This window comes from Cupriavidus sp. UME77, assembly GCF_014170355.1.
GTDB lineage: Bacteria > Pseudomonadota > Gammaproteobacteria > Burkholderiales > Burkholderiaceae > Cupriavidus > Cupriavidus basilensis.
The window spans coordinates 1-56,820 of the sequence record NZ_LZZU01000001.1 but is presented as its reverse complement, the minus strand read 5'-3'; the positions used below and the strand labels follow the sequence as shown (position 1 = coordinate 56,820).

Below are 56,820 nucleotides of genomic sequence, written 5' to 3'. Positions count from 1 at the left end.
GCAGCGCGCGCTCGACAGCGCCGAAGCGCTCGCCCGGCGGATCGCCGGACGTGGCCTGGTCGACCTGCGTGGGCTGGAGCCGCCGCAAGGCCAGGCCCGCTATGAATCCCCTGGCTTGCATGGCGCGTTTCCCGGGCTGGCCGAGCGCTTCGCCCTGCTGGCGGCGGTGTCCGCCAGCGTGCCCGCCGATTCGCGGCTGGTGAACTGGCTGGTTTATCTCGATCACCAGCGCCATGAGCAGCTCTACCTGAATAGCGCAGGCGCCGAGCAATGGCAAGCGCTGCGCTTCGTCTATCCCGGCATCAGCGTGACCGCCTTCGACGGCAGCGACAGCCAGACCCGCAGCTTCGGTGGCTTCGGCAGCGGCCAGCAGGGCGGGGCAGAGGTCATCGCGCGGCTCGGCTTCGCCGGCGCCGCATCGCGGGTGGCGGACGAAGCCTTGCAGCTGCTGCTGGCGCCCAACGCGCCGAGCGGCCCTACCGACTTGCTGCTGATGCCGGACCAGATGATGCTGCAGATCCACGAATCCATCGGCCATCCGCTGGAACTGGATCGCATCCTCGGCGACGAACGCAATTACGCGGGCACCAGCTTTATCGGGCTGGAGGACTTCGGCCGCTACCAGTACGGCTCGGACCTGCTCAATATCAGCTTCGACCCGGGCATTCCCGAGGAACTGGCCAGCTACGGCCACGATGACGAAGGCCAGGCCGCGCAGAAGGCCTTCCTGATCCGGGATGGCCTGCTGCTGCGCCCGCTGGGTGGCGCGCTGTCGCAATGGCGCAGCGGGCTGCCGGGCGTGGCAAACAGCCGGGCCTGCAACTGGAACCGCCCGCCCATCGATCGCATGGCCAACCTCAACCTGGAGCCGGGCGACCGGACCATGGCGCAACTTATCGGCGGCATCGAACGCGGCATCCTGATGTCGTCCAACCGTTCGTGGTCCATCGACGATGCGCGCAACAAGTTCCAGTTCGGCTGCGAATGGGGGCGCCTGATCGAGGACGGCGAGCTCAAGGGCGTGGTCAAGAACCCGAACTATCGCGGCGTTTCCGCGAATTTCTGGCGCAGCCTGGCTGCCGTTGGCGATGCCAGTACCTTCGAGGTGCACGGCACGCCGTACTGCGGCAAGGGCGAACCCAACCAGGTGGTGCGCGTCGGCCATGCTTCGCCGGCCTGTGTGTTCAAGCAAGTGGAAGTCTTTGGAGGTGCCGCGTGATGGCGGATGCGCAGTCGTTGTTTGCGGCGCTGGCCGAGGATGTGCGCAAGGCGCTGGGAGAGGGCGAAGCCTTCACGCTGTGGTACAGCGCGGAGGCGTCCGAGTTCATCCGTTTCAACCGCGCGAGGGTGCGCCAGGCCGGACAGGTGCGGCAGGCCACGGCGCGGCTCCGGCTGATCTGCGACGAGCGCCACGCCAGTATCGGCGTGGCGCTGTCGGGCGATCCCGCGACCGATCGGCAGCGCCTCGCCGACGGCTTGCTGCAGTTGCGCGAGGCCATCGGCCAGTTGCAGCCGGACCCCTACCTGATGCTGGAGCGCGAGCCCTGGCAGCGCACGCTGGCCGATGCAGCCGCGCCGCCGGACACCGCAGAAGTGCTCGCGCAGATAGAAGAGGCCGCCCATGGGCTCGACCTGGTCGGCATCTATGCCGCCGGCCCGCTCTATCGTGGCTTTGCCAGCAGCTTCGGTGCTTTCGGCTGGCATGCCGCGCAAGGCTTCCATTTCGACTGGAGCCTGTTCCACGAGAACGGCCAGGCCGTGAAGGCCGACTACGCGGGCTCGCGCTGGGACGCCGCCGAGTTCGCCGGCCGCTTTGCGCAAGCGCGCCGGCAGCTGGAGCACCTGGGCAAGCCGCAGCGCGTGCTGCCGCCCGGCGACTACCGGGCCTTCCTGGCGCCCGCCGCCCTCGACGAAGTGCTCGGCATGTGTTCCTGGGGCGGTTTCTCGGCCCGCGCGCTGGCGCAGAAGGAAAGCCCGCTGCAGCGGCTGTACGATGGCGGCGCGCGGCTTAGCCATTTGCTTGACCTGGACGAACGCGCGAGCGGCACGCTGGCTCCGGCCTTCGGCCCGGAAGGCATTCCGCGCAGCGACGTGACGCTCGTGCAAGCGGGGCTGCCTGCTGGCCGGCTGGTCTACCCACGCAGCGCGCGCGAGTACGGTCTCGCCGCCAATTCCGCCAGTGCCGGTGAGGCGCCACAGTCCCTTGCCATGGCGGCTGGCAAGCTCGCGCAGGACGACGTGCTCGCGGCGCTCGGCACGGGCCTCTATATAGGCAACCTCTGGTATCTCAACTGGTCCGATGCGCCGGCGGCCCGCATGACCGGCATGACGCGCTTCGTCACGTTCTGGGTGGAAGATGGCCGCATCCAGGCGCCGCTTGGCACGATGCGCTTTGACGACAGCATCTACAGCTTCCTGGGCGAGCACCTTGAGGCGCTGACCAGCGAGCGGCAGTTGCGCGTGTCGAGCAATACCTATGGCGAGCGGCAGACCGATTCGGCGCTGTTGCCAGGTGCGCTGACGGGAAAACTCACGTTGACGCTCTAGGCGGGTGAGGCGCTGGCGCACTGGCTCCTCAGCTTTGCCTGAACGGCATCCTCGAACGCAAAAAGGGCTGAGTCACCATGGCCTCGTAAGTCGCCGGTTCAGGAATTCCTCGAAGTCTTGGACCTGCCCGCAAATGATGTGGATGTAGACGGTGTCGGGAGCGACCCTGTAAATGATTCGCTGCTGATTTGTCAGATGTTGCCTGAAGCCATCCGCGAAGCCTGCCAGCTCGTCGGGGTGAGTACCGGATGCGGGAAATTCGGCAATGTACGCCACCTTCTCCTGAATCTGCTTCTTGACGGCCAGCCAGGTTCCCTCGGGTTTGTATCTGACCAGATAGCGCCTAAGGTCGATCAAGTCTTGCGTGGCGGATTCGAGAAAGACTACCTTCATGCGCCGTCTTTTTCGTCCAGCCGATCCAGCTCAGCAAAAACGTCTGCCGCCGTTGTCACCTTGCCCTGCGCGATCTCTTTCTCGCCGAGCGCCAAGATCTTCAATAGCGCGATGGTTTGCCGCTGCGCTTCATAGCTGGCAATGTCTTGCACGACGAGTTTAGCCTCGCCGTTCTGGGTAATGATCAAAGGCTCGCGCGTCTCGCTGAGCTCCGTGACGATACGGGCCGCATCGCTTTTCAGAAAGCTGATTGGCTTGATGTTCGAGAGTTTCACGGGGGCCATGTGGAGGGTATGGGGTGACTGAATATAGTCTGAATTCAGTCCGGCGTCCACTTTGCGAACAGTGTCGTTCCCCCGCCCAGCTTGCGCTGTCCGCAAAACGCAGCTGCCGCTGGTGTGCTCAGAGCTTCAGTGTCAACTTTCTGGTCACCGCGGGTATTAGTTGCTTTCGCGGTTATGGTCTGGTCGCTTGGACCCGCTCACCGCGTTGTTCACAAATTCTGGACATTTCTTGATGGCGATCCGGGGCATGATCGAGTATTTGCTACAGAGACGCTGATGGACTGCGGGAGGAGCGATTCATGACTGGCAAGCGTATTGCCGCGCAACATCACAAAACCTTCGAGGGGCTGCGCCAGTGCGATGCCGATGGCAACGAATTCTGGGTGGCGCGCCAACTGGCCAGGGTGCTGGAGTATTCCGAGTACCGACACTTCCTTCCGGTCATTGATCGTGCGAGGGAGGCCTGCCGCAACAGCGGCCAGCCGGTGGCGAACCATTTCGAGGACATCCTCGAAATGGTCGGGATCGGCTCGGGGGCCAGGCGACAGATCGCCGACATCCGCCTCTCGCGCTATGCCTGCTACCTGATCGTCCAAAACGGTGACCCCGGCAAGCCGGTCATCGCGAATGGCCAGACCTATTTTGCCTTGCAGACCCGTCGCCAGGAACTTCGCGACGACGAGGCCTTCGCGCGGCTAACCGAAGATGAGAAGCGGCTGGCGATCCGCAACGAGCTTGCCGCTCACAATAAGCACAGGAAAGCATCAAGCAGCTAGAGCGCGACAGGAAGAAGAAGGTCAAAGAATGAACTGAGGTATCGATGCCCGATATGACGGGACCAGTCCCAGGCTGGCCGCTCCTTTGTCAAACCGGTTCCCGCGCCGCATCCGTCAAGTACTGAATCAACGTCTCCGCAAACTGCGGCAACTCCCGCCCCGGCCGGCGCACCAGACGCAGATCGCGCTTGGCCCATTCATCTTCAAGCGGAATAAACCGCAGCACCTTGCGGCTGGCATAACGCCGCGCGCAGCTATTGGGCACGATGGCAATGCCTGCGCCTGCCTCCACCATCCGGCACACGGCGTCGAAGCTGCCCAGCTGGATGCGCAGACTGATGCGCTTGCCCATGCCGCTGGCGATGCGGTCCAGGAAGGACTGGATGGCGCTGAACTGGTTCAGGCCCACGAAGCGGCAGGTATCCAGCAGGTCGGCAAAGTGCAGGCTGGTGAATTGCGGCAGCGGGTGGTTGACCGGCGCGATCACGATCAGTTCGTCGCTGCAGAGCTGCATGACCTCCAGGTCATTGGTGGCGACCTCGCCGGCGACGATGCCGAGGTCCGCCGCACCGGCGCTGATGGACGAGACGATGGCCTGGGAAAGTTGCTCTTCCAGTTCGATATCCACGTCCGGGTTCTCGGCCAGGAAGCGCGACAGCGCGGTGGCGAGGAAGGAGTTGGTGGCGGTGGTGTTGGCCAGCAGGCGCACGCGGCCCTTGACGCCCTTGGCGTAGGGGCGCAGGTCCGAGTGCAGGCACTCCAGTTCGCGGAACACTTCGCGCGCGTGGCGCAAGAGGGCGTCGCCGGCGGGCGTCAGGCGCACGCCCTTGACCTGGCGGATCAGCAACTGGGTCTGGAAGGCCTCTTCCAGTTGCTTGATGCGGGTGCTGGCGGCGGGCAGGGAGAGGAAGCTGCGCTCGGCGGCGCGGGTCAGGTTTTCGGTCTCGCCGACGTTGAGGAACAGGCGCAGGTCGGTCAGGTCGTAATGCATGTGTTTCGCTGGGCCAAAGGCCTCTTTTGTCAATCGTGAATAGCAATGTCCCCGCCGTCAATTTATCGTATCCGGCGTGGCAAGAGAACCATAAAGGCGGGCTCGTCCGTATTGCGCGGGCGGTTACCGGCTTGACTCGCGCAAAGGCGGCACGAAACCCGGGCCGCCGGGCCGCCACCCAGGAGACGACACATGACAGTTCGGCGCTACAGCGCAAGCAGGCTGGCGGGCGTGGCCACCATGCTAGGCGTGGCTACCTTGGCCACCATGGGCGGCGCTGCCGCAGCCGACTATCCGGACAAGCCGGTGCGCCTGATCGTGCCCGCGGCGGCGGGAGGAACCACCGATATCGCCTCGCGGCTGGTCGGCAAGCGCCTCTCCGAGCTGCTGGGCCAGCCCGTGGTGGTGGATAACCGTGCCGGCGCGGCCGGCATCGTCGGCGTGCAGGCATTGCGCCAGGCCGCGCCAGACGGCTATACGCTGATGATGGGCAACATCGGCCCCAATGCCATCAACTACGGCCTGTACAAGCAACTTCCCTACCGTGCCGAGGACTTCGCGCCGATCACCATGGTCGTCTCGGTGCCCAATGTGCTGGTGGTCAACGCCAAGGTGCCTGCCCGCAACGTGGCGGAACTGGTCGCGCTGGCCAAGTCCCAGCCAGGCAAGCTCTCGTTTGCCTCGTCGGGGACCGGGCAATCGGTGCACCTGTCCGGTGAGCTGTTCAAGAAGCGCACTGGCATCGACATCATCCATGTGCCATACAAGGGTGCCGCGCCGGCCGTGGCCGACCTGGTCGCCGGGCAGGTGACGATGATGGTGGACAACCTGCCCAGCTCGCTGCCGCATATCCAGTCCGGCAAGCTGCGCGCGCTGGCGGTGACCAGCGCCACGCGCGTGGCCGAGCTGCCCGACGTGCCCACCATGAAGGAAGCCGGGCTCGACGACTTCCAGGTGACAGCGTGGTTTGGCCTGGTGGCGCCGGCGGGCACGCCGGCCGCGGTGGTCTCGCGCCTGCAAAAGACGGTGGCCGGCATCCTGGCCGAACCCGAAGTGAAAACGCGGCTGGCCGATCTCGGCGGCGTGCCGGGCGGCGACACGCCCGAGCATTTCGCCAGGTTCATCGACGCGGAGCGCGTGCGCTGGGCCAAGGTGGTGAAGGACACCGGCATTCCACAGCAATGAGGGCGAGCCCGAAGCACGGCACGCGACACCACAACACAACGAGGGGACAAGGCATGGGAGCATCGAGAGCGCGCCACCGCAGGTCATGGCTACAGGCCGTGCTGATCGCCCCGCTCTCGGTGGGGCTGCTGGGCGCGAGCGCTCCGGCGCTGGCCGACGCCTGGCCCAACAAGCCGATCCAGTTGCTGATTCCCTATCCGCCAGGCGGCAGCGCCGACCTGCTGGCGCGCCCCGTGGCGGCCAAGCTGCAAGAGCGGCTGGGCCAGCCGGTGGTTCTCGACTACCGGCCGGGCGCCGGCGGCACGATTGCCTCGCAGCAGCTTGCGCGCGCCAAGCCGGACGGCAACACGCTGATCGTGGTGCTGGCCGCGCACGCCATCAATGCCAGCCTCTATCCCAAGCTGCCGTATGACACCCGCAAGGATTTCGCGCCGGTATCGCTGGTGGCCAACCTGCCGCTGATCCTGGCCGGCAGCCCCTCGCTGAAGGCCAGGACCGTGCCTGAGCTGATCGCCGCGGCCAAGGCCGCGCCGGGACAGCTCACGTTCGCCTCCGCGGGCAACGGCAACACGGGCCACCTTGCCGGCGAGCTGTTCGACAGCCTGGCCGGCGTCAAGATGACCCACGTGCCGTACAAGGGCAGCGCGCAGGTGGTCAACGCCATGCTGGCTGGCGAGGTGCAGCTGACCTTCGACAGCATTTCCACCTCGATGCCGCATATCCGCAGCGGCCGCCTCAAGGCGCTGGCCGTGACCAGCGCCAGGCGCGCCACGCTGGCGCCGGACGTGCCCACGCTGTCCGAGGCCGGCGTGCCCGGTTTCGACATCAATGGCTGGTACGCGGTGCTGGCGCCGGCCGGCACGCCGAGCGCCATTGTCGAGCGGCTCAGCAAGGAGATCGCGGCTGTGTTGGCCCAGCCCGAGTTGCGCGCGAACCTGGCATCCAACGGCTACGAGCCGGTGGGCTCCACGCCGGCGGCGCTGGGCGCGCATATCGATGCGGAGATCACGCGCTGGAGCAAGGTCGTGAAGGACTCGGGCGCACGCCTGGAGTAAGAGACCAACCAAAAGTTATCAACCAATATCCGGCCTGGCGCGTGCCAGGCCGCCGAGCAAACAAACGTGTAGACAGGAGTATGAACATGAGCGGAGTGATGGCAGGCAAGGTAGCGCTGGTGACCGGCGCGGGTGGTGGCATCGGGCGCGGCGTAGCGCTGGAACTGGCCAAGGCCGGCGCCAAGGTGGTGGTCAACGACATCGGCGTATCGCTCACCGGTGAAGGCGGCGATGCCGGCCCCGCGCAGCGCGTAGTCGACGAGATCGTCGCCGCCGGCGGCATTGCGGTAGCCAACACCGATAGCGTATCGAGCTGGCAGGGCGCCAATGCGATCGTGCAATGTGCGATCGACAACTTCGGCCGCATCGATGCCGTGGTCAACAACGCCGGCAACCTGCGCGACCGCATGTTTTTCAAGATGAACGAGGAAGAGTGGCGCTCGGTGATCGACGTCCACCTCAACGGCACGTTCTTTGTCAGCCGCGCCGCCGCTAATCACTTCAAGGACCAGGAGAGCGGCGCCTACGTGCACATGACTTCCACCTCTGGCCTGATTGGCAACCTGGGCCAGGCCAACTACTCGGCCGCCAAGCTTGGCATTGCCGCGCTGTCGAAGTCGATCGCACTGGACATGGCCCGCTTCAATGTGCGCTCGAACTGCATCGCGCCGTTCGCCTGGAGCCGCATGACCAGCTCTATCCCCTCCGAGACCCCGGAAGAAAAGGCGCGCGTCGCCAAGCTGCAAAAGATGGAAGCCAACAAGGTCGCGCCGATGGCCGCCTTCCTCGCCAGCGATGCCGCGCATGAAGTCAACGCGCAGATCTTTGCCGTGCGCGCCAACGAGATCATGCTGATGAGCCAGCCGCGTCCGGTGCGCTCGGTCCACATGAGCGAAGGCTGGACCCCGGAATCCATTGCCGAGATCGCCATCCCCGCCATGCGCAACAGCTTCTTCAAGCTCGAGCGCTCGCCCGACGTGATCAGCTGGGACCCGATCTGACGCCATGCCGCTCGACTACAACCGCATCAAGAACTGGGACTTTCCGCAGGTCACGCAAACCTACGGCGAGAAGGATTCCATCCTCTACGCGCTGGGTCTTGGCCTGGGCGAGCAGCCCACCGATCCGCGCCAGCTGCGCTACGTCTATGAAGCGCAGCTCAAGGCCTTTCCAACGCAGGCCGTGGTGCTGGCCTATCCCGGCTTCTGGATGCAGGACCCGAGGAGCGGCATCGACTGGGTGCGCATCGTCCACGGCGAGCAGCGCCTGCGCCTGCACCGTCCGCTGCCGGCGTCCGGCACCGTGCGTGCGCGGGCACGGGTGACCCATGTCATCGACAAGGGGGCCGACAAGGGCGCGCTCGTGATCGTGGAGCGCACGCTGGTGGATGCGGCCACCGGTGCCGAACTGGCCACGGTGAACCACACCACCTTCTGCCGCGCCGATGGCGGCTTTGGCCAGGGCGATACCGCGCCCGAAGCACTGCCGGCAGCGCCGGCCCGCGCGCCAGATGCGGCTCGCAACCTGGCGATCATGCCGCAGGCCGCGTTGCTGTACCGCCTCAATGCGGATCCCAACCCGTTGCATGCCGATCCGGAAGTGGCGCGCGCCGCGGGCTTCGACGCGCCCATCCTGCACGGCCTGTGCACCTATGGCGTGGCGGCGCGCGCGCTGCTCGATACCTACGCCGACGGCGATGGCGATCAGCTGCTCGAACTCAATGTGCGTTTTTCCCGCCCGGTATTTCCCGGCGAAACCCTCGAAGTGCGCATGTGGCGCGAAGGCGGCGGCCGCGTGCTGTTCGACGCCCGCGTGCCCGCGCGCGACGTCACCGTGCTCAGCAACGGCGTAGCGGAGTTCCGTGCATGACAACAACGGCAACAACCATGAAGAGCGCGCTCGACGGCGTACGTGTGCTGGACCTCTCGCGCATCCTGGCCGGTCCCTGGTGCGCCCAGAACCTGGCCGACCTCGGCGCCGAGGTGATCAAGGTCGAGCGCCCCGGCGTGGGCGACGACACCCGCTCCTGGGGCCCGCCCTGGCTGCCCGACGGCGACGGCAAGCCCTCGCGCGACGCGAGCTACTACGCCGGCGCCAACCGCGGCAAGCGCTCGGTCACGCTCGATATCGCCAGCCCAGAAGGACAGAGCATCGTGCGCGAGCTGGCGGCGAAATCGCAGATCGTGCTGGAGAACTACAAGGTCGGCGACCTGAAGCGCTATGGCCTGGACTATGACAGCCTCAAGGCCATCAACCCGGCACTGGTCTATTGCTCCATCACCGGCTACGGCCAGGAGGGCCCGAGCGCGCACAAGCCCGGCTACGACTTCATCTTCCAGGGCATCGGCGGGTTGATGAGCATCACCGGCGAGCGTGACGACCTGCCCGGCGGCGGACCGCAGAAGGTCGGCGTGGCCGTGGTCGACATGCTCACCGGCATGTATGCCACCGTGGCCGTGCTGGCGGCGCTGCGCCATGCCGAGCGTACCGGCGAGGGGCAGCGCATCGATATGGCGCTGCTCGATGCCGTGGTAGCGGTCGGGGCGACGCCAATCCTGGCGCAGAAGATCACCGGAAAGACGCCGCAGCGTTTCGGGAACGCGCACGCGAACATGGTGCCGTACCACGTGTTTGCCACGGCGGACGGCTACATGATCGTGGCCGCGGGCAACGACGGGCAATGGCAAGGGTACTGCCGGGGCGTGGCGCGTCCGGACCTTGCCACGGACGAACGTTTCGCCACCGGCACTGGCCGCATCGTCAATCGCGATGTGCTGGTGCCGCTGCTCGAAGCCCATATGCGCACGGGCACGACCGCGCATTGGGTGCAAGCGCTGGAGCGCGAAGGTATTCCTTGCGGGCCGATCAACGACTATGCACAGGTGCTGGAGGACCCGCAGGTCAGGTATCGTGAACTGCAGGTGGATATGGTGCGCAGCGATGGCGGGGTTTGTCCCACGGTGAAGAGCCCGTTGCGGCTTTCGGCCACGCCGGTCAGGTATGACGCGGCGCCCCCGCGGCTGGGCGAACATACCGAGGCGGTGCTTTCGGGCGTGCTGGGCATGTCGGCAGCGCGGATCGCGGCCCTGCGCGAACAAGGCTTGATCTGAGGCCGGTTCCGGCGGTACGCGTTACTCAGGTGCAGCAGCCGGGGTGCGTACCATCGGTCTGCGGACGGCGGCGCATAATGCGAAATTTCCCAATGCTGACGTACTCCGGTTCCCATAGAATCGCGCTCGGCGTGGACTTGCCTCCACGCATGCAGCCCGCGTTCCCGCGGGAGCCCGGCGGGCGGCTTGGCCCGCCGCCAAAGTCAAGGAGCACGAGTGCATCGAAGATCGTTTCTGGCCGCCGGAACCCTGGCCGCGCTGGCCCTTGGTGGCTGTGCCACCTCAGCGCTTTACGACGAGATAGAGAAAAAGGAATACGGCGACTACAAGGAGATCATCAGCGAGATCCTGGTATCGCAGGACGGCAAGTCCATCGTCATCCTCGGCGACAAGTACCACTATATCTTCGACGCGAATGCGGATCTGCTGAAAGCAATATCGTCCGATATCCATCCCAGGCTGAAGGCGCGCTTCCGGCGCTTCGAGGTTAACCGGGACGGCAATATCGTGGGCAATCTCGACCTGATGCTCGATGGCGCGGCTACGGAGGACGAGCGGAAGAAGGCCGGCGAGCTCGGATTCAAGGCCGCCACTCGCAGCGATAACCCGTCTCTGAGCCGTGCCTACCGGCTTGCCGGCAAGCGCTATTCGGCGGCGAAGTTCGCAATGCCGGGGCAGGCCAAGCAACTGAACCAGGCATACGCGATCGACGTACGCGAGGAGAAACCCATTGGCGCAAAGGCGGCGCTAGCCGTATTCACGCCTGTCACCGTCGCCGCGGACGGGGTGATGTACCTGCTTGCCATCCCCCTGCTGCCCTTGGCGGTTGGCATTGCCGTGGCGTCCTCGGCCCGGCGCTGAGGACGATGCGTCGGCCCTGGGCCCGCTCCCACACATGGGAGCGGGGTGGCAGAAAAATCCGGGGAACTGCAGGGGAATTTGCAAGATTCTTCCCCCACACCACCGCCTGGCGCCGCCAGCCGTCAGGAACCGAACAGCATCAGGCCAATCTTGACGGCCGAGACCACGATGGCGAGCAGCAGCCCGCAAATCAACTGCTGGCTGTCTCGTGGCTCCCACGACAGCGCGGCGGCTACAAACGCCTTGCGCTGGTATCGCGCCTTGTCGGAGACAACCCCCAGGTCGTTCGGTATGCCCTTGGCGATCATTGCGCCCTTGAGACGCCGGGTCATGCGCGCGGCGGGACGCCAGATCAGAATGACGCTGAGCAAGGTCATGCCTTCGATGACGATCTCCGTCCAGTGCCCGAAGAAATTCGCCATTGCGTGCGCAATCAAAAGACACCCCACAGCCGTACCCTGCTCATATCCGACACGGCCTTCGCTTCATCGGCCGACTCATCGGCAGGCTCGACCAGTTCAAGAGGCAGTTTGGCTTCACGCGGCTTCAGCATCAATACGACCTCCATGTCGAGCGCGTGAGCGTAATTCACGATCGTTTCCATCGAGGGCCCGAGCGAACCGCCGCCGTTCTCGATCCGGCTGATCTCGGATTGCAGCATGCCGCTGTCGGCGGATTGCTGCGCCTGTGTTTTGCCGCTCTTCTGGCGCGCAGCGCGCAGGATGCTTCCGACCCGGCCAGCCATCGCAAACCGCGTATCGGGATCTTCGTCGAGCTTCTGCATTTCCCCCAGATAGGCGCGGCGTGTCTCAGGCTTGTCGAGAGCCCGTTTGCGAAACTTCTCGAACGAGTCGGGATTCAAAACGTTCTTGCCATCTTTGGCCATGATGCGCTCCTTTGCTTTCAGGTACGTTCCTTCGCACGGCGCTCTCCCCGGGCGGCGTTCGTGTCGACGGCGAGCACGACCAGCATCGAGCCTGACCTGACCGGACCAACGATGGTGAAGAACGCTGTCAGAACGCTCAAGACCCCGACCTTGCGTCTCAGATAGATCGGCGAGGCACTGTATGGAAACGCAAGCGTGTGAGGATATTCAAAGGGCAAAAGCCCGTTTTGTATCGTCCACCCCAAGCGGGCGAGCAACTGGGTCGCAATGATCTCCGTCGGAGGACTGGTCAGCAGCAAGTCCATTTCCTTGTCGGCCTTGGGGTGAAAGCTCGGTATGAAGAAAGACAAGGCACCTCCTATTATTGGTTATTTCCGATAATTTGCAAGTCCCGTGGAGTCGCGTGCATCTTTCTTCCCATGGATCGAGGCTGGACTCTTTGTTTTTAGATCGAACTATCAGGCGCTATTCCCGTGACGTCCAGAAAACTTTTGTTGCTATGGTTGGCCGGTCAATTGCGATCAGGCATGGCGACGCCCGGGATAAGGCCATCCGGCAAGAGCGATGCCCCCGCGGGGTTCCCAGCCCACCGGACATGATCCATATCAAGCCTCGCGTGCCTGGTTCCCGGCACAATGCTCCTGAACGCTCCAGCCTTTCAACTCCCACCCAAGGTGAGGCCCATGTTTCCTGAATTCCGCGATCAGATATCCATCCTCAAGACCCAGGACGCCCACTTTGCGCGGCTGTTCACCCGCCACAACGAACTGGACCATGAGATCAAGAACATGGAGGCGGGCACGGTTCCCGCAGATGGCACCGCCATCGAGATCCTGAAGAAGGAAAAGCTGCTCCTGAAGGACCAGCTCTACGTCATCCTGCGCAAGGTCTCGGCTTCCTGAAGCCACTTTCAAATCCGCCAATCGAAAGGCCATCCCATGTTCAAACACATCCTGCTCCCCATCGACGGCTCGGAACTCTCGGGCAAGGCATTCCCCGCAGCCATCGAGTTCGCGCGCACGACCGGCGCCAAGCTGACCCCGTATATGTGCCTCGAGGAGTATCCGTTCCTGATGTCCAGCGACGCGGGCCATGAGAAGAAGTCGGTCTTCGAGCATCGCATCGAGGCCGCGGCGCGCGAGGAGCTGGCCAAGGTGGAATCGGCCGCGGCACTGGCTGGCGTGCCGTGTTCGGGTGCCACATCCACTGCGTCCGCGCCCTATCGGGGCATCATCGGCATGGCCAAGGAGCTAGGCTGCGACGTGATCTTCATGGCGTCGCACGGGCGGCGCGGCATCAGCGGCCTGCTGCTTGGCAGCGAGACCCAGAAGGTGCTGACGCATAGCGATATTCCGGTGCTGGTGTTCCGTTGAGCATGCCAGGGGATTTGTGATTTTTGATTTTTGATTTGTTGCGCCGCACTAGCGGCGCAATCTCCCTGCGCCACACGGATCCCGCCGGCCCGAGCGCTCACCGGCGACTCGACGGGATCTTCAACGTCCTCTTCAACTTCCTCTTCGTCCGCCGCGTCCAGGCACTCAGGCCGCGGACTCCATCATCTGCCGCTGCCGGTACTCCCCGGGCGCCACTCCCGTCCATTTCTTGAACGCGCGATGGAACGTGCTGGGTTCTGAAAACCCCACGCGCAGCGCCACCTGCTGCAGTGCAAGGTCCGTGTGTTCCAGCAAGGCGATGGCCGCGTCGCGGCGCAGGCTGTCCTTGATGCTCTGGTAGCCGCGCCCTTCGTCGCGCAGGCGGCGGCGCAGGGTTTGCGGCGTCAGGCGCAGGGTCTCGGCCATTTGTTCCAGCGAGGGCAGTTCGTCGTCGAGGTGGCAGCGCAGGTGGCGCCGGATGCGCTCGGCGAGGCAGGAGTCGTCGCGGTAGCGAGTGAGCAGGTTGCGCGGCGTGTCGTTCAGGAAGGCTTGCAGGCTGCTGGCGTCCTGGACCACGGGCAGGCGCAGCCAGCTGGCGTCGAAGTGCAAGGCGGTGTGCGGCTGGCCATAGCGGACCTGGGTGTTGAAGACCCGTTCGGTGTCGGTGAGCCGGGATGGCCCGCGCGCTGGTTCCGGGCCGCGCGCGGCCAGGTCGACGCCGGTGAGGGGAATGCGCTGCGCCACCAGCCAGTTGGCCACCCCGTAAGCCTGGAAGGCGAAGGTGGATTGCGCGTACTGGCGGCACGCCGTGGCGGGCGTGCGAGGCAGAAGGAGCAGGGTGGCGCGGCCGTCGCGCTGTTGCAGCCGAGGCACGAAATCGACCAGGTGCAGGCGATACAGGTTCAGCCCGGCGCGCATGGCGTCCTCCAGCGTGGCGCAGTGGATCAACGCCTGGCAGGCCTGGGCGAACACACCCGGCGCCACCGGCCGGCTGAGCAAGCCCCAGAACTCATCGCGCGTGACGCGCCGCATCGAGCGCATCAGCGCGGCAAACTGGCCCTCGCTCACGCGCGCGTTGGGCGACTGCAGCAACGCGGGCGAAATGGCGGCGCGGCGCAGCAGGGCGTCGATGTCGCAGCCAAGGCGGCGTGCGCCTTGCACGATCTGGTGCAGCTGCAGCACGGAAATGGTGTGGCGCGTGGGCGGCTGGGCAGCGTCGGCGCCCGGTGTGCCTGGCGGGAGGGAACTGAGCGGCACCGTCATCGATGACGGTGCGGATGCCCTGAGTGCGGCGATTTGCATTGTCTCCTCGTTCTCAACGGACTCCCTGGTCCCGGTCCGGATCTACCCTGGGCTGCATCTCGCTGCACCGCAGCGCAACGCGCGGGCTTGCCGGACCACAGCCGGTTCTGTGCCGGCCATGTGCGCCAGTTAACCCGATGCTGCGCCCCAGCACAATCCGGATTTACCAAAGGCAGGCTTTTCCCTGAACGATTCGGCCAATCATTTTGGGCCGAAAGGTCATTGTCCACGCAGTGCACCATCGCGCAATCTCATCCCTTGCCGGCCTGCGCACCCGCAGGGCGCGGCGTGGCGGTCGACGAGGGGAGAAGCAGGATGCAGATAGGACGTCGCAGGACCCTGTTACGGCTTGGCGCGGCCTCTTTGGCCGCCGGTGGCGGCATCTCCGGGATCGCCAGCGCGCTCGCGCAAGGCGCCGTGCCCACCGGATACCCCACCAAGCCGGTGCGGCTGGTGGTGCCTTATCCGGCGGGGGGCGCCACCGACGTGCTCGCCCGCGCCATTGCCGCGCCGCTTGGCCAGCAGTGGCAGCGCACGGTGGTGGTGGAAAACCGCCCGGGCGCCAGCGGCATGATCGGTGCCGATGCGGTGGCCAAGGCGCCTGCGGATGGCTACACCTTGCTGCTCACGCTGACCAGCGTGGTGCAGTTGCCCAGCCAGTATGCAAAGCCGCCTTTCGACCCGATGCGCGACCTGGTCGCGCTGTCGGAGCTGGCGACTTCGCACCTGGTGGTGGCCGCCAATTCGTCCATGCCCGGCAGCCTCGCCGAGGTGGTGCAGATGGCGAAGGGCAAGCCGAAAGGGTATTCCTACGGCACCTACGGCACCGGCAGCGGCGCGCACCTCTATATGGAGGTGTTTACCGGCGCCGCCGGTGTCGACATGATCCATGTCCCCTACAAGGGCGAGGCGCCGTTGCTCAACGACCTGCTGGGCGGCCAGGTATCGGTGGGCACCATCTCCGTGATGGGGATCAAGCCGCATGTGCGCACCGGCCGCCTGCGCGCGCTGGCGGTGGTGGGCAACACCCGGGCGCCCATGCTGCCCGAGGTGCCGACCTTCCAGGAGCTGGGCTACAGCGGCCTGGACGGGCCTGGCTGGTTCGGCCTGTTTGCCCCGGCCGGCACGCCGCGGCCGATCGTGGACAAGGTTTCGGCGGACGTGAACGCCATCCTGGCCACGCCCGATATCCGGCAGCGCATGACCGACCTTGGCGTGATCGTCAAAGGCACCCGGCCGATGGAGTTCGCCGAGGTGGCGCGCGCCGACCAGGCTTACTGGAACGGCGTGATCCGCAAACTCAATATCCGGCTCGACTGAGCCCACAGCATTTCCCAACTCTCTCGTGCCCGTTCGGGCCGGATTCAGGAGCAGCGATGCAGCACACGCGCCGCAAGGCATTGCAGCAGATTGGAGCCGGCGCCCTCGCCGCCGGCGGCCTGGGCCTGGGGCTGAGCCCGGCGCGTGCCGACGCTTTCCCGGCCAAGCCCGTGCGGCTGGTGGTGCCCTACCCCGCGGGCGGCGCCACCGATGTGCTGGCACGCGCGATTGCCGAGCCGCTCGGCAAGATGTGGCAGCGCCCCATCGTGGTGGAGAACCGCCCGGGCGCCAGCGGCATGATCGGCGCCGACGCCGTGGCCAAGGCCGATGCCGACGGCCATACCGCGCTGCTTACCATCACCACGCTGGTCCAGGCCCCCAGCCTCTACGCCAAGGCGCCGTTCGACCCGGTGCGCGATTTTGCCCCGGTGTCCAATCTTGGCACCACCAGCCTGGTGTTCGCGGTGCACAACTCGGTGCCCGCCACGACGCTGGCCGAATTCATCGCGCTGGTGAAGTCCAGGCCAAGGCAGTTCAACTATGGCTCCTACGGCACCGGCTCAAGCGGCCATCTCTACTGCGAAGTGTTCAACGAGGCGGCGGGGCTGGACATGACCCACGTGTCGTACAAGGGCGAGGCGCCGGAACTGAACGACCTGCTGGGCGGGCAGATCCCCGCGGCGATCATCTCGGTGATGGGCGCGCGCCCGCACGTGGCAACCGGTCGCCTGCGCGCGCTGGCGGTGACCGGCCCCGCGCGCGCGCCGCAGTTGCCAGACGTGCCGACCTTTCGCGAGTCTGGCATCGCGGGCATGGATTCGATGGGCTGGTTCGGGCTGTTGCTGCCGGCCGCCGCGCCGCGCCCGGTGATCGAAAAGTTCTCTTCGGACGTCAACCGCGTGCTGGCCATGCCCGCCGTGCGCGCACGCATGAACGACATGGGCGTGGTGCTTGCCGGCAGCACGCCCGATGCCTTCGCCGAGACCATGCGCAGCGATTACGCGCGCTGGGGCAAGGTCATCCGCACCCGCAACATCCGCCTTGATTAACGCCATCTCCACGCACGCCGGGCCGGTGGCGACCGGCAATTCTCCCACTTTGTGTTTCTTATGAATCAAGCTGCTTCTGCTACCCACGCCGCGGCCTACCGTTCTCCCCACTGGCCTGCGGGCATGCCCGCCGAGGTGTGCGTGCCGCGCACCAGCCTGGCCTACAACGTCGAGGTGGCCGCCCGGCGCTATCCGGACAAGACCGCGATCCAGTATTTCCATACGGCCATCTCCTACGCCAGCCTGCATGCGCAGATCGAGCGCATGGCCGGCTACCTGCAGCAGGCTTGCGGCGTGGCGCCGGGCGACCGCGTGATGCTGTTCAGCCAGAACTGCCCGCAGTTCATCGTGGCCTACTACGCCATCCTGCGTGCCGAGGCGGTGGTCGTGCCAGCCAATCCGATGTGGCTGACCGGGGAACTCGAACACGTGGCCGCGGACAGCGGCGCGGTAGCGGCCTTCGTCGCGGCGGAGCTTTATCCGCAGATCGCGCCGCTGCATGGCGCCAGGCTGGCGCATGTCATCGTGCATCAGTACGGGGAGATGCTCGAGGCCGCCGGCGGCACCGACGGCTTGCCCGCCTGGCTTTGCGAGCGTGCCCCGTTGCCCGCCAGCGCACCCGCAGGCGCCACGCTGGCGACCTGGGCGCAGGCCGACGCCGCGGGCCATGCCCCGCGCGCGCATGAGGCCGGCTACGACACGCTGTGCATGCTGGCCTACACTTCGGGCACCACTGGCCATCCCAAGGGCTGCATGCATACGCACGGCACGCTGATGAGCGCGGCGGTGGGCTCGCAGCTGTGGCGCAGCGCCAGCCCGCAGAGCGTGTGCTTGTCGGTCGCGCCGATGTTCCATCTGCTGGGCATGCAGAACGGCATCCACGCGCCGCTTTACCTGGGCGCCACCATCGTGCTGCTGCCGCGCTGGGATCGCGTGGCAGCAGCAGACCTGATCGAGCGCTACCAGGTTTCCACCTGGGGCGCGCCGCCCGCCATGCTGGTGGACTTCTTCGCGCAGCCGGGCATCGGTGAGCGCAATCTCTCGAGCCTTGCCTACCTGGGCGGCGGTGGGGCCGCCATGCCGGACGCCGTGGCCACCATGCTGCAGGAGCGCTTTGGCCTGCCATACGTGGAGGCGTACGGCCTGACCGAGACCGCCGCCTTCCTGCTGTCCAATCCGCGCCACCGGCCCAAGCGCGAATGCCTGGGCATCGCCACGTTCGGCGTGGACGCGCGCGTGATCGACCCGCACACCCTGGCCGAGCTGCCGCAGGGCGAGCTGGGCGAGATCGTGGCCCATGGCGCGCAGGTCATGCGCGGCTACTGGCGCAACCCGCAGGCCGACGCGGAATCGTTCATCGAGATCGATGGCAAGCGCTTCCTGCGCACCGGCGACCTCGGCTTCATGGATGAGGAAGGCTATTTCTTCATGCGCGACCGGCTCAAACGCATGATCAACGCATCCGGCTTCAAGGTCTGGCCGGCGGAGGTGGAGAACCTGCTCTACGGGCATCCCGCCATCCACGAAGCCTGCGTGATCGCCGCGCGCGACGCGCGCCGCGGCGAGACCGTCAAGGCCGTGGTGGCGCTCAAGCCGGCCGCGCGCGGCACGCCCGAGGCCAGCGCCGAGCAGATCATGGCGTGGTGCCGCGAGCGGCTGGCGGCCTACAAGGTGCCGCGCATTGTCAGTTTTGTCGATGCCTTGCCCAAATCGGCCACCGGCAAGATCCAGTGGCGGGCACTGCAGGAGCTGGAGCAGGACCAAGGCGGAGATCAACCGGCCGCCGCCGGCAGCGTGGCCTGAACCAGAACAACGAGAACAACGAGAACGATGGGAGACATCATGAAGACATCGAGACGAAACTGGCTGGGCCAGGCGGCAGTGCTGGGCGGCGGTGCATTGCTGGGCGGATGGCAGTGGCCCGCGCAGGCGCAGGGCACCTATCCGGCGCGGCCCATCCGCATGGTGGTGCCTTATCCCGCCGGCGGCGGCACCGATACCATCGCACGCATGATCGGCCAGCGCCTGACCGAGGCCTGGGGCCAGCCGGTGGTGGTTGACAACAAGCCCGGCGCCAGCGGCATGCTCGGCAACGACATCGTGGCCAAGGCCCCGCCCGACGGCTACGCGATGCTGCTCGGCATCACCGCCATGATCCAGTCGCCCAGCCTGTACAAGCGCATCCCGTACGACGTGGCCCGCGACTTCGCGCCGGTTTCACTGCTGGCCAGGTCCTCCGACCTGTTCGTGGTGCCCAACCGGGTGGCGGCCACCACGCTCGCCGAGTTCGTGGCCCTGGCCAAGGCCGGCAAGCTCAGCTACGGCTCCTACGGCAACGGCACCTCCTCGCATTTGCATGGCGAACTGCTCAAGATGCAGGCGCACGTGGACCTTGCACACATTCCTTACAAAGGCGCCGCGCCGCTGATGAGCGACGTGCTGGGCGGACAGGTGGATTCGGCGTTTGTCGATGTGACCTCGGCCAATAGCTACCTGAATAGCGGCAAGTTCAAGATCCTCGCCATCACGGGCACCCAGCGCTACAAATCGATTCCCTCGGTGCCGACTTTCGCCCAGGCCGGCTTCTCCGGGTTTGAGCCGAACGGCTGGTTCTCGATGTTCCTGCCCGCCAATACGCCGCGCGACGTGGTTACCCGGCTCTCCACCGAGATCGCCCGCATTGTGCGGCTCCCGGACATCTCGCAAAAGCTGGTGGCGATGGGGCTGCAGCCGGTGGGCTCGTCCCCGGAGGAACTGGCCGCGGTGATCGCGACGGACACGCCCAAGTGGGCGCGCATCGTCCGCGACGCCAACATCCAGCTTGACTGAAGCGCCGATTTTATGACTGCTACCGCATATATTCACCGGGGCCACCCAGAGGAGTTCGCCATGGAGACCATTCGCTACGCCGTTGCCGACGGGGTTGCCACCCTCACGCTTGACTTCCCGAAGCGCAAGAACGCGCTGAACGGCACCATGCGCCGCGAGATCGGCGAGGTCGTGCACCAGTTGCGCCAGGACACCAGCGTGCGCGCGCTGATCCTCACCGGCGCGGGCACGGATTTCTGTTCCGGCGGCGACATCAGCTCGATGCAGGGCGAAATCAGCGCTGAGCAGGGCCGCCAGCGCCTGGCTGCGATCCATCCGTGGCTGGAAGACCTGATCCACCTCGACCGTCCCGTGATCGCGGCGGTGGACGGCGCGGCCTATGGCGCCGGCTTCAGCCTGGCACTCGTGGCCGACATCATCCTGGCCACGCCGCGCGCGCGCTTTGGCCTGCCTTTCCTGCGCCTGGGACTGATCCCGGATTGCGGCGTGTTCTACACGCTGCCGCGCATGATCGGCCTGCAGCGCGCCAAGGCGTTGATGTTCTCGATGCGTGAACTGAGCGCCGCAGCGGCGCTGGAGCAAGGCGTCGTGATGGAAATCGTGCCGCCGGAGGCGCTGCAGGCGCGCGCGCTGGCGCTTGCCTCGGCCTTTACCGAAGCCTCGCCGGTGGCGGTTGCGCTGACCAAGAAAGCGCTCAATGCCTCGCTGAACCAGGACCTGCACAGCATGCTGGAGATGGAGGCGGACGGCCAGGGTATCGCTTTCGCCACCGCGTACCGCCAGGAGGCCGCCACGCGCTTCCTGGAAAAGCAGCCGCCGCGCTATCGCTGGCCCGACTGAACAACCCCACAACCCCACAAGCACACAACAACAAGCGCGTGGTGCTGCAACGCAACACCGGTATCACGCGCAACACCGGCAACCATCAAGGAGAACAACATGGGAAATTCCGACAAGAACATGGCGATGGCCGCCCGCAAGGTGCCCTGGATGAGCGAAGACCTGGTCATGTTCCAGGACACCGTACGCCGCTTCGTGGAGCGCGAGCTGGTGCCGAACGAGGCGCGCTGGGCCGAGCGCGGCTACATCGACCGCGAAGTCTGGAACCGCGCCGGCGAGGTTGGCCTGCTGTGCGCCAGCATTCCCGAGGAGTACGGCGGCGGCGGCGGGAACTTTGCCCACGAGGCTGTAATCTGTAACGAAATGGCACGCGCCATTGCCACCAGCCTGGGCAATGGCGTGCACAGCGGCATCGTGGCCCATTACTTGCTCAACTACGGTACCGAGGCGCAGAAGCGCAAATGGCTTCCGCAGATGGCTTCAGGCGCCATGGTGGCCGCCATCGCCATGTCGGAGCCCGGCGCGGGTTCGGATCTCAAGTCGGTACGCACCCGAGCGGTGCGTGAGAAGACCCAGAACGGAGACATCTATCGCATCAACGGTGCAAAAACCTTCATCACCAATGGCTACCATGCCGATCTCGTTTGCGTGGTGGCCAAGACCGATCCCGATGCCGGCACGAAAGGGGTCTCGCTCATCATGGTCGAGACCCGGGACCAGCCTGGCTTCAGGCGCGGCCGCATTCTGGAAAAAATCGGGCAGAAGGGCCAGGACACCGCCGAGTTGTTCTTCGACGACGTGTGCGTGCCGGTGGAGAACCTGCTGGGCGACGAGGAGGGCAAGGGCTTCTATCAACTGATGCAGCAACTGCCGCAGGAGCGCATGATCATCGCCCTTGGTGCGGTGGCGAGCATGCAGCGCGCGATCGAGCTCACCACCGACTACGTACGCGAGCGGCAGGTGTTTGGAAAACCGCTGATCGATATGCAGAACACGCGCTTCAAGCTGGCGGAGTGCAAGACCGAGGCGACCATTGCCGCCACGTTCGTCGATGATTGCATGGTGCGCTTGCTGAGGGGCGAGCTCGATGCACCCACCGCGGCCATGGCCAAGTGGTGGTGCTCGCAGAAGAACTGCGAAATCATCGACGAATGCCTGCAACTGCATGGCGGGTACGGCTATATGCTCGAATACCCGATCGCGCGCATGTACGCGAACGCGCGGGTCAGCAAGATTTATGGCGGCTCCAACGAAATCATGAAGGAGCTGGTGGCCCGCACGCTGTGATGGCGGGCGCTGGGCTGCGCGATTAGCCGCTCATGCCAATGTCGTAGTGCGTTGGAAGTAGGCTGGCCGCAAAGCCCCGCGCAGCGCGGGTTGCGAGGGGAAGAGCGCGTATTCCGTTACAAAAGCAGCTGTGCACGGAATATCGGAAAGGTGTAATGTGTGTCACAAGACATGGTTCAAATGCCCGTCGCGAGTGGGGCCTGGAGTGGTGGTACGGTGAGCCGAGCTGATTCGTTGCGCCGTTGCAAACGCAGTTGAAAAGTTCGTCAACCGACTCTCAGCCTTCGCCGTTATTTGACTATGATGAAGTAAAGATTTCGCAACATGGCAGCACCGCCAAGCCGGGGTGGCGGAGCCGCAAAAGCTGCCGCGAGATCTTAGGTTGTAGTAGATCTACCTTCGCCTCGGACGGGACTCTGACGGGAGTGAGGTATGGACATTTTCGGCCACTACGCCACACGCTTCGAAGCTCGCAAGGAAGAGGAATACAGCATCCAGGAGTATCTGGATATCTGCAAGAAGGATCCTTCCGCGTATGCGACCGCGGCCGAGCGCATGCTCGCCGCCATTGGTCAGCCTGAGCTGGTGGACACCCACCACGACCCTCGGCTGTCCCGCCTGTTCTTCAACAAGGTCATCAGGATTTATCCGGCCTTCCGCGAGTTCTACGGCATGGAAGACACGATCGAGCAGATCGTCGCCTTCTTCAAGCACGCCGCGCAGGGACTCGAGGAGCGCAAGCAGATCCTCTACCTGCTCGGGCCTCCCGGAGGCGGCAAGTCCTCACTGGCGGAAAAACTCAAGGCGCTGATGGAGCAGGTTCCCATCTACGCGCTGAAGGGTTCGCCCATCCATGAATCGCCGCTCGGGCTGTTCTCCCCCGAGGAAGACGGCAAGATCCTGGAAGAGGACTACGGCATCCCGGTGCGCTATCTCAACACCATTGCCTCGCCCTGGGCGGTCAAGCGCCTGCACGAGTTCAACGGCGACATCACGCGCTTTCGCGTGGTCAAGCTGCGCCCCTCGGTGCTGTCGCAGATTGCGATCTCCAAGACGGAGCCGGGCGACGAGAACAACCAGGACATTTCGTCGCTGGTGGGCAAGGTCGATATCCGCAAGCTGGAGGATTTCCCGCAGGACGATCCGGACGCTTACTCGTATTCCGGCGGGCTGTGCCTGGCCAACCGCGGGCTGCTCGAGTTCGTGGAAATGTTCAAGGCCCCGATCAAGGTGCTGCACCCGCTGCTGACCGCCACCCAGGAGGGCAACTACAAGGGCACCGAAGGCTTCGGCGCGATCCCCTTCGACGGGGTCATCCTCGCGCACTCGAACGAAGCCGAGTGGACAACCTTCAAGGCCGACAAGAACAACGAGGCTTTCCTCGACCGGATCTACATCGTCAAGGTGCCGTACTGCCTGCGCGTGTCCGAGGAGGTGAAGATCTACGACAAGCTGTTGCGCAGCAGTTCGCTGTCGGCCGCGCCGTGCGCGCCCAACACCTTGAAGATGATGGGACAGTTCGCCGTGCTCACCCGCATCAAGGAGCCGGAGAATTCAAACATCTTCTCCAAGATGCGTGTCTATGACGGCGAGAGCCTGAAGGATGTCGACCCCAAGGCCAAGTCGTACCAGGAGTATCGCGACTACGCCGGCATCGATGAAGGCATGAACGGCTTGTCCACGCGTTTCGCCTTCAAGGTATTGTCGAAGGTCTTCAACTTCGACAATACCGAGGTAGCCGCCAATCCGGTGCACCTGCTCTATGTGCTTGAGCAACAGATCGAGCGCGAGCAGTTCCCGCCGGAGCAGGAAGCCAAGCTGCGGTCGTACATCAAGGAGTATTTGACCGCACCGTTCGTGGAGTTCATCGGCAAGGAGATCCAGACCGCTTACCTGGAGTCATACTCCGAATACGGCCAGAACATCTTCGATCGCTACGTGGTGTTTGCCGACCTGTGGATCCAGGACCAGGAATATCGCGACCCGAATACCGGCGAGATTCTCGATCGCAACGCGTTGAACGACGAGCTTGAGAAAGTCGAGAAGCCCGCGGGGATATCCAACCCCAAGGACTTCCGCAACGAGATCGTCAACTTCGTGCTGCGCGCGCGGGCCAACAACGCGGGCAAGAACCCCGCGTGGACCAGCTACGAGAAGTTGCGCATGGTGATCGAGAAGCGCATGTTCTCTACCACCGAAGACCTGTTGCCCGTGATCTCGTTCAACGCCAAATCCTCTCGCGAGGATCAGGACAAGCACGCGAACTTCGTCAACCGCATGGTTGAGAAGGGATACACCGCGAAGCAGGTCCGCTTACTTGTGGAGTGGTATTTGCGCGTAAGAAAATCATCGTAACGGCGCCTGAACGAGGCCTCTAAACGAGGGCAAGCATATGGCCACGGTCATCGATCGGCGCGAGAACGGCGGCAACAAGAGTGCCGTCAACCAGCAACGCTTCATCAAACGCTACCGCGAACAGATACGCCAGGCGGTAGCGAAGGCGGTGTCCGGCCGGAAGATCATGGACATCGAGCAAAGCGGGCAGGTGTCCATTCCGGTCAAGGACATCTCCGAGCCCGCCTTTCACCACGGCCAGGGCGGCCGGCGGGAGTGGATCCACCCGGGCAACAAGAAATTCGTCCGGGGGGACAGCTTCGACCGCCAGCAGCAAGGTGGGGGTGGGGGCGGCTCCAAGGCGAGCGATTCGGGTGAAGGCGAGGATGATTTCGTCTTCAGCCTGTCGCGCGAGGATTTCCTCAATTTCTTCTTCGAGGACATGGCGCTGCCGGACATGGCCAAGCGCCACCTTGCCAAGATCGCCGAGGTCCGCAAGGTCCGGGCTGGCTTCTCGATCGACGGCACGCCGTCCAACCTGTCCATCCTGCGCACGATGCGAAGCTCGCTCGGGCGGCGCATTGCCTTGTCCAGTCCTTACCAGAAAAAGCTCGCGGTGCTGGAGCAGGAGTATGGCGAGGTGCTGGAGCAGGACGGGCCTTACTCGGCACGGGCGCTGGAGCTGATGAAGGAAATGCGCCACCTGCGCGCCCGCGTGGAGCGCGTGCCCTTTATCGAAAAGCTCGACCTGCGCTACAACAACCGTGTGCTGAAAAAGCGCCCGCAGGCACAGGCGGTGATGTTCTGCCTGATGGATGTGTCCGGGTCCATGGATGAGAGCCGCAAGGATCTCGCCAAGCGCTTTTTCATGCTCTTGTACCTCTTTCTCAAGCGCAACTACGATCGCATCGACGTGGTGTTCATTCGTCATCACACGGTGGCCAAGGAAGTGAACGAGGAAGATTTCTTCCATTCGCGTGAATCCGGTGGTACGGTCGTATCGAGCGCGCTCAAACTGATGGTCGAGGTAATTCACGACCGCTATCCCGCCAGCCAGTGGAATATCTACTGCGCCCAGGCCTCGGACGGCGACAACTGGGCGGGTGACTCGGAGTTGTGCGGGCGCTTGCTGCGCGAGTCCATCCTGCCTCTGGTGCAGTACTACGCCTATGTGGAAGTGGCTTCGGAAGAGCCGCAGAACCTGTGGGAAGAGTATGTGGCGGTCAAGGACCGGCATGAGAACTTCGCCATGCAGCGCATCATCGGGGCGGACGAGATCTACCCCGTGCTGCATGACCTGTTCCAGAAGAAGGCGGCATGGCCATCCAGCCGCTGAAGCCGCCCTGGTTTCTTTGCAGGTGTTTTCCCCTCTCCCGCTTTGCGGGAGAGGGGCGCAACCCTAGCTTCACCCGCAACGGGGGTCGTAAATGGCATATCTCTCTACCGGCTCGGAGTGGACCTTTGAGCTGATCCAGCGTTATGACCGCGAAATCGCACGCATTGCCGGCGACTTCGGTCTGGACACCTATCCCAACCAGGTTGAGATCATTACCGCGGAGCAGATGCTCGATGCCTATGCGTCGTCCGGCCTGCCGGTGGGCTACAGCCATTGGTCGTACGGCAAGCATTTCCTCGCGTCCGAGCGCAGCTACCAGCGCGGGCACATGGGCCTGGCCTACGAGATCGTCATCAACTCGAATCCCTGCATCGCATACCTGATGGAGGAGAACACCATGCCCATGCAGGCGCTGACCATCGCGCACGCCTGTTACGGCCACAACTCCTTCTTCAAGGGCAACTACCTGTTCCGCACCTGGACCAATGCCGACGCCATCATCGACTACCTGCTGTTCGCCAAGAACTATGTAGCCGAATGCGAGCAGCGCTACGGCGAGCAGGAAGTGGAACTGCTGCTGGATTCCTGCCACGCACTGCAGAACTACGGCGTGGACCGCTACAAGCGGCCCAAGAAGCTCTCCATTGCCGAGGAGCAGGCGCGCCAGACCGAGCGGGAGAGCTATCTGCAGATGCAGGTCAACGACCTGTGGCGCACCCTGCCCAAGCACCGCGCGCACGCGCTGGAAGACGATGAAGGGTTCGAGCGCGACGCCGCCTTCCCGCCGGAGCCGCAGGAAAACCTGCTCTACTTCATCGAGAAGAACGCGCCCAAGCTGGCGCCGTGGCAACGCGAGATCGTGCGCATCGTGCGCAAGATCGCGCAGTACTTCTACCCGCAGCGCCAGACCAAGGTCATGAACGAAGGCTGGGCCACGTTCTGGCACTACACCATCCTGCACCAGCTGTACGAAGAAGGCCTGGTCAACGACGCCTTCATGATGGAACTGCTGCAGGCGCACACCAATGTGATTTACCAGCCGCCATACAACAGCCCCTACTACAGCGGCCTCAACCCGTACACCGTGGGCTTCCTGATGTTCCAGGACCTGCGCCGCATGTGCGAGCACCCGACCGAGGAAGACTACCGCTGGGCGCCGGAGTTTGCCGGCAGCGACTGGCGCAAGACGCTCGACTTCGCCATGCGCAACTTCAAGGACGAGAGCTTCCTGCTGCAGTTCCTGTCGCCGCGCGTGATCCGCGAGCTCAAGCTGTTCTCCGTGCTCGACGACGACCGCGAAGGCAAGCTGCGCGTGACCGCCATCCATGACGACGAAGGCTACCGGAATATCCGCCAGTTGCTGGCCAACCAGTACGACCTGTCGAACATGGAGCCCAACATCCAGATTACCAATGTGGATGTGGGCGGAGACCGCTCCCTGACCCTGCGCCACCTGCAGAACGACCGCCGCCCGCTGGCGCAGAACTTCGACGAGGTGATCCGCCACGTCACGCGGCTGTGGGGCTTTACGGTGCGCCTGGAAGTGGCCTATGAAGATGGCCGGCGCGAATCCAAGTACGAATGCAAGCCGGAGCGCCGGCATCGCAAGGCGGCTTGAGCGGGCATCGCAGCGTCAGCCTGCGCGGGCGGTGGATGACACCGCCCGCATGATGGCCTGCGCGGCCCATAAGCCGGTGGCCGCGGCAGCGTCCGTGTAGGGCGCATTCACGTAGTCCCCCGCCAGGAAGACCCGTTGCCGCGATGCCGGCGCACGGCTGCGGTACGCCAGCACGTCGGCGGCGCGGCCGACCGGCACCGTGGGCATCGCCTGCGCCCAGCGCGTGATCAGGCAGTCCCGTAATTGCCGCGAGATGCCCGGCAGGTAATGCTCGACCTCGGGCAGCACGTCGGCGAGGATTTGCGCATCGCTCGCGCCCAGCCGATCCGCGGCGGCGCGGTCTTCCAGCATGACCTGGATGACTTGCCCATGTCCGCCGGCGGGACGCGCCAACGGGTGCTTGCCGGCGTCCAGCGCCAGCGCGGCCACGTATCGGCGCTCGGCACGCGGCACCAATACGCCGTAGACGCCCGCCAATGCCGCCGGCACATGAAACCCCGGCCGTGTGAGCAAGGACAGGTTGATGGTGCGGCTGTAGGGCGTCGCCAGCAGGCGGCGCTCCAGCGCATCCCCGCCTGTCCAGGCTTGCCGGGCAACGGGTGCCGGCAGGGCGCACACCACGTAGTCGGCCGTGGCTTCGAAGCCCGCGCCGCTCACCACCACGCCCGCGTCCTGCTGGCGGATCGAGTCGACCTGCCGCCCGGTCTCCACCTGCAACGTGCGCGCCAGCGCGCGTGGCAGGCTTTGCATGCCGCCGGCCAGCGAAGTGTTGGCACAGCGGCGCCAGCCGAAGCCGCTGGCCAGCAGCATCAGCGCGGCGGAGGACGATTCGGGCGTGAGGAAATAGAACCCCTGCAACAGCGGCTCCGTGACATAGGCGAGCGCCTCGCGGCAACCACGCTGGCCAAGCCATTCGCTGGCGGAACCCGCATCGTAGCGCGCCCATTGGCCAAGGTCGTCGAGCGGCAGCGTGCGCAGCGCGCGGCCTTCGCGGCCCAGCGCCAGCCCCAGGCGCAGCCAGGCCGGCAATCCGAGCAGGCCGCTGCGCAGCGGGTCCAGCAAGCTTTGCGCGCGCACGCGGCGCGGCCGGCCTTGGCGCACCACCGCGTTGAGGTCGCTGGCGGCCAGCAGGCAGTCATCCGGGCCGCCGTCCGGGCCGCCGTCCAGGCCGAGTCGCTTCGCCAGCGCCGGCAGCACCGTGTAGCCGCTCGACAGGAATTGTGCGCCGCACTCGATGCCATGCGGCCCGAGGGTTTCGCTGCGCATGCGGCCGCCGACATCCCCGGCGGCCTCGAACACGCGCACCCGCGCGCCGGCGCGGGCGAGCGCATCGGCCGCGCACAGCCCGGCAATGCCGGCGCCGGCCACGATCACATCGGGGGCGCGGTGTGGGCCGGGTGAATGCACCGGCAGCGCCGATGCGGGCGGGAAGAGTGGAACAGGCGGAACAGGCGGAACGGGTGAAGGCAAGGAAGTGGCATGCATGGTCTGGGACTTGTCCGGTTAGCCCGTGCTTGGGGCACCGTGCGACAATCTATCGGCTTGCCGCGTCCCAGCCAATTCGCTTTCTCCTCAGATTCCATCATGTCCGCCGCCACCGAACCGCCGAAGCGCCGCCAGCCCTCGCAGCAGCGCGCGCAACATACCGTCCAAGCCATCTTGCAAGCCGCGGCGCAACTGTTTGCCGAGCACGAGATGCGTGCCCAGCCCGAGCCCACCACCGAGCAGATTGCTGCGCTGGCTGGGGTTTCGGTTGGCTCGCTTTACCAGTACTTTGCAGACCGCGCGGCAATTGGCCGCACCTTGATCGAGCACCAGCGCGAGGCGGCGCTGGTGGCCCTGGAAACGATGCTGGCCGAACGCCTGGCCGCCATGCCGGCAGCGGCGGGCCTGGCGGAGCCGCAAGCCGCGCGCGCTGCTCTGCGGGCCTATGTGCAGGCCTATGTGCTCAGCTTCGGTGGCTACGACGCGCATAGCCGCGCGCTGGCCCGCCTGGCCTGGCGCCATGATCGCGACGAGGATGCCGCGGCGGCACTGCGCCTGGCCAGCGAACGGATCGGCGCGCAGTTGCAGGCGCTGGGCATGAGCGCGCTGCGCTTGCCCGCCCCGGCCCAGATGTTCGCGCTCACACGGGCCTTGTTCGGGGTAGTGCGCTCGGCCGCGCTGGAGCGATCGCCCTTGCTCGGCAGCCCGGCCCTGGAGGACGAACTGGTTCGCCTGTGCTGGAGCCTGCTGCAGCGCGAACCCGACGCCGGCTGATCCTGGCCGGCCCCGGTCCCGTCCGGGGCTCAGGCCGCGTCGGTGCTCCAGCTTCGGGCCAGATCGACCACGCCCGTTCCAGGCTGGCCGCACACTGCCTCGCCCACCACCCTTGCCCAGTAAGCCTGCGACCCGTCCGCCAGCTGCCAGGCATGCAGGCGGCGGGTGTAGATCTGCAGGTCGTACTCCTCGGTGATGCCGATGGCGCCGTGCACGGCATGCGCGATGGCGGCCACTGGCGTGACGGCTTCGCTGGCGTTGAGCTTGCCGATGGCCGCGCGCAGCGGGTCCGGCTGCCAGCCGCCACCGGCGCAGGCGATCTGCGCGGCCATGCGCGCGGCGGTGACATGTTCTGCCATCACGCTGATCTGGTGCTGGATGGCCTGGAACTTGCCGATGGCGCGGCCGAACTGCTGGCGGTCGTTGGCATATTGCAGCGTCATGTCGAACACATGCGACATGGCGCCGGCCAGCTGCACAGCGTGCAGGCAGGCCCCGATCTGGCGCAGCGTGCCCGCGGGCAGCGTGAACGGTGGCAGTCCGTGCGATGCGGGGCGCGGCAGGACCACGGCCAGATCCGCATGGGCGCCGGTCGCACGCACTTGCGCGCGGGCGCGCGGCAGCAGCATGCATTGCGTGCCTTCCTGCACCAGGAACCAGGCCGCCTGCGCGCCGCCTGCGACGAGGACCGCATCCGTGGCGTCCTCTTCCATAGCGAAGCTCGCCAGCGCGATGGGCTCGGCCGGCACCGCCAGCCCGGCGGCGTGCAGCAGCGCACGCGCGAACAAGGTCTGGCCCAGCGGCACAGGCAGCGCGCGGCGGCCCAGCGCGAACAGCACCGGCGCCAGTTCGTCCAGCCGCAAGCCCGCCCCGCCGGCCGCCTCGGGCAGCAGGCAATCGGCAAAGCCGCTGTCTTGCAGTGACTGCCACAGGGGCAGGTGGTCTTCGCCGCGTTCTATGGCGCGGATGACGGCGGGCGTGCAGCAGTCGCGCAGCACGCTGTCGAGCGCGTCCGAGTAAGCGTTATGCATAGGGAACTCCGGTTCAGCGCAGGCCAAGGCCCCGGGCGATCATGCCGCGCAGGATCTCGCGCGTGCCGCCGCGCAGCGAATAGGACGGGGCGACCTGGCTGACGTAGGCCAGGGTGCGGTACAGGTCGGGGTCGGCGGCGAGGTGTGGATCGTCGCCTAGCGCGGCCTGTGCCAGTGCCGGAATGGACTGCTCGAACTCCGTGCCCAGGTCCTTGACCAGCGCGGCTTCCACTACCGGACTCTCGCCTGCGGCAAGCCGGGCGGTCACCGCCAGCGACATGGCCCGCAGCACCGCCAGCCGGCCAGCCAGCCGGCCGATGGTGACGGTGTCGCGCCGCGCGGCCGGCGCGCGCCGCAGCGCCGCGATCCAGGTATCGAGCAGCACCACGCTGGAGTACAGCCGCTCCGGCCCGCTGCGCTCGAAGGCCAGCTCCGCGTTGACCTGCTCCCAGCCGCTGCCTTCGCGGCCCACCAGGGCTGCTTCAGGCAGCATCACGTCCTCGAAGCTGACTTCGGAGAAATGCGCGTCGCCGGCCAGGTCGCGGATCGGGCGCACGGTCACGCCCGGCGCGGCCAGGTCGATGATGACCTGCGACAAGCCGCGCTGGCGGTCCTCACCCGTGCCGGAGGTGCGCACCAGCGCCAGCATGTAGTGGCAGCGATCGGCGTTGGTCGTCCAGATCTTGCGGCCGTTCAAGCGCCAGCCACCGTCCGGCTGCGGCGTGGCGCGGGTCGCGACGCTGGCCAGGTCGGAGCCGGAGTTGGGCTCGCTCATGCCGATGCAGAAGAAGGCCTCGCCCTTGCAGATGCGCGGGAGGTAGAAGGCCTTCTGCGCGTCGCTGCCGTAGCGCAGGATCAGCGGCCCGCTCTGGCGGTCGGCGATCCAGTGGGCCGAGACCGGCGCGCCGCAGGCCAGCAGTTCCTCCACCAGCACGAAGCGCGAGAACGGATCGAGCCCGGCGCCGCGATATTGCGCGGGCAAGGTGATGCCCACCCAGCCGCGCCGCGCCAGCGCGCGGCTGAAATCGGCGTTGAAGCCCATCCATGAACGGGCGCGGATCTCGGGCGCAAGGGCTGGCAGGTGTTCGGCCAGGAATGCCTTCACCTCGCGGCGGAAGGCGGCAGCGGCCGGCGGCAAGGCAGTCAGCTGGAACGTGCTGGGCAGTGAAGTCAAGACAGGGGTCTCCGTGTGGCTAGCGGCCGGCCAGCAAGCGCCGGGCGGAATACGTCATGACACGCTCATGGCGCTGGTTGAAGACTTCGATGTCCGAGTCCACCACGGCGCGGCCGTTGCGCGAAGTGGGGCGGATGCCGGTCACCGTGACCGTGGCCCAGATGGTGTCGCCCACCATCACCGGGGCATGGATCTTCTGCGTCAGCTCCAGCATGGCCAGCCCCGTGCCCTGGATCATGGTCTGCAGGATGAAGCCTTCGATCATGGCGTAGGTCAGCGCGGCGGGCACGGGCCGGCCATGGATGGCGCCGCTTTCATAGCCCGCTTCGATAAAGATCGCTTCCAGCATGCCGGTGACCGAAATGAAGTTGATCAGGTCGGTCTCGGTCACGGTGCGGCGGAAGGTCTGGAAGGCCTGGCCTTCCTTGATGTCTTGCCAATAAAAGCCCTGGCCGAGGCGGGGGAGTTGGGTATGGGGCACGGCGTCTCCTGTTGAGGGCCGCCATCGGCGGCCGGCTTCCTTTATGTTAGGAGCGGGAATGCGGCAGGGTTAGGCATTAGTGGCCGGCGACGCACAATAGGCCGCGCCGGTGCGGCCCAGCTCATCGATCTGCTCACCGCTCAGGCCCGCTTCGCCAAGCAGGCTGCGGGTGTGCTGGCCCAGGCGTGGCGGCAGCGCGCTCGCCGCGCGCTGGCCGTCAAAGCGCACCGGAGCGCCGGTAAAACGCAGCGTGCCCATGGCCGGGTCCTCCAGCGTGTCGAAGAAGCCCGTGGCGCGCAGGTGCGGGTCATCCACCAGCTCGGCGAGCTGGTTGACCCGCGCCACCGGGATCTGCAGCGTTTCGCATAGCGCCAGCCAGGCGGCGGTGGTGCGCGTGCGCACGATCTCGCCGGTCAGCTCATAGAGGGTTTCGATATGCTGCGTGCGCGCGGCGATGCCGGCAAAGCGCGGGTCGGCGGCCAGGTCGGGCCGGCCCGCGGCGGTGAAGAAGTCGCGCCAGTGCGCATCGGTGTACGGCATCATGCAGACGTGGCCGTCGGCGCTCTGGTAGGGCCGGCGCAGCGGCGCCAGCACGCGCGGATAGCCGGTGGGCCCGCGCGGCGGCTCGAAGTGCTGGCCATAGAGATGCTCGACCAGGTTGAAGGCCACCATCGATTCGAACATCGGCACTTCCACCAGGGTTCCCTTGCCGCCCTGGCGCTCGCGCCCGGCAATGGCGGCCGAGATCGACAGCGCCGCCACCAGAGCGCTGGTCTTGTCGGCCGCGATGGTGGGGAAGTAGCGCATGGTGCCGGTCTGCGCGGCCATCAACGCGGCATTGCCGGACAGGCCCTGGATGATGTCGTCGTAGGCCGGGCGCCCGCCGTAGGGGCCATCCTCGGCAAATCCCAGCAAGCTCACGTAGACCAGGCGCGGGTGGCGCGCCATCACGTCGGCGGGGTCCAGCCCGAGGCCGGCCAGTTTTTGCGGGCGCATGCTGTGCATGAACACATCGGCGCTGGCCAGCAGGCGCTCCAGCGCGGCCTGCGCCGCGGGCAGCTTGAGGTTGAGCACCACGCTTTTCTTGCTGCGGTTCACGCCCAGGAAGATGGCCGACATGCCATCCTCGGCGGCCGGGCCGGTGCGCCGCGTGGAGTCGCCCTCGGGGGGCTCCACCTTGATGACTTCGGCGCCGAGATCGGCTAGCCACTGGCTGGCGTAAGGGCCCATCACGACCGTGGATAGGTCGATCACGCGGATGCCTGAGAGGGGCAACATGCCTGGGTGTCTCCTGTCTGTTCTTGTGCCTGGCTTGCGCCGGGCGGGGTGCCCGGGGGCGCGCCGGATGCCACAGGGTAGATCAGGCGGGTCGCTTGCGTCTAATATTAGATTTTTAGGATTCGATATCTTCCAGATATCAATGCGGACATCAGCGTGGACCTTCGTCAACTTCAGCAGTTCGTCGCCCTGGCCGAAACCGGCAACTTCCACCGCGCGGCCGAGCGCCTGCACATGGCGCAGCCGCCGCTGTCCATCTCGATCCGCAAGCTCGAAGACGCGCTCGGCACGCCGCTGTTCGTGCGTACCTCGCGCGGGGTGCGGCTGACCCAGGCTGGCGAAGCCGCGCTGCATGACGCGCGGCGCGCGCTGTTCCATGCCGGCCAGGCTCGCGCGGCGGCGCTGGCGGCGGCGCATGGCGAGCGCGGCGCACTGCGCGTGGGCTTTGTGGGCTCGGCAACCTACGCCTTGCTGCCCAAGCTGATCCCGGCGTTTCGGGCCGCTCACCCGGGGATCGAGCTGATCCTGCATGAATCCACCTCGGCGTCGATCCTGGACCGGATTGAGCGCCATCAGCTCGATGCCGGGCTGGTGCGTTTTCCTATCTTGCACAGCGGCGGCTACACGCTGATGCCGCTGGAGAACGACGAGTTCGTGGCGGCGGTGCCGGCCGATAGCCGATTTGCCGAGCGTGACACGATTGCGCTCAAGGCGCTCGCCGGGGAACCCTTCATCATGCATCCCAGCGCCGAGGTGCCCAACCTGCAGGCCATCGCCATGCTGCTGTGCCAGCAAGCCGGGTTCGTGCCGCGTGTGACGCAAGAGGCGGTGCAGGTGCAGACCATCGTCAGCTTGGTGGAAAGCGGCCTGGGGGTGGCGCTGGTGCCCAGCGTGGCGGCGCGCTATATCAACCGGCGCGTGCGTTTCCTGCGGCTGGCCAGTCCGCGGCCGGCGGCGCGCATCGGCATCGCGCTGGCCACGTCCACGGATAGCGATGACCGGCAAGTGCAGCGCCTGCTGGAGGTAGCCAGCACCGTGGTCGCCTAGGCCGGCGGATCAGGCGCGCGCGCCACGCGCCGCGCCGGCGCGCTCCAGCGCCACGCCCGGCAGCAGGTGCAGCAGGCGCACCAGCTCGCTCTGGCGATGGGTGCCGGTCTTGCGCAGGATGTCGCGAATATGCACGCGCACCGTGTGCGGCGAAACGAATTCGTGGTCGGCGATCTCGGCCAGGGTTTCGCCGGCGGCAAGGCGGATGGCAATCAGGCTTTCCTTGCGCGACAGTCCGAACAGCGACGTCAGCACCGAACTGTCGAGCACCGAGCGCGATTCCGAATTGCCCATCAGCACCATCGCGAACGGCAGTTGCCACGGGCCTTCCACCGGCTGGCGGGCCACCAGCGGCAGCACGATGATGGGCACCGGCTGGCCACCCGACGTGATGTGCATCCACGAGCCGGCCGCCGCCTCGCCGCCACGGGATTGCATGGCGCGGTCGAGCAGCTTGTGCAGGGTGGCGTGCAGGGTCTGGTCGTGGGCTTTGAGCATGCCGTTTTCCAGCGCAAGCTGGCTGTCGGCCTGCACCAGCGCCTCGGCCCAGATATTGGCGTAGCGCACGCGCATATCGGCCTGCAGCACCATCACGCCGAAGTCGAGCGTATCCAGCCCGGCCAGGCCAAGGGCTGCCAGGCCGCTCAACTCGAAGTTGCGCTGTTGCATGCGCGCGGCGCGGGCCCAGTGCGGCAGCACGCGCGCGAGCCGCTTGCTGCGGTGGCTCGAGCCCTGCGCCCCGTCGAAACCGGTGTCCAGGCGGCCGCCCCGGTCCGTGCCGCCCATCAGCACGCAGACCTCGGCGGTATCGAGCAGGCGCACGCCATGCTCCAGGTCGGCACCATGCGCCGGCGCGCGCCAGGGCGCGCCGTCCTGCGGGTCGCCAGGGTGATCGCCCGCGAGCGCGCGCCTGGGCAGGCTCGCCAGCGCATGCAGGCCTTCCGGCACGTAGGTGCCCTGCGCCGGGAAGCAGCCATGCGGGGTGACGCCGAGGCGCGCTTGCCCGGACAGCTTGTCCCAGACCAGGTAATGCGGGCTTTCGATGTCGGTATAGCGGGAGAAGAGATCCAGCGCGGCTGGCATGGCGGTGACGTCAAGCGCCGACTCGTAGATCGAATCGATCAGACGATGGAAGTCTTCATCCGCCGACGGATGTTCGCCCATAGTGTTTTCCCCGGTGGCTCTCGCCTGATCCTGCTTTGCTCTTTTTATTGGCCCGCTGGTGGCGGTACGGCTGGCTCGCTGTGGCCGGCTCCGAGGTGGCAGGTGCCACCGGCGGGGTCAGGCGCCCGGTATGCCGGGTATGTCAGCGCTGCGCGTTACCGTGTGGCGGCATTATGCGCATGCGAGCATAACTTCGCAAACAGGGAATGTCGCCTGGGCAATCATTAAAAATTATTTCAGCGCTGAAATGCCCGCGAAGCGGGCGATGGCTGCGCGAGGCGTACCCGTTTCTGCGTGCGCTTTGCGAGCCGCGTAGCGACTCAGCCTGGCCCGGGCGCACCCTTTGAAAGCGCAGCGGCGCCCCCGGCGCCGGCTGCCAGCTCCGTGGCCTGCGCGTCCTGTGCCGGGGGGAGCCCCAGTCCGCCCTCGACCTGCACCGTCACCCGCTGCGTGGCCATGCTGATGCCATGCTGGTCGAACTTGCGCTTGAGCCGCACGTTGAACGCGCGCGTGATTTCCGCCTGGGTCAGCGGGCGGGTCCTGAACTGGGCCAGCACCACCGAGCCGTTGGGGTCGAAGCGATCGAGGCCCAGGATGTCGAGCCCGGAAAGCAGGTTGCGCGCGTAGCGGAAATCGCGCGCCACCTCGGCGCCGGTCTCGCGGATCAGCTCGATGGCCTGGTCGAGGTCGCTGCCGTACGCCACGCCGATGTTGAACACGGCAAAGGCATAGCCGCGCGACATGTTCTTGATGGCCTTGATCTGGCTGTAGGGCAGTATATGAAGCGCGCCCTTGCCGTCGCGCAGCTTGACGGTGCGGATGGTCATGGCCTCCACTGTGCCGATATGGTCGGGCACTTCCACCGAGTCGCCGATGGCGATCGAATCCTCCACCACGATGAACAGCCCGGTGATCAGGTCCTGCACCAGGCTTTGCGCGCCAAAGCCGATGGCCAGGCCGACCACGCCGGCGCCGGCGAGCAGTGGCGTCACGTTGACACCGAGGTTGGCCAGCACCACGATCAGCGTGATGACCAGCAGCGCGACGAACAACGCATTGCGCACCAGCGGCAGGATGGTCCTGGCGCGCAGGCTGGGCGCCTGCCCGCGGCCGTGCGCGGGCGTCAGCGTCTGGGTGATGGCCGTATCGATCAGCAGCCACAGCAGCCATGACAGCAGCACGGTGCTGGTCACGCTGAACACGGCCTCGCCGATGCGCTTGCCGAGCGCGGTGGATTCAATCGCCGAGATCAGCGACATGCCCCAGATCCGGCTGGCCAGCTCGAAGTAGGCGAACCAGATCACCACCCGCACCAGCGCTGTCGCAAAGCGCCCGAAGCGCGCCAGGTAGGCCGAGCGCTGGCGGTCGCGAAAGCGCGGCGCGCGGTGCGTGGCCTTGGGCGAACGGCCGGTGATCAGCGTTAGCAGCAGCGCGGCCACGAACAGCGCTACCGAGGCCACGGTGCGCTGCAGGAAGATGTCTGCGTAGCCTGTGGCCAGCAGCGTGCCGGCCACCGAGGCCACCACTACCGCCAGCACCGGCAGGTGCCAGCTCGCGCCTACCAGGCGCAACAGGTCCATGATTGCGGGATGCTCCTGGCGGAAAGCCAGCGGCCGGTTGCTGATGATCTGGCCGATCTGCCGGCGAAAGCGCAGCGTGAAGGCGCCGATCAGCAACGCCGCGGCGATGTTGGCCACGGTGGAGATCAGCGCCGACAGGTTGGTGCCAAGCGAGGCGATCACGCGCGCGTCGGTCGCGGCGTCGCCCAGCGCCGCCAGCGCGCCGGTGGTAAACAGCAGCCTGCGGGAGTGCAGCAGCAGGTCGCGCACCGCGTGGGCGCGGTGCGCCGAGGTAAACAGCGCGAAGATGACCTGGCACACCGCGCCCATCACGGCGCCGGCCACCACCGAATAGGCAATCACCATGCCGGCCATGCTGGCGGGCGAGCGTCCGAACATGCCGCTCGAGAGCAGCATCGCCAGGGCGAAGGCCACCACCCACGGCGCCACCCTGCGCAGCATGTAAAGCCCGACGTCCATCCAGGACGGCACTGCGGGCAGTTCATGGCGTACCGCTGGCTGCAGGCGCCGGTTGCGCACGCGCCTCACCGCCTCCCGCAACAGCCATCCGGCGAAGAACCAGGCCGCGAGCACGGTGGAGAACTCCCGTGCCGATTGCCAGGGCGAGCGCGTCCCGTTCATGGTCAGTGCGGCCAGCCACTCCTCGCCCGCGAAATTGATGCGCCAGCGCCAGTAGTGCCACGGCCCCTTGTCCTTGCCGAGCGACGTATCGAGATGGTCGACCGCCTCGGCCAGCGCTCCGAGCAGGCCGGGTTGTGGCGCCGACGCCGCACTGGCCCCGGCTATGCCCTTGCGCAGCGTCTGCAACTGGTCGACCAGGGCCTTGCGGTCCTTGTCGCTCTGCAGCGTGGTGATGACCTGGTCGAGCGATTGCGCGAGCGGCTCGCTGGCCGCGGGCTGCGAGGCCGGCGCGGACTCGGCCTTGACGACCGCCGCCAGCGAGGCCAGTCCGGCCGGCGCCGCCAGTGCTGGCTGCGCTGCAAGCGCGGCCAGCGCCAGCCAGATCATCGGCATCAGCATCGACACCAGTGCGCGTGGCCGGCATGCGGCCGGTAATGTGAATTGGGACCTGATCACGAGCGTCATCTCATGCGGGTAGAGAGTGCCGGGCAACCCCCGGGGGATGCCTGACACTGTAGCGCATTGCGGATACCGCACACGCCGCGGATTCGTGCGGCGCCGCAATCGACGTTGCCGCTCGCGCAGGGCGCCCGGCAAGGCGTGTTGCATGGCAGCAGCAGCGGGTGGCGTGCAGCAGGCGTACCATGGCAGCGAGTCCGTGCCGGCCACTTGCGGTCAACGGAGTGATGGTGCGGGCCGTTGAGTGAGGTATTGCGTGTCGGTCGGGTTGCGGCTGTATGCAGCCCTGTCGTTTCGTTGTCCCAATGGCATTGTTACCGCAGGAGCCTGTCATGAATGCTATGAAAGTCTTGAACGCTGTTACCGCCGTTACCGCCTCGCCCGCCGCGTTTGGCCGGCGCATCGGCTTGCCCATGCTGCTGGCCGCAGCGCTCATCGCCTCGGTCCCGCACCTGGCGCGCGCTCAAACCACGCCCGCGGCTCCCGCCGCTGCCGCGCCGATGGCCAAGCCGGTCGCGCCCACACCCGCACCCGCAGCCTCCATGCCGATGGCCAAGCCGGCCGCGCCCGCCGCCGCCGCGGCACCGGGTGGCGGCCCTGGGCAGGTATGGGCCAACAAGTCTTCCAAGGTCTATCACTGCCCTGGAACGAAGTACTACGGCAAGACCAAGAACGGCGCTTATATGAGTGAAGCCGACGCCACCGCACAAGGTTTCCACGCGGATCACGGCAAGGCATGCAAGTGAGCCGCGCGAAGCGCCGCCGGGAGGGCATGACATGCACCTGATCTGGATCATTCTCATCGGCTTTCTCGCCGGCCTGGTGGCGCGCCTGCTCGCGCCCGGGCGCGGGCCAAGCGGTTTTTTCCTGACCGCCGGCCTGGGCATCGTCGGCTCGCTCGCAGCAACCTTCCTTGGGCAGGCGTTGGGCTGGTACCGCCCTGGCCAGTCCGCCGGCTTTGTCGGCGCCGTGCTGGGGGCCGTGATCCTGCTGGCGCTGTATCACCTGGCTACGCGGCGCTAGACAGGTCGCGGATTCTTCAAGTGGCCAATGCTGCTGCCCGCGGGCAGCAGCATTCGCGCCGCGCGCAGGCGTGCCCACGCTCTCATGCGCTTGATGTGCTTCATGTGCTTTCGTGCATTCGTCGCTTCGGACGATGCGTTGCGCGCCGTCATCCCTGAATCTCCATACCACGCTGGCAAGCCCGTTCATTCGGCTCGCCGGACTCAGGCATTCCGCCCAGGCGTAGCGCTGCGCGCCGACGGGGAACGGGGAATGCGGGGAATGGTTCAGCGCAGATTCAATACACATCATCAACACACATCAAGACAACGCGGAGACAAGATGGAACTCAATGCATCGGTAACGGCAGTGATCACGGGCGGCGCGTCGGGCCTGGGCGAGGCCACCGCGCGGGCGCTGGCGGCGCACGGCGTGCGTGTCGCGCTGTTCGACATGAATGCGGAAAAGGGCGAGGCCGTGGCGCGCGAGCTCGGTGGCGTGTTCTGCCAGGTCAACGTGACGTCGGAAGCCGAGGTCGAAGCCGGCTTCGCCAAGGCGCGCGCTGCGCTCGGCCAGGAACGCATCCTGGTGAATTGCGCCGGCACCGGCAACGCCATCAAGACCGCATCGCGCGCCAAGGAAGCGCCGGACCAGATCCGCTTCTTCGCCTCGGACGCGTTCGAGCGCATCATCCAGATCAACCTGATCGGCTCCTTCCGCTGCCTGGCGCGCTCGGCCGCCGGCATGCTCACGCTGGATGCGCGCGACGGCGATCGCGGCGTCATCATCAATACCGCCTCGGTGGCGGCACAGGACGGGCAGATGGGCCAGGCGGCGTACTCCGCCTCCAAGGCCGGCGTGGTCGGCATGACCCTGCCAATCGCGCGCGACCTGTCTGGCGAAGGCATTCGCGTCAACACCATCATGCCCGGCATCTTCAACACGCCGCTCTTGCAAGGCGCGCAGGAACACGTCAAGGCAGCGCTGGCCGCCTCGGTGCCGTTCCCCAAGCGGCTCGGCGCGCCGGAGGAGTTTGCCTCGCTCGCGCTGGAGATGTGCCGCAACAGCTATTTCAACGGCGAAGCGGTGCGGCTCGATGGCGCCATCCGCATGGCCCCGCGCTGATCCGGCAGTTCACAACAATAATAAGGACGCGCGCATGCAGCAGGACCGAGAGAAGGAGACGCTGATGGATTTCAGTTACCTGACCACACTGCCGCATGCGCTGCGCCACTTCGCGCAGCGGCGGCCCGATGCGGTGGCCTATGCTTTCGAAGGCAGGCTGACCACGTATCTGGCGCTGGACCGCCAGAGCGACCGTGTCGCCCAGGCGCTGGCGGCAGCGGGCATCGGGCCCGGCGACCGCATCGGCTATATCGGCAAGAACTCCGATCACTACTTCGAGCTGCTGCTGGGGGCAGCCAAGATGGGCGCCGTGATGGCGCCCGCGAGCTGGCGCCTGGCGCCGCCGGAGGTGGGATATATCGTCGGCCACTCCGATGCCGCGCTGCTGTTCGTGGGGCCGGAATCGGCAGACATGGTGCGCAAGCTGCTGCCCACGCTGCCGCTGGTGCGCGAGGTGATCGCCATGGAAGGCGGCCAGCCGGACTGGCCCGCCTACGTGGCCTGGCGCGACGCGCAGGCGCCCACGCCACCGGCGCACCAGCCCGCCGCGCACGACGTGGTGCTGCAGCTTTATACGTCGGGCACCACTGGCCGCCCCAAGGGCGCCATGCTGACCCACCGCAACCTGACCGCCGGCACCGAGGCCAGCGAGCGCGAAGATATCTCGTGGTCGCGCTGGACGGACGACGATGTCTCGCTGGTGGCCATGCCGGTGGCGCACATTGGCGGCTCGGGCTGGGGCTTGCGCAGCTTGCTCGCGGGGGCCAAGGGCGTGGTGGCGCGCGATTTCGATCCCGGCGCGGTGCTGGACTTCTTTGAGCGCGAGCGCGTCAGCAAGCTGTTCCTGGTGCCCGCGGCGATGCAGTTCGTGCTGCGCGATCCGCGCGCGCGCAGCATCGACTACTCCCGTCTGAAGACCTTGCTCTATGGCGCGGCGCCGATCCCGGCAGCCTTGCTGCGCGAAGGCATCGAAGTCTTCGGCTGCGGGTTTGCGCAGCAGTACGGCATGACCGAGACCACCGGCACGGTAGTGGCGCTGCCGCCGGAAGACCACACCACCGACGACGTGCCGCGCATGCGGGCCGCCGGCAAGCCGCTGCCCGGCGTGGAAGTGGTGGTGGTGGACTGGGAAGGCCGGCGCCTGCCGCCGGGCGAAGTCGGCGAGCTGATGATCCGCTCTCCGCAGAACATGGCCGGCTACTGGAAGCAGCCCGACGAGACCGCGCGCACCATCGACGCCGACGGGTGGCTGCGCACCGGCGACGCCGGCTTTCTCGATGCCGAGGGCTATGTCTACATCCACGACCGGGTCAAGGACATGATCATCAGCGGCGGCGAGAACGTGTATCCCGCCGAGGTCGAGAGCGCGATCTATGGCCACCCGCAGGTGGCGGATGTGGCCGTGATCGGCGTGCCCGACGAAAAATGGGGCGAGGCGGTCAAGGCCATTGTCGTGCCCCGTCCCGGACAGGCGCCGGATCGTGACAGCATCGTGGCGTGGGCGCGCGAGCGGCTGGCCGGCTACAAGATCCCCAAGAGCATCGAGTTTGCCGATGCGCTGCCGCGCAACCCCTCCGGCAAGCTGCTGCGCAGGAAGCTGCGCGAGCCGTATTGGGAAGGGTACAACCGGCGCGTCAACTGAGGCTGGCGCACAGCAATGCAAGACGCTCGGTACGCTGCGCCCTCCCATCTCACGGGAGAGCGCAGCGAGTCAGTGATCATCAGGACACATTGTTCTTGAATGCCGCCACCTGCCCCACGGAACGCGTTACGTAACGCGTAACACGCAGCCGGCCCGCCACTGGCTGGCAAGGGGCACCGCCAGGTCCCTCCTGCCTGGCACGCCCTCCCGCCAGCCGTTATGGCGCCTGCCTTTGCGGCCGGCGCCACCCCTGCCGCAATCCCCCTCGCATCCGCTGCGCTCAACGCCTTGCCGCTGGCACGCGGTTTGCGGTATTGCCTGTGACAACGCTGCCGCGAATACCAGCCAAGCTGGATGGGCATGTCGTTGCCAAAGGGGGAGCAGATGGAACCGGAACGCAGCAGCTCGCAAGGAGGCACGCAGTCATGAACGCACTCCTGCTTGAAGACAACCCGCTCCTGCGACTCGGCCTGCTGCGCATGCTGGGCGGCGTCGAGGGCCTGGGTCACGTGATCTGCGTGGATCCGGCCGATCTCGCCATGCTGCAAGGGCAGATGAATGATATCGGGCTGGTGATCCTCGGCTTGCCGCCAGCGCAGGATCGCGCGCTCGCGTTGCTGGAGACCGCGCGCACCGTGCTATCGGCGCAGTACCTGCTGTTGCTGGTCGATGGCGCGTTACCGCCCGTGTTGCCGCCGGATCTGGCGTGGGGCATCTGCACGTGGCTGCCCAAGGCGTCATCGCTGGCGGCGATCGGGGCGGCGATCCGGTTGGTGCTGGCCGATGAGGCGCAATGGCGCCAGCCGGCCCCACACCCCTCGGCGCCGTTGCAGGCACTAGCGACGGAAGGCGCCCGCATCGACCTGCTGCGCGACGAGGCGCGCATGTTGAGGCTCACGCCGCGCCAGTACGAGGTGCTGGTCTTGCTGTCGCACGGCTATCCGCTCAAGACCGTGGGCCGCCTGCTCAATATCTCGGTGGCGACCGTGAAGAGCCATGTCGCGCTGCTGTACCAGCGCCTGCAGGTCAGCAACAAGAGCGAAGCCATCCATGCCGCGCGCCAGCTCGGCGCCAGGTTCCAGACGGGCAGCAGCCACGGCAGTCATGATCGTGGCGCGGCCCGCGCCTGGCCCTAACCTCAGTTTCCCGTTCAGGAGAGCACCATGCGCAATCACACCGTGAGGGACGCGGAAATCGCTGCCGCCATCGACGCCACCCTGCTGCGCCGCCGGCAACAGTTCGACGGCCAGCCAGCCGCATGGCATGTGCTGTGCGAAGCGGCACACGTCGCCACGCTGGGCGAACCGGCGCGCCGGACCTTCATCGCGCGCGTGGCGGCCAGCCGTGGCGCCGATATCGCCCTGCGCCTGCTGCTCAAGGCGGAATCGATCCGGGCCACGGTGACCGCGGCGCTGGAAGCCGGCGAGGAGGTGGACGCCGGCCAGCCGGCCGCGCCCTTTGCCGAGTGCGTGGGCTGCAAGGATTGCGGGGATGTCGATGGGCCGGCAGCCGGCGAGGCCGCCGGGCAGGAACGCAGCCCGGCAGGCGGGCTGCTGCACTGACTTGGCTTGGCTTACAGCCCTAGCACCAGCTTGGCGATGATGTTGCGCTGGATCTCGTTGGAGCCGGCGTAGATCGATGCCTTGCGGTAGTTGAAATAGCGCGGCGCCAGCGGCGCAGCATGGTCGGGGCCCACCTGTGGTCCCGTGGCGCGTCCTTGCAATTCGCCCCAGCCGTCCTGCACGAAGGGCAGCGCGTACGGGCCGGCCGCTTCCACCGCCAGCTCGCTGATGGCCTGGATGGTCTCGGTGCCCACCAGCTTGAGCATGCTGGAGGCGGCGCCAATCGAGGTGCCCGACGTCACGTTGGAAAACAGCCGCAGCTCGCTTGCCTCCAGCGCGGCCGCGCGCACGTGCAGCTCGGCCAGCTTGCGGCGAAAACCCGGGTCGTCGAGCAAGCGCCCGCCATCCTCGCCGGGCTCTGTCTCCGCGATGCGGGCCACCTTGGCCAGTTGCTGGCGCAACATCGGGCCGTAGCTGCCGCCGCGCTCGAACTCAAGCAGGTATTTGGCGTAGGTCCAGCCCAGGCCCTCTTCGCCGATACGGTTTTCCACCGGCACGCGCACATCTTCAAAGAAGACCTGGTTGACTTCCTGCTGGCCCTCGACCGGGCCATCCAGCGTGGGCAGCGGCGCCACCGTGATGCCGGGCGTGCGCATGTCCACCAGCACGAAGGAGATGCCGTCCTGCCTGCGCGCGTCGCGGCTGGTGCGCACCAGGCAGAACATCCAGTCGGCCCACTGCGCGTGCGTGGTCCAGATCTTGGAGCCGTTGAGGATGTAGTGCTCGCCGTGCGCGTCGCTCCCGCGCTCGGCGCGCATCTGCAACGAGGCCAGGTCGGAGCCGGAGTTGGGTTCCGAGTAGCCCTGGCACCACCAGATATCGGAGCGCAGGATCGGCGGCAGGAAGCGCGCCTTTTGCGCCGGGGTGCCGTATTTCATGATCACCGGCGCCACCATCTTCAGGCCCATCGGCGACACGGTCGGGCAGCCGGCGGCAGCCGTCTCCGCCTGGAACAGGTAGCGCTGCGCCGGGGACCAGCCCGGGCCGCCATATTCCTCTGGCCAGTTGGGCGCGGCCCAGCCACGCTCGAACAGCTTTTTCTGCCAGCGCACCTGGCCTTCCTTGTCGAGGTAGCCATTCTTGGTGCGCGCCATCAGGGCCTTGAGGCCGGGGTCGAAGGCTTCCTTGATCCAGGCACGGACCTCGTCGCGGAACTGCAGCTCTTGCGGGGAGAAATCGAGATTCATCGATGGGCCTCGGGATGTTCGTCAGTGCGGGGCAGGAATGCGTGGGCTCACGCCGCGACCGGATACAGCAGGTCGGCGTAACGGCGCAGGTGGTGTTCGGCGGAGCCAAACTGCAGGTCGATCGCGGTGACGCGCTTGAAGTAGTGGCCAACCGCCAGCTCCTCCGTCACGCCCATGCCGCCATGGATCTGCACCGCGGCCTGGCCGACGAACCTGCCGGCCTGCCCGGCTTGCGCCTTGGCGGCGCTGGCCGCCAGCGCACGCTGTGTGGGCTGCGCACCGGCCTGCATGGCGGCGACTTGCGTCAGCGCCACGGTTTGCTCCAGTTGCACATACATGTCTGCCATGCGGTGCTGCAGCACCTGGAAGGTGGCAATCGGTACGCCAAACTGCTTGCGCTGGCGCGCGTAGTCGACCGTGTCGCCCAGCATGCGGCTCATGGCGCCGCCGGCTTCGGCGCACAGCGCTACCGCAGCCTCGTCGCTCAGGCGCTCGATCAGCGCCAGCGCCTCGCCCTCGGCGCCCAGCAAGCTGCCATCCGGCACGAAGACGTTGTCCAGGCGTATGTCGGCGGCCCGGGAGCCATCCACGGTGGGGTATTCCTGCAGCGTCACGCCGGGCGCGTTGCGCGCGAGCCAGAACAGGCTGATGCCGTCGCGGTCGCGCCGGCTGCCGCTGGTGCGCGCGCTTACCACAAGGTGCGTGGCCCATGGCGCGGCCACCACCACGGCCTTGTGGCCGTCAAGGCGCCAGCCGCCTTGCGCGCGGGCGGCGCTCGCCTGCACATCATGCAGGCAGTAACGGCTGCGCGGCTCGGCGTGCGCCCAGGCCACGGTGGCCTCGCCGCCGATGATGGCAGGCAGCCAGTTGGCGGCCAGCGTCTCGCTGCCATGCAGCAAGGCGCCGCCGCCGAGCACAACGGTAGACAGGTAAGGCTCGACCACCAGGTGGCGGCCGAACTGCTCCATCACGATCGTGTGGTCGACGGCATTGCCGCCGAGCCCGCCAAAGCGCTCCGGGAACGCGGCGCCCAGCAGCCCTAGCTCCTGCGCCAGGGCTTGCCAGCAGGACGCCCGCCAGCCAGCGGGCGAGCGGATTGCCGCCTGGCGGGCTTCGAAGCTGTAGTGGTCGGCCAGGTAGCGCGCGAGCGTGTCGCGCAACATCGATTGTTCTTCGCTGAATTGGAAATCCACGGTGGTTCCTTGGCGCGGTTGCTGGGGCACTTGCCATTATGTGAAGAGGCCGCTGGTTCGCATCGTCGGATGCGACGAATCGCCTTGGCGCGCGGCGCGCCGCACGGGCGGCCACCTCGGCGTTTGCGGCATTGCACCAAGGCGCGTTCGTCGCATCCGACGATGCCCGCCCGGGGTACCTGTCCCGACAATGTGCGGCACGCAATGCCATCCCTGCCGGTTCCGCGATACCGAAGTTTCCAACGCATCCAGTCACGCAGTCACCCATCACCTAGTTCGGCCACACCCACTTCCAGGAGGGTCAGTCATGCACCCGCATGTTCATGCGCAGCGCACCCCGGACAAGCCGGCCATCATCATGGCCGGCGGCACCGTCGTTACTTACCGCGAGCTTGACGAGCGCTCCAACCAGGCGGCGCGGCTGTTCCGCGACCACGGGCTGCAGCCGGGCGACCGCGTGGCCTTCCTGCTGGAGAACCACCCGCGCCTGTTCGAGCTGTGCTGGGGCGCGCAACGCTCGGGGTTGATCTACGTGTGCATCAGCACGCGCCTGAACGTGGATGACGCGGCGCATATCGTGGCCGACAGCGGCGCCAGGATGCTGGTCACCTCGCATGCGCAGGCCGCCGTGGCGCAGGGCGTGGCGGCAAAGGTGCCAGGCCTGGTCGCGCGCCTGATGATGGATGGCGCGGTGCCGGGCTTTGCCGCCTACGAGACGGCGCTGGCCCAGTACCCCGGGTGGCGCATCGAGGACGAATGCGCGGGCACCGACATGCTGTACTCCTCCGGCACCACCGGCCGCCCCAAAGGTGTCTTCACGCCGCCGGCCAACCAGCAGATCGACGTACCAGGCACCATGGTGCTGATGTGCCAGTCCCTCTACCAGTTCGGCACGGACACGCGCTACCTCTCGCCGGCACCGCTCTACCACGCCGCGCCGCTGCGCTACAACATGGCGGTGCAGCAGCTGGGCGGCACCTCTGTGGTAATGGAGCATTTCGACGCGCAAGCATTCCTGCGCTTGCTGGCACAGCACCGCATCACGCACACCCAGGTCGTGCCGACCATGTTCTCGCGCATGCTCAAGCTGCCCGAGGATGTGCGCCTGCGCCACGACGTGTCCTCGTTGCGCTTTGCTGTGCATGCCGCCGCGCCCTGCCCGGTGGCCGTCAAGGAGCAGATGATCGACTGGTGGGGGCCGATCATCTGGGAGTACTACGCCGGCACGGAGGGCAACGGTTCCACCGCCGTGGGTTCGGCCGACTGGCTCACCCATAAAGGCACGGTGGGCCGCGCCTCCGTTGGCCAGCTGCGCATCTGCGACGACAGCGGCGCGCTGCTGCCGCCGGGCGAGCCCGGCACCATCTACTTCGCCGAGGGGCGCAGCTTCGTCTACCACAACGATCCCGACAAGACCGCGCAGTCGCGCCACCCGGTGCACGCCGGCTGGACCACGCTGGGCGACGTCGGCTACGTGGACGAGGAGGGCTTTCTCTACCTGACCGACCGCAAGGCCAACATGATCATCTCGGGCGGGGTCAACATCTATCCGCAGGAGGCCGAGAACCTGCTGATGACCCATCCAGAGGTCATGGACGTGGCGGTGATCGGCGTGCCCAACGAGGACTTTGGCGAGGAGGTCAAGGCGGTGGTGCAGCCACTCGACATGGCGCGCGCCAGCCCGGCCCTGGCCGACGAGCTGCTGGCCTTTTGCCGCACCCATCTGTCCGCCATCAAGTGCCCGCGCTCGGTGGACTTCGCCGCCGAGCTGCCGCGCCTGCCCACCGGCAAGCTGCTCAAGCGGCTACTGCGCGAGCGCTACTGGGCGGGGCGGGAGAACAAGCTGGTATAGCTTGCTGGTGTGGCCGGCAGGGGGGGCGGTATTGGGGCCAACATTGGGGCCGGCATTTGGGCCGCCGGCCCGGCATCGCGGCCGCGTCGCGTGCCGGGCGGGCGTTTACGCCATAATCAGCCGTTCGATCCCTGGCGCATGTGGCGCCAGCAGCCGGCAACCATAAGCTGGCGCCGATCGCGTGGCATCCACTGCTCGTGGACGCCGCCGCCAACAGGAAGACACGGCGAATGGCAACAATCGAGGAGACCAGCGCGGGCCAACGGGGCGCCGCCCGCGCCGCCACGCTGGTGGCGAAGCTGCGCCCGCCCATGCTGACGCCGTTCCAGGTGGAGCGCCGCGCCATTTGCGACGCGGTGTGCGCGGCCGGCTTCGTCAAGCTGGTGCTGGTGCGCGCGCCGGCCGGGTTCGGCAAGACCACCGCCATGCTGCAATGCCGGGCGCGGCTGGACGCCGAAGGCGTGGCCACCGCCTGGCTCACGCTGGACCGCGCGGACAATGACGCCACGCGTTTTCTCGGCTCGCTCGAAGCGGCCTTCGAGCTGGTGCTGCGCAAGGGCGGCGCGCCGCTCGCCGCGGCCCAGCCAGCGGCGCAGTCGGCAGGCGAGCACGCGCTCGCGCTGATCGACCGCATGGCGGCTCACGACCGCCCCTTCACGCTGTTCCTGGACGACTTCGAAGCCCTGCAGAACCCCGCCGTGGCCGGACTGGTCTGGCAAGTGGTGGAGCAATTGCCACCCGGCGCCCGCCTGGTGGTGGGCACGCGCTGGGTGCCGGAGTCCGGGCTGGCGCGGCTGCGCGCGCGTGGCGAGCTGCTGGAGATCGAGCCGGCCCAGCTGCGCTTCACCGCCGACGAGACCGATTCCTTCCTGCGCCGCGCGCGCGGCCTGGCGTTGCAGCCCGCGGCCATCTCCACGCTGCACCGGCGCACCGAAGGCTGGGCCACGGCGTTGTGGCTGGCGTCGGTTGCACTGGAGCGGCGTGGCCAGCCGGACGCCTTCATCGCCGGCTTTTCCGGCTCGAACGCCGCGATTGCCGATTACCTGGTGGAGGACGTCTACCTGCACCTGCCCGATGCGGTGCGTGCATTCCTGTTGCGCACGTCCATCCTCGACCAGCTGAGCGGGCCGTTGTGCGATGCCGTGAGCGGCACCGCCGACAGCGAGGAAATCCTCGCCTGGCTGGAGCGGGCCAACCTGTTCCTGATGCCGCTGGATGGCGAGCGCCACGGCGGCGCGGAGCCGCCTGCTCAGACCCATCAGCCCAGTGTGCGCTGGTACCGCTATCACAGCCTGTTCTCCAGCTTCCTGCGCGCGCAGCTGCAGCAGGCCATGCCGCACGAAGTGCCCGCCTTGCAGATGGCCGCCTCGCGCTGGTACGAGCAGCAGGGCCGGCCGGTGCCGGCCATCGAGCATGCGCTGGCGGCCGGCGCGGTGGCCCACGCGCTGCCGCTGCTGGCGGGCAAGGTGGACGAGTTGCTGGCGCAAGGCCGCATGCGCCTGCTGACGCGCTGGCTGGACGCGGTGCCAGCCGACGCGCTGGCCGCGTGGCCCAAGCTGCAGATCGCCCATGTGTGGGCGCTGTCGTTTACGCGCGGCCCGGCCGATGCCATTGCGCTGCTGCAGACCATCCCGTTGGCCGGCGCCGAGGGCGACCTGCTGGCGCATGTGCGCGCGCTGCGCCATATGCTGCTGAACATGATGGACCGCTTCGACGAGGCGCGTGCCTGCAGCCGGGACGATCCGCTGCCACTGCCCATGGGCTATCCGTTCCCGGACTCCATCCTTGCCACCTCGATGGCGCGCATGGCCGCCGTCACCGGCGACTACCGCGAGGCGCGGCGCCTGCTGGGCGTGGCCCGCCAGGTGGTGCGCGGCTCCGACAGCAACTTCAACAAGATCTTCTCGGAATCGGTGGAGGGGCTGATCGACCTGCGCCAGGGCCGCCTGCAGCAGGCGCTGGCGCGGTTTCGCATTGCCGCCAGCACCATGCTGCCGAACCGCTACGGCCCGACCAACGGCAACGCCATGGCCGGCATCCTGCTGGCCGATGCGCTCTACGAGATCAACGAGCGCGAGCGCGCGGAGCGCCTGCTCACCGTGTACGTGCCGCTCGCGCGCGATCTCGGCCTGCCCGACCAGATCATCACCGGCCATACCGTACTGGCCCGCATCGCCTGCGACCGCGGCGACGTGGACGGCGCGCATGAATGGCTGGCCGCCCTCGAGCACCTTGGCCATCATCGCGGCCTGCCACGGCTGGTGCTGGGCGCCATGCTGGAGCGCGCCCGCCTGGCGCTGCTGCAAGGCAATCAGCATGCCGCCGAGCAAGCGCTGCAGCACGCAGCCGACCCGGCGCTGTGGCGCGCGCGTCCCGGCCTGAGCGCGGTCAGCTCTTTCGCCAACGACCTGGAAGACGTGGTCATGGGGCGCCTGCGGCTGGCGCTGTTCACCGAGCCCTCCGTGCGCACGCGCGAGGCCATCGAGACGGAACTCGCCGCCACCGAGCGCGCGCAACTGATGCGCAGGGCGCTCAAGCTGCGCATCCTGCTGGCGCTGGCCTGCCAGCGCAGCGGCGAAGCCCCCCAGGCGTTGCAGGCGATGGGCGAAGCGCTGCGCTTCGGCGCGGCGGAAGGCTTCATCCGCATTTTCGCTGACGAAAGCACGGACGTGCGCCGGCTGGTGGCCGAGGCCTGCCTGCGCCAGGGCAGCGCGTTGCCCGCAGGGTATGTGGAGCGCCTGCTGCAAGCCTGCGGCGGCGCGCCGGAGCCGGTGGACCCGGCCGCCATGCAGGCGCGCCATGGGCTGCTGGAACCGCTCACGCCCAAGGAGCAGAAAGTGCTGCAACTGCTGGCCGAGGGCTTCTCCAATGTGGCGATGGCGGATCGGCTCTTTGTCTCGGAGACCACGGTGCGCACCCACCTGCGCAATATCAGCGCCAAGCTGCGGGCCAGCAACCGCACGCAGGCGGTTGCCATCGCGCGGCAACTGGGCTTGCTGTAAGGAAGCGCGGGCGATTAGGCGAGCCCAGGCAGCGTCCGGGGGAATGTAAGCCCCTGCAGAGGGGCACACGGACGTGCCGCTGGCTTGTGGCCTTTCGTGCAAGCCGATTACGAAATCGGCATGGTCATGGTGCTTGGCCATTCAGCCATTCAGCCATTCAGCCATTCACCCGTTCACCGGCTCACCCGTTCAGATGCCGATGAACTCCGCATACTCCGCCAGCGGCGCGCGCGTGGCACGCAACTGGTTGACTGCCGCTGCCGGATCCTCGTAGCCGATTGCCATGCCGGTAAACAGCATACGTTCGGCAGGGAGGGAGAGAAAGCCCGCAATGGTTTCCGGATACATCGCCCAGCATTCTTGCGCGCAGCTGTCCAGCCCATGCTCGCGCAGCAGCAGCATCACCGTTTGCAGGTACATGCCCAGGTCCGACCATTGCGGCGGGCCCATGCGGCGGTCCACGGTGCAGAACAGCGCCAGCGGCGCGCCGAAGAATGTGAAGTTGTTGGCAAATTGGGCAAGGCGCGCCGGCTTGTTCTCGCGCGGGATGCCCAGGCAGCGATAGAGGTCCTCGCCGACCTGGAAGCGCCGTTCGCGATAAGGCGAGACCAGCTCGCGCGGGTAGACGTCGTACTCGCTCCCTTCGCCGCGGGGCGCGCCGGCGACGCGCTCGCGCATGGTGGCCTTGAGCCGCGCCAGCGGCTCGCCGCCCACCACGTGCAGGTGCCACGGCTGCAGGTTGCCGCCCGATGGCGCGCGCGCGGCCTGCTCCAGCACGTCGCGGATGATCTCCGGCGGCACCGGCGTGGGAAGAAAGCCGCGTACCGATTTGCGGCTCTGGACTGCCATGCTGACTTTCACGCTGCTCTCCTAGGGGCTTGGCTGGGGGATCAGATAAAGGGCGGCTCGTTGCCCCAGTCGAAGAAGTCCGGCATGTCCTGCGATACGCGCTCGGGGAAGCTGGCCGGGCGCTTTTCCAGGAAGGCGCTGACGCCTTCCTTGACGTCGGCCGACTGGCCGCGCGACTGGATCGCGCGGCTGTCCAGGCGATGCGCCTCCATCGGGTGGCTGGCCCCGGCCATGCGCCAGATCAGCTGGCGCGAGATGGCGACAGAAACCGGCGCGGCATTGTCGGCGATCTCGCGGGCCAGCGCCTGCGCGGCCGGCAACAGGTCTTCGGGCGCGTGCAGCGAGCGCACCAGCCCGCGCTCCAGCGCCTCCTGCGCCGAGAACACGCGGCCGGTGTAGCACCATTCCAGCGCGGTGGAAATGCCTACCACGCGCGACAGGAACCACGACGATGCCGCCTCGGGCGTGATGCCGCGGCGCGCGAACACAAAGCCGAACCTGGCGTCGGTGGAGGCCAGGCGGATGTCCATCGGCAACTGCATGGTCACGCCGATGCCCACCGCCGGGCCGTTGACCGCCGCGATGACCGGCTTGAGGCTGCGGAAGATGCGCAGCGCCACGCGTCCGCCGCCATCGCGATGGGCGGCTTCCTTGCTGGCGCCGTAGCGCTTCTCGTAATCGAAGGTGGAGCCGCCGGAGGACAGGTCGGCGCCGGCGCAAAAGGCGCGCCCGGAGCCGGTGACGATCACCGCGCGGACGTCGTCGTCGGCGTCGGTGGCGTCAAAGGCGTCGATCAGATCCTGCATCATGCGCGGGGTAAAGGCGTTGAGCTTTTCCGGGCGGTGCAGGGTGATGGTGGCGACGCCCTTGTCGACGGCGTATTGCAGGGTCTCGAAGCTGGGGGGGACGGCTGGGTTCGGGGTGCTCATGGCTGGCCTTGGCTCTCTCGAAATGGGTGTGGGTAAGGTAGTGCAGAATCGGGCGCCTGCAATCGTCGAATCCGACGAGGTAGGGACGGCAGCGCCGCCGTAGACTGGCGCCAGGACGCCTGGCGGCCTGAGCCAGGCAGAAGACCGAGCATAGAACACAAAGACCAGAAGCCAGAAGGAACATCATGAAGACGCGCATCACCGAATTGCTGGGCACCCGCTACCCCATCATCCAGGGCGGCATGCAGTGGGTTGGCTACGCCGAGATGGCCGCCGCGGTCTCCAACGCCGGCGGGCTTGGCGTGCTCACCGCGCTGACCCAGCCCACCCCGGAAGCGCTGGCCGCGGAGATCCGCCGCACCCGCGAGCTGACCGACCAGCCCTTTGGCGTCAACCTGACGCTGCTGCCCTCCATCAACCCGCCGCCGTACGCCCGCTACCTCGACGTGATCATCGAAAGCGGCATCAAGGTGCTGGAGACGGCGGGCAACAATCCCAAGGAGCATATCGCGCGCGCCAAGGCGGCCGGCATCAAGGTGATCCACAAGTGCGTGGCGATCCGCCATGCGCTGTCGGCCGAGCGCCTGGGCGTGGACGCGGTGTCCATCGACGGTTTCGAGTGCGCGGGCCATCCCGGCGAGGACGACGTCCCGGGCATGGTGCTGATCCCGCTGGCCGCGCGCCGGCTGGGCATTCCGGTGATTGCCTCGGGCGGCATCGCCGACGGGCGCGGCATGGCGGCGGCACTGGTGCTGGGCGCGGAGGGCATCAACATGGGCACGCGCTTTTGCGCCACGCGCGAGGCGCCGATCCACCACAACGTCAAGCAGGCCCTGGTGGACGCCAGCGAGCGCGACACCAACCTGATCTTCCGCACGCTGCACAACACCGCGCGCGTGCTCAAGAACGCCATCTCCGATGAGGTCGTCACCATCGAGCGCCAGCCGGGCGGCGCCCAGTTCGAGGACGTCAAGCACCTGGTGGCGGGCGTACGCGGCAAGGCCGCGCTCGCCGCCGGCGAGACCGATGGCGGCATCATCAGCGCCGGCCAGTGCGTGGGCCTGATCGACGACATCCCGAGCTGCGCCGAGCTGATCGAGCGCATGGTGGCCGAATGCCGCGAGCAGCTCGGGGTGGCCTCGCGCTACTTCGCAGCATAAGGCGGCGCAGCCATGGCTGAAGCCAGTCAACCTTCCGATGCCGGCCCGGGCGCAGGGCAATCCGATGTGCCCGAGGCGCCGCCGCCGGGCTTTGTCGCGTTGCGCGGCGCCAAGGGCTTCCTCGAGAACTTCGGACAGATCTACGTGGACCGGGAGCGGCGCGTAGTGGCCATCCGCATCGGGCCGCATCACCTCAACCCGCTTGGCATCGCGCACGGCGGCATGCTGGCCACGCTGGCCGACACCGCCATCGGCATGATGATGGCACTGGAGACAGACCGCAAGCAGCCGGCGGTGACGGTCAACCTCAGCATGGACTACTTCGATGCCGCGCGGGTGGGCGACTGGGTGGAGGCGCACGTCGAGTTCGACAAGCTGGGCTCGCGGCTGCGCTTCGGCGCTTGCCGCCTGATGGCCGGGGAGCGCTGCCTGCTGCGCGCCACCGCCATCTTCTCGGTGCTCACGCCGCGCGCGTGATGCGCCGCCGCCGCCTGGGGCGTCGGTTGCACCGCGCAATCGTCGCTTCCGACGACGCCGCGCGCCCCGCTGCTGGGCCAGAATCCGCAACAGGCTAGCGAGGCTTGGCCGTGCCCTTCCCGGGGCACGGCCATTACCATTACGGGCGGGTTCGCCCCGGAACGACAAGAGGAGACGACATGGCAGAGGCATACATCGTAGCGGCCGCGCGCACCGCGGGCGGGCGCAAGGGCGGCAAGCTGGCAGGGTGGCATCCAGCGGATCTCGCCGCGCAGGTGCTGAACGCGCTGGTTGAGCGCAGCGGCGCCGATCCGGCGCTGATCGACGACGTGATCATGGGCTGCGTCGGCCAGGCCGGCGAGCAGGCCGGCAACGTGGCGCGCAACGCCGTGCTGGCCTCGAAGCTGCCGCAAAGCGTGCCCGGCACCTCGGTCGACCGCCAGTGCGGCTCGTCGCAACAAGCCCTGCACTTCGCCGCGCAGGCGGTGATGTCCGGCACCATGGACATCGTGATCGCCGCCGGCGTGGAAAGCATGACCCGCGTGCCGATGGGCCTGCCCTCCACGCTGCCCTTCAAGAACGGCTTCGGCAGCTCGATGAGCCCGGCCATGCAGGAACGCTATCCCGGTGTGAAGTTCAGCCAGTTCACCGGCGCCGAGATGATGTCGCGCAAGTACGGCCTCACGCGGGACGACCTGGACCGCTACGCGCTGGAAAGCCACCGCCGCGCCATCGCCGCCACGCAGGCCGGCCGCTTCAAGGACGAAATCGTGCCCGTCGCCGTACGCGCCGCGGACGGCAGCGCCAACGGCGAGCTGCATACGGTGGACGAAGGCATCCGCTTTGAAGCCAGCCTGGAATCCATCTCCAGCGTCAAGCTGATCGAGGAAGGCGGCACCGTCACCGCCGCCAGCGCCAGCCAGATCTGCGATGGCGCGGCGGGCCTGATGGTGGTCAACGAAGCCGGCCTGAAGAAGCTGGGCGTCAAGCCGCTGGCACGCATTCACCATATGTCGGTGCTGGGCCATGATCCGGTGATCATGCTGGAAGCACCGTTGCCGGCAACGCTGCGGGCGCTGGAGAAGGCCGGCATGAAGATCGGCGATATCGACCTGTTCGAGATCAATGAAGCGTTTGCGCCGGTGCCGCTGGCTTGGTTGCAGACCACGGGCGCCGATCCGGCGCGCATGAATGTGAATGGCGGGGCGATTGCGCTGGGCCATCCGCTTGGTGGATCCGGGGCTAAGCTGATGACTACGCTTGTGCATGCGCTGCATGCGCAGGGGAAGAGGTATGGGTTGCAGACGATGTGTGAGGGTGGGGGGATGGCGAATGTGACTATTGTTGAGAGGCTATAGGGTATCGGGTTGCCTTCGCTGCTTGATTTTTGCGGCGTTGGCTTTTGTACCCAAGGTGCCATACGACATCGCTCTGCTGGGTTGGTCGCTGTTTCTTTTGGCGGCGATGGTTTTTGCACCCAAAGGCCATACGACATCCCCCTGCGGGGGCTGCCGGTCACTCTTCTTTGCGTCGGCAAAGAAGACTAACGAGAAGAAAGCCGACCCTGCCGGGGGCAGAGCAATCGCGGGTGCTAGGGACGCTGGTTTCGTCGTATGGCCTCAGTTCTGCTGGCATCTGCCGGTACCGGTTTGAAGGGCCATGACGCTGCCGATTTCCGGGATGCGTAGTACGGCCCCCGGTAGCGGAATCCTTGCCCATTCGCCAATCTGCCGTTACCGGCGCGCACCATCACGACACGTCGCCCGTCAGTGGTCTCGTGGTGGGGCGGGCGCGGTGGTCAGGGTCTCGGGCATATCAACACGGTGCCACCGCGCCCACGACGGAACCGGTGCGCTTGCAACTTCGTGGCCGGCCACTGCGCGAGCGACAGACGGCTTGAAGCAAGTGATGTCTGCTACCGGGGGCCGCACCACGTATCCCGGAGGCTGGCAGGGTCGTGGCCAGTCAATCCGGTACCGGCAAAAGCCCGCCGGCACTCCGGGCCGTACGACGAAATCATCGGCACTCGAAAGCCTTATTGCTCTGCGCCCGGCAGGGTCGGCTTTCTTCTCGTTAGTCTTCTTTGCCGACGCAAAGAAGAGATGGTATGAACGCGCCCCGTCCCCGCAGTGGAGCGCGAGGTGGCGACACGGTAGTGTGGGTCGGGCAGAAAAGAGTCTGAGGAGAGGGGGGTCCCTCCAGACCGAACGGCATCGCAATGTGCCAGAGTGGAAGATCTCACCACCACTACAGGAACGGAGGGACCCGAAATGAATGCTATGACATTTGGGCTGGATATTGCAAAGCATG

The 56,820-nt window shown here is 66.8% G+C and carries 51 protein-coding genes (1 of these 51 only partly in view); 33 read left to right on the top strand and 18 right to left on the bottom strand.

Annotated elements, in window-relative coordinates; all coding sequences use genetic code 11:
• On the top strand, positions 1-1,219 hold the 3' portion of the coding sequence (locus tag A9975_RS00255) for a TldD/PmbA family protein (RefSeq protein WP_183030868.1). 215 nt of this gene lie to the left of the window's left edge; the window shows 1,219 of its 1,434 coding nt (coding positions 216-1,434); its start codon lies beyond the left edge, outside the window; the stop codon is at positions 1,217-1,219.
• Positions 1,219-2,547: a TldD/PmbA family protein gene (locus A9975_RS00250; RefSeq protein ID WP_183030867.1), complete on the top strand. Its 1,329-nt coding sequence runs from the start codon at positions 1,219-1,221 to the stop codon at positions 2,545-2,547. The genes A9975_RS00255 and A9975_RS00250 overlap by 1 nt, the downstream gene beginning before the upstream one ends.
• Positions 2,548-2,619: 72 nt before the next feature.
• Here A9975_RS00250 and A9975_RS00245 read toward each other — a convergent pair whose 3' ends face one another.
• Both A9975_RS00245 and A9975_RS00240 read right to left on the bottom strand, forming a co-directional pair.
• A complete protein-coding gene (locus A9975_RS00245) occupies positions 2,620-2,940 on the bottom strand; it encodes a type II toxin-antitoxin system RelE/ParE family toxin (RefSeq protein WP_183030866.1) in 321 nt (106 codons plus the stop codon).
• Positions 2,937-3,215: a type II toxin-antitoxin system Phd/YefM family antitoxin gene (locus tag A9975_RS00240; RefSeq protein ID WP_150985206.1), complete on the bottom strand. Its 279-nt coding sequence runs from the start codon at positions 3,213-3,215 to the stop codon at positions 2,937-2,939. The genes A9975_RS00245 and A9975_RS00240 overlap by 4 nt, the downstream gene beginning before the upstream one ends.
• A gap of 308 nt (positions 3,216-3,523) precedes the next feature.
• Between A9975_RS00240 and dinD the strand changes: the two genes are divergently transcribed.
• A complete protein-coding gene (gene dinD / locus A9975_RS00235) occupies positions 3,524-4,000 on the top strand; it encodes a DNA damage-inducible protein D (RefSeq protein WP_183030865.1) in 477 nt (158 codons plus the stop codon).
• An 88-nt stretch (positions 4,001-4,088) separates the two neighbouring features.
• Here the strand turns inward: dinD and A9975_RS00230 are convergent, their stop codons facing one another.
• The gene (locus tag A9975_RS00230; protein WP_150985207.1) at positions 4,089-4,991 is read right to left on the bottom strand and encodes a LysR family transcriptional regulator; all 903 of its coding nucleotides are present in this window, start codon (positions 4,989-4,991) and stop codon (positions 4,089-4,091) included.
• A gap of 192 nt (positions 4,992-5,183) precedes the next feature.
• On the opposite strand from A9975_RS00230, the gene A9975_RS00225 reads away from it, so the two are divergent.
• The 6 genes from A9975_RS00225 to A9975_RS00200 all read left to right on the top strand — a co-directional run bounded on the left by A9975_RS00225 (position 5,184) and on the right by A9975_RS00200 (position 11,202).
• On the top strand, positions 5,184-6,176 hold the full coding sequence (locus A9975_RS00225) for a tripartite tricarboxylate transporter substrate binding protein (protein ID WP_183030864.1): 993 nt from the start codon (positions 5,184-5,186) through the stop codon (positions 6,174-6,176).
• Positions 6,177-6,229: 53 nt separating this feature from the next.
• Positions 6,230-7,231 (top strand): tripartite tricarboxylate transporter substrate binding protein, encoded by a 1,002-nt coding sequence (locus A9975_RS00220; RefSeq protein WP_183030863.1) that lies wholly within the window; start codon positions 6,230-6,232, stop codon positions 7,229-7,231.
• A gap of 86 nt (positions 7,232-7,317) precedes the next feature.
• On the top strand, positions 7,318-8,232 hold the full coding sequence (locus tag A9975_RS00215; RefSeq protein ID WP_043357229.1) for an SDR family NAD(P)-dependent oxidoreductase: 915 nt from the start codon (positions 7,318-7,320) through the stop codon (positions 8,230-8,232).
• A 4-nt stretch (positions 8,233-8,236) separates the two neighbouring features.
• A complete protein-coding gene (locus tag A9975_RS00210) occupies positions 8,237-9,100 on the top strand; it encodes a MaoC/PaaZ C-terminal domain-containing protein (protein WP_183030862.1) in 864 nt (287 codons plus the stop codon).
• Positions 9,097-10,341: a CaiB/BaiF CoA-transferase family protein gene (locus A9975_RS00205; protein ID WP_255502970.1), complete on the top strand. Its 1,245-nt coding sequence runs from the start codon at positions 9,097-9,099 to the stop codon at positions 10,339-10,341. Before A9975_RS00210 ends, A9975_RS00205 begins: the two co-directional genes overlap by 4 nt.
• A gap of 186 nt (positions 10,342-10,527) precedes the next feature.
• Complete coding sequence (locus tag A9975_RS00200; RefSeq protein ID WP_183030861.1) at positions 10,528-11,202, top strand: hypothetical protein; 675 nt, start codon at positions 10,528-10,530, stop codon at positions 11,200-11,202.
• A 122-nt stretch (positions 11,203-11,324) separates the two neighbouring features.
• Here the strand turns inward: A9975_RS00200 and A9975_RS00195 are convergent, their stop codons facing one another.
• Genes A9975_RS00195 through A9975_RS00185 form a run of 3 tightly spaced genes read right to left on the bottom strand, consistent with a single transcriptional unit; the run spans position 11,325 to position 12,438 of the window.
• Complete coding sequence (locus A9975_RS00195; protein ID WP_183030860.1) at positions 11,325-11,624, bottom strand: hypothetical protein; 300 nt, start codon at positions 11,622-11,624, stop codon at positions 11,325-11,327.
• A gap of 11 nt (positions 11,625-11,635) precedes the next feature.
• Positions 11,636-12,088: a helix-turn-helix domain-containing protein gene (locus tag A9975_RS00190; RefSeq protein WP_183030859.1), complete on the bottom strand. Its 453-nt coding sequence runs from the start codon at positions 12,086-12,088 to the stop codon at positions 11,636-11,638.
• A 17-nt stretch (positions 12,089-12,105) separates the two neighbouring features.
• On the bottom strand, positions 12,106-12,438 hold the full coding sequence (locus A9975_RS00185; RefSeq protein ID WP_183030858.1) for a hypothetical protein: 333 nt from the start codon (positions 12,436-12,438) through the stop codon (positions 12,106-12,108).
• Positions 12,439-12,771: 333 nt separating this feature from the next.
• On the opposite strand from A9975_RS00185, the gene A9975_RS00180 reads away from it, so the two are divergent.
• Both A9975_RS00180 and A9975_RS00175 read left to right on the top strand, forming a co-directional pair.
• Positions 12,772-12,990: a YdcH family protein gene (locus A9975_RS00180; protein WP_043357222.1), complete on the top strand. Its 219-nt coding sequence runs from the start codon at positions 12,772-12,774 to the stop codon at positions 12,988-12,990.
• 36 nt (positions 12,991-13,026) lie between these two features.
• Positions 13,027-13,461: a universal stress protein gene (locus tag A9975_RS00175; protein ID WP_183030857.1), complete on the top strand. Its 435-nt coding sequence runs from the start codon at positions 13,027-13,029 to the stop codon at positions 13,459-13,461.
• A gap of 165 nt (positions 13,462-13,626) precedes the next feature.
• Here the strand turns inward: A9975_RS00175 and A9975_RS00170 are convergent, their stop codons facing one another.
• Complete coding sequence (locus A9975_RS00170; protein WP_183030856.1) at positions 13,627-14,763, bottom strand: AraC family transcriptional regulator; 1,137 nt, start codon at positions 14,761-14,763, stop codon at positions 13,627-13,629.
• A gap of 315 nt (positions 14,764-15,078) precedes the next feature.
• Between A9975_RS00170 and A9975_RS00165 the strand changes: the two genes are divergently transcribed.
• The 9 genes from A9975_RS00165 to A9975_RS00125 all read left to right on the top strand — a co-directional run bounded on the left by A9975_RS00165 (position 15,079) and on the right by A9975_RS00125 (position 27,376).
• A complete protein-coding gene (locus A9975_RS00165; protein WP_183030855.1) occupies positions 15,079-16,083 on the top strand; it encodes a tripartite tricarboxylate transporter substrate binding protein in 1,005 nt (334 codons plus the stop codon).
• A 56-nt stretch (positions 16,084-16,139) separates the two neighbouring features.
• Positions 16,140-17,132, top strand: coding sequence for a tripartite tricarboxylate transporter substrate binding protein (locus A9975_RS00160; RefSeq protein WP_150985216.1), 993 nt, complete (start codon positions 16,140-16,142; stop codon positions 17,130-17,132).
• A gap of 60 nt (positions 17,133-17,192) precedes the next feature.
• Positions 17,193-18,935 carry a long-chain fatty acid--CoA ligase gene (locus tag A9975_RS00155; RefSeq protein ID WP_183030854.1) on the top strand — a complete coding sequence of 581 codons (1,743 nt, stop codon included), beginning with the start codon at positions 17,193-17,195 and terminating at the stop codon, positions 18,933-18,935.
• Positions 18,936-18,974: 39 nt separating this feature from the next.
• The gene (locus tag A9975_RS00150; protein ID WP_183030853.1) at positions 18,975-19,961 is read left to right on the top strand and encodes a tripartite tricarboxylate transporter substrate binding protein; all 987 of its coding nucleotides are present in this window, start codon (positions 18,975-18,977) and stop codon (positions 19,959-19,961) included.
• Positions 19,962-20,021: 60 nt separating this feature from the next.
• Positions 20,022-20,801 carry an enoyl-CoA hydratase/isomerase family protein gene (locus A9975_RS00145; protein ID WP_183030852.1) on the top strand — a complete coding sequence of 260 codons (780 nt, stop codon included), beginning with the start codon at positions 20,022-20,024 and terminating at the stop codon, positions 20,799-20,801.
• A 99-nt stretch (positions 20,802-20,900) separates the two neighbouring features.
• Positions 20,901-22,088, top strand: a complete 1,188-nt coding sequence (locus A9975_RS00140) for an acyl-CoA dehydrogenase family protein (RefSeq protein ID WP_183030851.1) — start codon at positions 20,901-20,903, stop codon at positions 22,086-22,088.
• 432 nt (positions 22,089-22,520) lie between these two features.
• Positions 22,521-24,443, top strand: coding sequence for a PrkA family serine protein kinase (locus A9975_RS00135; RefSeq protein ID WP_150985224.1), 1,923 nt, complete (start codon positions 22,521-22,523; stop codon positions 24,441-24,443).
• A gap of 37 nt (positions 24,444-24,480) precedes the next feature.
• A complete protein-coding gene (locus A9975_RS00130) occupies positions 24,481-25,758 on the top strand; it encodes a YeaH/YhbH family protein (RefSeq protein ID WP_183030850.1) in 1,278 nt (425 codons plus the stop codon).
• Positions 25,759-25,849: 91 nt separating this feature from the next.
• Positions 25,850-27,376: a SpoVR family protein gene (locus A9975_RS00125; protein WP_183030849.1), complete on the top strand. Its 1,527-nt coding sequence runs from the start codon at positions 25,850-25,852 to the stop codon at positions 27,374-27,376.
• A 15-nt stretch (positions 27,377-27,391) separates the two neighbouring features.
• Here A9975_RS00125 and A9975_RS00120 read toward each other — a convergent pair whose 3' ends face one another.
• Entirely contained in the window at positions 27,392-28,783 is a 1,392-nt protein-coding gene (locus A9975_RS00120; protein ID WP_183030848.1) for an FAD-dependent oxidoreductase, read from the bottom strand.
• Positions 28,784-28,960: 177 nt separating this feature from the next.
• On the opposite strand from A9975_RS00120, the gene A9975_RS00115 reads away from it, so the two are divergent.
• The gene (locus tag A9975_RS00115) at positions 28,961-29,635 is read left to right on the top strand and encodes a TetR/AcrR family transcriptional regulator (protein ID WP_183030847.1); all 675 of its coding nucleotides are present in this window, start codon (positions 28,961-28,963) and stop codon (positions 29,633-29,635) included.
• A 29-nt stretch (positions 29,636-29,664) separates the two neighbouring features.
• Here A9975_RS00115 and A9975_RS00110 read toward each other — a convergent pair whose 3' ends face one another.
• From A9975_RS00110 to A9975_RS00095, 4 genes are all read right to left on the bottom strand, one after another.
• On the bottom strand, positions 29,665-30,666 hold the full coding sequence (locus tag A9975_RS00110; protein WP_183030846.1) for an acyl-CoA dehydrogenase family protein: 1,002 nt from the start codon (positions 30,664-30,666) through the stop codon (positions 29,665-29,667).
• A 13-nt stretch (positions 30,667-30,679) separates the two neighbouring features.
• Positions 30,680-31,840: an acyl-CoA dehydrogenase family protein gene (locus A9975_RS00105; protein WP_183030845.1), complete on the bottom strand. Its 1,161-nt coding sequence runs from the start codon at positions 31,838-31,840 to the stop codon at positions 30,680-30,682.
• 19 nt (positions 31,841-31,859) lie between these two features.
• Entirely contained in the window at positions 31,860-32,321 is a 462-nt protein-coding gene (locus A9975_RS00100) for a MaoC family dehydratase (RefSeq protein WP_183030844.1), read from the bottom strand.
• Positions 32,322-32,390: 69 nt separating this feature from the next.
• Positions 32,391-33,599 (bottom strand): CaiB/BaiF CoA-transferase family protein, encoded by a 1,209-nt coding sequence (locus A9975_RS00095; protein ID WP_183030843.1) that lies wholly within the window; start codon positions 33,597-33,599, stop codon positions 32,391-32,393.
• Positions 33,600-33,755: 156 nt separating this feature from the next.
• Between A9975_RS00095 and A9975_RS00090 the strand changes: the two genes are divergently transcribed.
• Entirely contained in the window at positions 33,756-34,646 is an 891-nt protein-coding gene (locus A9975_RS00090) for a LysR family transcriptional regulator (protein ID WP_183030842.1), read from the top strand.
• 9 nt (positions 34,647-34,655) lie between these two features.
• On the opposite strand, the gene A9975_RS00085 is transcribed toward A9975_RS00090, so the two are convergent.
• Positions 34,656-35,810, bottom strand: a complete 1,155-nt coding sequence (locus tag A9975_RS00085) for a helix-turn-helix transcriptional regulator (RefSeq protein ID WP_183030841.1) — start codon at positions 35,808-35,810, stop codon at positions 34,656-34,658.
• A 320-nt stretch (positions 35,811-36,130) separates the two neighbouring features.
• Positions 36,131-38,410, bottom strand: a complete 2,280-nt coding sequence (locus A9975_RS00080; protein WP_183030938.1) for a mechanosensitive ion channel family protein — start codon at positions 38,408-38,410, stop codon at positions 36,131-36,133.
• A gap of 392 nt (positions 38,411-38,802) precedes the next feature.
• On the opposite strand from A9975_RS00080, the gene A9975_RS00075 reads away from it, so the two are divergent.
• The 6 genes from A9975_RS00075 to A9975_RS00050 all read left to right on the top strand — a co-directional run bounded on the left by A9975_RS00075 (position 38,803) and on the right by A9975_RS00050 (position 43,801).
• A complete protein-coding gene (locus tag A9975_RS00075; RefSeq protein ID WP_255502968.1) occupies positions 38,803-39,216 on the top strand; it encodes a signal protein in 414 nt (137 codons plus the stop codon).
• A gap of 31 nt (positions 39,217-39,247) precedes the next feature.
• Complete coding sequence (locus A9975_RS00070) at positions 39,248-39,493, top strand: GlsB/YeaQ/YmgE family stress response membrane protein (protein WP_183030840.1); 246 nt, start codon at positions 39,248-39,250, stop codon at positions 39,491-39,493.
• A gap of 321 nt (positions 39,494-39,814) precedes the next feature.
• Complete coding sequence (locus tag A9975_RS00065; protein WP_043357193.1) at positions 39,815-40,597, top strand: SDR family NAD(P)-dependent oxidoreductase; 783 nt, start codon at positions 39,815-39,817, stop codon at positions 40,595-40,597.
• Positions 40,598-40,661: 64 nt separating this feature from the next.
• The gene (locus A9975_RS00060; RefSeq protein ID WP_183030936.1) at positions 40,662-42,239 is read left to right on the top strand and encodes a fatty acid--CoA ligase; all 1,578 of its coding nucleotides are present in this window, start codon (positions 40,662-40,664) and stop codon (positions 42,237-42,239) included.
• A gap of 425 nt (positions 42,240-42,664) precedes the next feature.
• Positions 42,665-43,375: a LuxR C-terminal-related transcriptional regulator gene (locus tag A9975_RS00055; protein ID WP_183030839.1), complete on the top strand. Its 711-nt coding sequence runs from the start codon at positions 42,665-42,667 to the stop codon at positions 43,373-43,375.
• 27 nt (positions 43,376-43,402) lie between these two features.
• Positions 43,403-43,801 carry a hypothetical protein gene (locus A9975_RS00050; protein ID WP_183030838.1) on the top strand — a complete coding sequence of 133 codons (399 nt, stop codon included), beginning with the start codon at positions 43,403-43,405 and terminating at the stop codon, positions 43,799-43,801.
• 11 nt (positions 43,802-43,812) lie between these two features.
• On the opposite strand, the gene A9975_RS00045 is transcribed toward A9975_RS00050, so the two are convergent.
• Positions 43,813-45,048, bottom strand: a complete 1,236-nt coding sequence (locus tag A9975_RS00045; RefSeq protein WP_183030837.1) for an acyl-CoA dehydrogenase family protein — start codon at positions 45,046-45,048, stop codon at positions 43,813-43,815.
• Positions 45,049-45,095: 47 nt separating this feature from the next.
• A complete protein-coding gene (locus tag A9975_RS00040) occupies positions 45,096-46,241 on the bottom strand; it encodes an acyl-CoA dehydrogenase family protein (protein ID WP_183030836.1) in 1,146 nt (381 codons plus the stop codon).
• Between the two features lie 307 nt (positions 46,242-46,548).
• On the opposite strand from A9975_RS00040, the gene A9975_RS00035 reads away from it, so the two are divergent.
• A complete protein-coding gene (locus tag A9975_RS00035) occupies positions 46,549-48,093 on the top strand; it encodes an AMP-binding protein (protein WP_183030835.1) in 1,545 nt (514 codons plus the stop codon).
• 230 nt (positions 48,094-48,323) lie between these two features.
• Entirely contained in the window at positions 48,324-51,095 is a 2,772-nt protein-coding gene (locus tag A9975_RS00030) for a LuxR C-terminal-related transcriptional regulator (protein WP_183030834.1), read from the top strand.
• 189 nt (positions 51,096-51,284) lie between these two features.
• Here A9975_RS00030 and A9975_RS00025 read toward each other — a convergent pair whose 3' ends face one another.
• Positions 51,285-51,956 (bottom strand): nitroreductase, encoded by a 672-nt coding sequence (locus A9975_RS00025; protein ID WP_183030833.1) that lies wholly within the window; start codon positions 51,954-51,956, stop codon positions 51,285-51,287.
• Positions 51,957-51,985: 29 nt separating this feature from the next.
• A complete protein-coding gene (locus tag A9975_RS00020; protein ID WP_183030832.1) occupies positions 51,986-52,873 on the bottom strand; it encodes a crotonase/enoyl-CoA hydratase family protein in 888 nt (295 codons plus the stop codon).
• Between the two features lie 185 nt (positions 52,874-53,058).
• Here A9975_RS00020 and A9975_RS00015 point away from each other — a divergent pair, with 185 nt between their 5' ends.
• The 3 genes from A9975_RS00015 to A9975_RS00005 all read left to right on the top strand — a co-directional run bounded on the left by A9975_RS00015 (position 53,059) and on the right by A9975_RS00005 (position 55,868).
• Positions 53,059-54,033, top strand: coding sequence for a nitronate monooxygenase family protein (locus A9975_RS00015; RefSeq protein ID WP_183030831.1), 975 nt, complete (start codon positions 53,059-53,061; stop codon positions 54,031-54,033).
• Between the two features lie 12 nt (positions 54,034-54,045).
• Positions 54,046-54,510, top strand: coding sequence for a PaaI family thioesterase (locus A9975_RS00010; protein WP_183030830.1), 465 nt, complete (start codon positions 54,046-54,048; stop codon positions 54,508-54,510).
• A gap of 179 nt (positions 54,511-54,689) precedes the next feature.
• Positions 54,690-55,868, top strand: a complete 1,179-nt coding sequence (locus tag A9975_RS00005; protein WP_183030829.1) for an acetyl-CoA C-acetyltransferase — start codon at positions 54,690-54,692, stop codon at positions 55,866-55,868.
• Positions 55,869-56,820 lie beyond the last annotated feature (952 nt).

Excerpts from the sequence above, each read along its gene's own strand:
- A9975_RS00245 (WP_183030866.1), bottom strand. The coding sequence starts at position 2,940 with ATGAAGGTAGTCTTTCTCGAATCCGCCACGCAAGACTTGATCGACCTT.
- A9975_RS00220 (WP_183030863.1), top strand. The coding sequence starts at position 6,230 with ATGGGAGCATCGAGAGCGCGCCACCGCAGGTCATGGCTACAGGCCGTG.
- A9975_RS00110 (WP_183030846.1), bottom strand. The coding sequence starts at position 30,666 with ATGCATAACGCTTACTCGGACGCGCTCGACAGCGTGCTGCGCGACTGC.
- A9975_RS00160 (WP_150985216.1), top strand. The coding sequence starts at position 16,140 with ATGCAGCACACGCGCCGCAAGGCATTGCAGCAGATTGGAGCCGGCGCC.
- A9975_RS00250 (WP_183030867.1), top strand. The coding sequence starts at position 1,219 with ATGGCGGATGCGCAGTCGTTGTTTGCGGCGCTGGCCGAGGATGTGCGC.
- A9975_RS00020 (WP_183030832.1), bottom strand. The coding sequence starts at position 52,873 with ATGAGCACCCCGAACCCAGCCGTCCCCCCCAGCTTCGAGACCCTGCAA.
- A9975_RS00015 (WP_183030831.1), top strand. The coding sequence starts at position 53,059 with ATGAAGACGCGCATCACCGAATTGCTGGGCACCCGCTACCCCATCATC.
- A9975_RS00050 (WP_183030838.1), top strand. The coding sequence starts at position 43,403 with ATGCGCAATCACACCGTGAGGGACGCGGAAATCGCTGCCGCCATCGAC.
- A9975_RS00155 (WP_183030854.1), top strand. The coding sequence starts at position 17,193 with ATGAATCAAGCTGCTTCTGCTACCCACGCCGCGGCCTACCGTTCTCCC.
- A9975_RS00180 (WP_043357222.1), top strand. The coding sequence starts at position 12,772 with ATGTTTCCTGAATTCCGCGATCAGATATCCATCCTCAAGACCCAGGAC.
- A9975_RS00140 (WP_183030851.1), top strand. The coding sequence starts at position 20,901 with ATGGGAAATTCCGACAAGAACATGGCGATGGCCGCCCGCAAGGTGCCC.
- A9975_RS00075 (WP_255502968.1), top strand. The coding sequence starts at position 38,803 with ATGAATGCTATGAAAGTCTTGAACGCTGTTACCGCCGTTACCGCCTCG.
- A9975_RS00005 (WP_183030829.1), top strand. The coding sequence starts at position 54,690 with ATGGCAGAGGCATACATCGTAGCGGCCGCGCGCACCGCGGGCGGGCGC.
- A9975_RS00230 (WP_150985207.1), bottom strand. The coding sequence starts at position 4,991 with ATGCATTACGACCTGACCGACCTGCGCCTGTTCCTCAACGTCGGCGAG.
- A9975_RS00030 (WP_183030834.1), top strand. The coding sequence starts at position 48,324 with ATGGCAACAATCGAGGAGACCAGCGCGGGCCAACGGGGCGCCGCCCGC.
- A9975_RS00145 (WP_183030852.1), top strand. The coding sequence starts at position 20,022 with ATGGAGACCATTCGCTACGCCGTTGCCGACGGGGTTGCCACCCTCACG.
- A9975_RS00225 (WP_183030864.1), top strand. The coding sequence starts at position 5,184 with ATGACAGTTCGGCGCTACAGCGCAAGCAGGCTGGCGGGCGTGGCCACC.
- A9975_RS00070 (WP_183030840.1), top strand. The coding sequence starts at position 39,248 with ATGCACCTGATCTGGATCATTCTCATCGGCTTTCTCGCCGGCCTGGTG.
- A9975_RS00165 (WP_183030855.1), top strand. The coding sequence starts at position 15,079 with ATGCAGATAGGACGTCGCAGGACCCTGTTACGGCTTGGCGCGGCCTCT.
- A9975_RS00135 (WP_150985224.1), top strand. The coding sequence starts at position 22,521 with ATGGACATTTTCGGCCACTACGCCACACGCTTCGAAGCTCGCAAGGAA.
- A9975_RS00065 (WP_043357193.1), top strand. The coding sequence starts at position 39,815 with ATGGAACTCAATGCATCGGTAACGGCAGTGATCACGGGCGGCGCGTCG.
- A9975_RS00195 (WP_183030860.1), bottom strand. The coding sequence starts at position 11,624 with ATGGCGAATTTCTTCGGGCACTGGACGGAGATCGTCATCGAAGGCATG.
- A9975_RS00035 (WP_183030835.1), top strand. The coding sequence starts at position 46,549 with ATGCACCCGCATGTTCATGCGCAGCGCACCCCGGACAAGCCGGCCATC.
- A9975_RS00115 (WP_183030847.1), top strand. The coding sequence starts at position 28,961 with ATGTCCGCCGCCACCGAACCGCCGAAGCGCCGCCAGCCCTCGCAGCAG.
- A9975_RS00045 (WP_183030837.1), bottom strand. The coding sequence starts at position 45,048 with ATGAATCTCGATTTCTCCCCGCAAGAGCTGCAGTTCCGCGACGAGGTC.
- A9975_RS00190 (WP_183030859.1), bottom strand. The coding sequence starts at position 12,088 with ATGGCCAAAGATGGCAAGAACGTTTTGAATCCCGACTCGTTCGAGAAG.
- A9975_RS00125 (WP_183030849.1), top strand. The coding sequence starts at position 25,850 with ATGGCATATCTCTCTACCGGCTCGGAGTGGACCTTTGAGCTGATCCAG.
- A9975_RS00095 (WP_183030843.1), bottom strand. The coding sequence starts at position 33,599 with ATGTTGCCCCTCTCAGGCATCCGCGTGATCGACCTATCCACGGTCGTG.
- A9975_RS00205 (WP_255502970.1), top strand. The coding sequence starts at position 9,097 with ATGACAACAACGGCAACAACCATGAAGAGCGCGCTCGACGGCGTACGT.
- A9975_RS00175 (WP_183030857.1), top strand. The coding sequence starts at position 13,027 with ATGTTCAAACACATCCTGCTCCCCATCGACGGCTCGGAACTCTCGGGC.
- A9975_RS00080 (WP_183030938.1), bottom strand. The coding sequence starts at position 38,410 with ATGCTGATGCCGATGATCTGGCTGGCGCTGGCCGCGCTTGCAGCGCAG.
- A9975_RS00010 (WP_183030830.1), top strand. The coding sequence starts at position 54,046 with ATGGCTGAAGCCAGTCAACCTTCCGATGCCGGCCCGGGCGCAGGGCAA.
- A9975_RS00150 (WP_183030853.1), top strand. The coding sequence starts at position 18,975 with ATGAAGACATCGAGACGAAACTGGCTGGGCCAGGCGGCAGTGCTGGGC.
- A9975_RS00085 (WP_183030841.1), bottom strand. The coding sequence starts at position 35,810 with ATGGGCGAACATCCGTCGGCGGATGAAGACTTCCATCGTCTGATCGAT.
- A9975_RS00060 (WP_183030936.1), top strand. The coding sequence starts at position 40,662 with ATGGATTTCAGTTACCTGACCACACTGCCGCATGCGCTGCGCCACTTC.
- A9975_RS00170 (WP_183030856.1), bottom strand. The coding sequence starts at position 14,763 with ATGCAAATCGCCGCACTCAGGGCATCCGCACCGTCATCGATGACGGTG.
- A9975_RS00130 (WP_183030850.1), top strand. The coding sequence starts at position 24,481 with ATGGCCACGGTCATCGATCGGCGCGAGAACGGCGGCAACAAGAGTGCC.
- dinD (WP_183030865.1), top strand. The coding sequence starts at position 3,524 with ATGACTGGCAAGCGTATTGCCGCGCAACATCACAAAACCTTCGAGGGG.
- A9975_RS00055 (WP_183030839.1), top strand. The coding sequence starts at position 42,665 with ATGAACGCACTCCTGCTTGAAGACAACCCGCTCCTGCGACTCGGCCTG.
- A9975_RS00210 (WP_183030862.1), top strand. The coding sequence starts at position 8,237 with ATGCCGCTCGACTACAACCGCATCAAGAACTGGGACTTTCCGCAGGTC.
- A9975_RS00215 (WP_043357229.1), top strand. The coding sequence starts at position 7,318 with ATGAGCGGAGTGATGGCAGGCAAGGTAGCGCTGGTGACCGGCGCGGGT.